This window comes from Yoonia sp. TsM2_T14_4 (assembly GCF_049602355.1).
Taxonomy (GTDB): Bacteria; Pseudomonadota; Alphaproteobacteria; order Rhodobacterales; family Rhodobacteraceae; genus Yoonia; species Yoonia vestfoldensis_A.
In genome coordinates this window covers 1-47,500 of sequence record NZ_CP187137.1, presented here as the reverse complement: position 1 = coordinate 47,500, position 47,500 = coordinate 1, and the positions used below count along the sequence as shown (strand labels likewise).

Genomic DNA, 47,500 nt, shown 5'->3' with positions numbered 1-47,500 from the left:
TTTCTCTGTTTATCGTGCTTCAGGTTTTCATAAGAAAACAAGAAACCGTCCAAACAGTGAAGCTGACACTCTATCATCGGGCCGAAACCCTAAGAGCGTTGATATACAGACGTCTGATCCATCGAACTGAACCAAACCGCCCACATATCTCTTCAGATATATCAATTTCAAACAGCGTAGAGACAAAAAGAAAACAGATGCGCCCTAAACTCCGGCGCGCCCGCCTCTAATCCTCAATAATTTCTTCTTACCGCTTCCAAACCTTCAAGACCGTCTCCAGCCCCTCAAACCCGTCTAGCGCCCCGACACTGCATCTCTGCGCCGCCGGTGAGGGGGGTTCTACGGTTACTGCACGCAGCCCGCAAGGGGTTTTTTCGGGAAAGATACATTTTTTGTGACAACCCTGATTTTTTCCGCTTTTTGAGGGGGTTAGAGCAATTTCCGTTCGCGGACCCTAGGTTCGATTGCAACTTTGTTAGGCGGAATGAAAATGGAACATACTAGATTTTGGGTTATCCTCAGAGTTACCCACAAGTGGCCAGGTCTGACACCGCCTTTGATGTTCCGATTCAATAACGAGTCGCGCGAATGGTGTCACATCAGACAGGTGAGTCGGGCCTATGCTGCCTGTTTGCGCCAGGCGACATGCCTGTAGCGCAACGCGACCAGACCGATGCTGAGCACCAGATAGACCAACGGTTCCACCTGAAACCCGCGTGACAGCCACAGATAGTGCAACGCACCGAGGATCACGGCGACATAAGACAGCTTGTGCAACTGCCGCCAGGCTGCTGCCCCCATCTTGCGGATTGACAGATTGTTTGATGTCACGGCCAGCGGGATCAACAACACAAACGCCAGCATCCCCACTGTCACATAGGGTCGCTTGACTGTTTCGGTCCAGACGCGGCCCAAGCTTTGGACATCCAGCACTGCGAAGACCAGAAAATGCGCCAGGACGAAGAAAAAGGCGCAAAGCCCGATTGCGCGGCGGAACTTGATCAGGTTCACCCCGGTCCATTGCCGCAGCGGCGTGACCAGCAGCCCCGCCACCAGCAAGATCAGCGCGATTTCCCCATAGGTCCGTTCCAGCACATTGATCGGCTCGACCAGATAGGGGCCTTGTTGGTTCACAGCGCGCCAAAATTCCCACGCAGCATAGGTAGCCGCAATACCATAGAGCGGCCAAGCACGAACATTGCGCAACGCGCCGTTGATAGTTGCAGAGAGCGTCATGGGCTATCCTATCCGATCCGATCCGCAGGCTTTAAATGAAGACCGACAGGTCCATACCATCGTACAAGGGCGCGACTTCGGGATAGCCGTTGAACATCAACGTGTCCTGGCGTGCCGCGAACAAGCCGCCACCGATGCGGCGTTCGCTTGCTTGGCTCCAGCGGGGGTGATCGACGTTTGGGTTCACGTTACTATAGAACCCGTATTCGCGGGCATTGGCGATATTCCAGCTGATCGGCGGTTCCTGATCAGTCAGGGTGATCCGCACGATCGACTTGATCGACTTGAACCCATATTTCCACGGCACCACCAGCCGGATCGGGGCGCCGTTCTGGTTGGCAATGGGTTCGCCGTAAATACCGGTCGCCATGATGGTCAGAGGATGCATCGCTTCGTCCAGACGCAGACCTTCGACATAGGGGAAATCCAGCACGCGGCGCTGCACCCCGATCATGTTTTCGGGCTGGACCACGGTTTCAAAGGCAACGTAACGCGCGCCGGACTGCACACCGACCTTGTTCAAGATATCGGCCAGTTCGATCCCATTCCACGGAATGACCATCGACCACGCCTCGACACAGCGGAACCGATAGATGCGATCCTCGACCGTCAGGCCTGCCAACAGATCGCCCAGCGCGTAATCGCCGGGGCGGTCCACCATGCCATCGACCTTGATCGACCAGGGCGCTGTGACAAGCTGGTGCGCATTCGCGGCGGGGTCGCCCTTGCCAGTGCCAAATTCATAAAAGTTGTTGTAGCTGCGGATTTCCTCGAGCGTGTTAGGCTCCAGCCCAGCCTGCGCATCAGCCGCGCGTGGCACCAGACCGATCGCACCCAGCCCTGCGGCGCCCGCAAGGATCTGTCGCCGGTTAAGATACGCCGCTTTTGGCGTGATGTCTGCGTGGGTCAGCGTGTTCTTCCAGCGATAGGCCATTGTCTGTCTCCGATTCAGGTGGGTTACTTGTCTATACGACAGAAAGCTGAATTTGTTTCTCACGATGCTGCCAAGGTTTGAAATGTTCCAGTTTTGCACGGAATTTTCACGACTTTTCACAGGAGGTTGATTTGAAATCGCAGATGACGGCGGCTTAGCCCGCGCGCCCTTTCTGTCAAGCGGCGTAGGCGGGAATCCCCGCTGATCCAGCCGTAAAACACTACGTAAAAAGCACGATGCCAACGAAAAGGCATTTCCAACTGAAGGAACATATCATGCTACGTAGAACTTTTGTCGCAATCGCCACTACCACCGCCTTGTCGTCGGTCGCTTTCGCTGCCGGACATTCCAAGGACATCGTGGACACGGCCGTCGAAGCAGGCACATTCACAACACTGGTCGCCGCTGTCGAAGCCGCAGGTCTGGTTGAGACGCTCAAGAGCGAAGGCCCGTTCACCGTATTCGCCCCCACTGACGAAGCCTTTGCCGCCCTGCCTGCAGGCACCGTCGAAGGTCTGCTGGCCGATCCAGAAGCACTGGCCGCGATCCTGACCTACCATGTTGTCGCTGGCAAAGTGATGTCGACCGATCTGTCGGATGGCATGACCGCAACAACCGTGAACGGCGCGGACATCACCATCGGCACCACGAATGGCGTGACCGTCAATGGCGCGAATGTCGTGACCGCAGATATCGAAGCATCGAACGGCGTGATCCACGTCATCGACGCGGTGATCCTACCACCGATGTAAGACCTGTCCTCTTGGATACGACAAAGCCCCGGTCAATGACCGGGGCTTTTTTGTTTTCAGACGCTGCCGGATGCGGGCGTTTGATGGCGCTGAAGCCTCCGGCGGGGATATTTCGGCTCGGAAGATGGGAAAGGCTTTGGCATTAATGCAGCGGCAGGTTTGGCGGTGCGATCTGGCTGCTGGTGGCGACACGGTCGCCCACGATCAATCCGTCCAATCCGTCCAATCCGGCCGTGACCTTGATCACGGCGCCTTCCAAGACATCACCGCCAAGGATCATTTCTGCCAACTGGTCCTGCAAGGTGCGCTGGATCACCCGTTTCAGTGGGCGCGCACCGAACACCGGATCGTAGCCTTCATCGGCCAGCCAACGCAGCGCGCCATCATCCAGATCAAGGCTGATGTTGCGCCCGGCAAGCCGTTTGGCCAGCAGACCCAGCTGGATCGCGACGATCCCCGCCATGTCATCACGCGCCAGACGGTCAAAGATGATCGTCTCATCCAGCCGGTTCAGGAATTCGGGCCGGAAATGGGCGCGCACGGCATCCATCACATCACGTTTGGCGGCACCCGAATCCACCCCGTCAGGCAACTGGCTCAGCGCCTGCGCGCCAAGGTTGGACGTCAGGATGATCAGCGTCTGTTTGAAATCGACATGCCGCCCTTGGCCATCGGTCAGCACCCCGTCGTCCAGCACCTGCAACAGCACGTTGAACACATCAGGATGCGCCTTTTCAACCTCGTCGAACAGGATCACCTGATAGGGGCGGCGGCGCACAGCCTCGGTCAGCACGCCGCCTTCGTCGTAACCGACATAGCCCGGAGGTGCGCCAATCAGCCGTGACACGGCATGCTTTTCCATGAATTCGGACATATCGATCCGCACCATCGCGCTGTCGTCGTCGAACAGGTACTCGGCAACGGCCTTGGTCAGTTCGGTCTTGCCCACGCCGGTTGGCCCGAGAAACAGAAACGACCCCAGCGGGCGGTTTTCGTCATTCAAGCCCGCCCGCGCACGGCGCACGGCATTGGCGACGGCGCGCACGGCGGTTTTCTGGCCGATGACGCGCTTGCCCAGCGCGTCTTCCATGCGCAAAAGCTTGTCACGCTCGCCTTCGAGCATCTTGGACATCGGGATACCGGTCCAGCGTTCCACCACTTCGGCGATCTGTTCGGGGCGCACGGCCTCTTCGACCATCAGGTCGTCATTCGCCTCGACCTCGGCCAGTTGGCGTTCCAGTTGCGGGATCACGCCGTAGGACAGCTCGCCCGCTTTCGCCAGATTGCCTTCGCGCTTGGCGATATCCAGATCGGCGCGCGCACGGTCAAGCCGTTCCTTGACGCCGCGGGTATCCTCTAGCTTGTCACGCTCGGTCTGCCATTTCGCAGTCATTTCCGACGCGCGGTCCTGCACATCGGCCAGTTCCTTTTCCAGCTTTTCCAGCCGGTCCTTGGACGCTTTGTCGTCTTCTTTCTTCAACGCCTCGGCCTCGATCTGCAATTGCAGGATCTGGCGGTCGAGTGCGTCGAGCTCTTCGGGCTTGCTGTCCACTTCCATGCGCAACCGGCTGGCGGCCTCGTCCATCAGGTCGATGGCCTTGTCCGGCAGGAAACGGTCGGTGATATAGCGGTGGGACAGCGTGGCGGCGGCGACCAGCGCGCTATCCGAAATCCGCACGCCGTGGTGCAATTCATATTTTTCCTTGATCCCGCGCAGGATACTGATCGTGTCGACGACGGTCGGTTCTTCGACCAGCAAAGGCTGGAACCGGCGGGCAAGAGCTGCGTCCTTTTCCACATATTTGCGATATTCGGCCAAGGTGGTGGCACCGATGCAATGCAATTCGCCCCGGGCCAGCGCCGGCTTGATCAGGTTGGCGGCGTCCATTGCGCCATCAGCCTTACCGGCACCGACCAGCGTATGCATCTCGTCGATGAACAAGATGATCTCGCCGGCGGCGGTTTCAATCTCTTTCAGCACGGCCTTTAGCCGTTCTTCAAACTCGCCCCGATATTTCGCACCGGCAATCAGCGCACCCATATCCAGCGCCATCAGTTTCTTGTGGCGCAGCGATTCAGGCACATCGCCATTGACGATGCGCAGCGCCAGACCTTCGGCAATCGCGGTTTTTCCCACACCAGGTTCACCGATCAGCACCGGATTGTTCTTGGTCCGGCGCGACAGCACCTGCATCGCGCGGCGAATTTCCTCGTCCCGCCCAATGATCGGGTCGATCTTGCCTTGCTCGGCGGCTTCGGTCAGGTCGCGGGCATATTTTTTCAGCGCGTCGAAACTGTCTTCGGCGCTGGCGCTATCGGCGGTTCGGCCTTTGCGCATGTCGTTGATCGCGGCATTCAGCGCCTGTGCAGTGACGCCACCGGCATCCAGCGCATCCTTGGCTTTGGATTTTACCAATGCCAACGCGGTCAGCAAGCGTTCAACTGGCACGAAACTGTCGCCCGCCTTTTTGGCGATTTTTTCAGCCTCATCCACCACCGTGGCGGTGATATTGTCGAGATAGACCTGCGCAGCATCGCCGGTCACCTTGGGCAGTTTGGCAAGGGTTGCGTTGACGGCGCCCAGCACATCGGCAGGGCGGCCACCGGCACGGGTGATCAGATTGGCGGCAAGCCCTTCCTCGTCGTCCAGCAAGGCTTTCAACAGATGTTCAGGTGTCAAACGCTGATGATTTTCGCGCATTGCGATCGTCTGGGCGGATTGGATAAAACCGCGCGACCGCTCTGTGAACTTGTCCAAGTTCATGGTGTTCTCCTTTATAAAGCGCCCGTTGACGAACATGCCCGGCTTTGCGGCACATGCCCAATTGGGCCTCATTGTATAAATGGGTGGGGCGGATTGATTGCGCAAGACCAGCGCGCAGGCTAGACCGCAACAAACAGATAAGGATTACCAAGATGCCCGATGACCGCCTGATTGTTGCGATGGATGTCCCCAATGTCGTGGCCGGTCTGGAACTGACGGCCCTACTTGGCGACAGCGTCAGCTTCTACAAGATCGGTCTGGGGATGTTGACGGGCGGCGGTCTGGCGTTAGCCAACGAGCTGAAACAGGATCAGGGCAAGCGCATCTTTCTGGATATGAAACTGTTCGACATCAGCGCCACAATCGAGGCGGCAGTGCGCGGCATCGCAGCTTTTGATCTGGATTTCCTGACCGTGCATGGCGACCCGCATGTGGTGCGCGCGGCACGGCAGGGGGCGGCAGGGTCGGATATGAAAATACTTGCCGTGACGATCCTGACGTCGCTGGACCGCAATGATCTGGACGCGTCCTGTATCAAGGCGGGCAATATCACCGATTTGGTGCAGGAACGTGCGGGGCTGGCGCTGATGGCGGGGGCCGATGGCGTGATCGCGTCACCACAAGAAGCGGGATTAATTCGCGCGCTCCCCGAAGCGGCAGGCAAGCTGATTGTGACCCCCGGCGTGCGGCCCGTCGGGGCAGATCGGGGCGACCAGAAACGCGTGGCGACCCCTGCGCAAGCCGTGGCAAACGGGGCTGATCATGTCGTCGTCGGGCGTCCGATCTGGCAGGCAGCCGATCCGCGCGCAGCCGCCCAAGATATCCTGCGCGAACTGTCTTCAGTGCAAGCGACCGCGCCTTAGTCGTTGATATCAGTTTCCCAGACCTTGACCTGTCCCTGACGCAGCCGGAAAAACCGGCGCATCCCCAGATAGGATAGCAAAGACAGAACTGCGAAGATCACAAGAGTTAGCGCAAGCCCGGTTGCATTGATCCCGAACAGGATTAGCAGACCCAACAATCCGGCACCGATGGCGAAGCCCAGAAAGATATAGCCGGGGATCAAGACCTCTAACGTCGCCAGGATCAGCGCGCCGGACATCCAGACCCACCATTGTGCCCACAATACCATATCAGCGCCCCTTCAACATCTTGAACGCATCGGCAAAAGCATCCAGCGCATTGGCCGGCAGCACGACGGTCTGGTTGCCTTGCCCTGCGCCCATTTTTGATATCGCCTCGACCTGTTTGAGCGCGACTTGGTATTGCGCAGCTTCCAGCCCGTTTTCGGCAATCGCACCTGCCACAACCTGCGTTGCATAGGCTTCGGCATCAGCCAGCACGCGGCGCGCCTTGGCTTCTTGTTCGGCGGCGTAAAGATCGGCATCGGCCTGCAATTCAACGGACCGTTTCTTGCCCTCGGCCTCGGTCACTTGGGCACGGCGGGCGCGTTCGGCGTTCAACTGCTGCAGCATCGCGGCGCGGGTCGCCTGATCCAGATTGACGTCAAGGATTTCGGCGCGCGTCACCTCGATCCCCCAATCATCGACTTGCTGGGATACCTGTTCGCGCACCGCTTCGATCAACCGGCTGCGATTGGCCTGCACCTGATCAAGCTCCATCCGGCCAATCTCGGACCGCACGATCCCCGCGACGGTGGTCGAGATCGCAGCATCGACGTCACGAATGCGATAAACCGTCTTTTCAGGTTCGATGATGCGGTAAAACACCGATGTTTCGACCTGTACCAGCACGTTGTCAGAGGTGATCGCATCCTGCGTCATCGGAGGCAATTGCCGTTCGAGGATCGACACCTGGTGGCGGACACGATCCAGAAACGGCACGATGAAATTGATACCGGGGCCAAGCACCGATTGCAGGCGGCCAAGACGTTCCACCACGAACTTTTCCGATTGCGGCACGATGCGCACACCCGCCATGACGCAAACGACGATGAACACCGCCAGCAAAAGATAAAGTATGTTCTGGCCGAAAAACTCGGCCAGAAATTGATCCATCGGCATTGGTGCATCCCTTGCGTTGTCGTGAGTGTCAGTTAGGCACGATTGACGCGGATTTCAAATCATACCGCGCCATGCTGTTGCTTTTGAAACGCGCGGCGATGGTTGCGCCGATGGCGTCCGCTGTCGCGGGGCTCAGCGTCCAGCCCAGATGACCATGGCCGGTGTTGTAAAACACGCGGTCATTGCGGCCCTGCCCGACGCGCGGCATCATGTTGGGCATCATCGGGCGCAGGCCCGCCCAAGGCACACAAGCCTCGGTCGAAACATCGGGAAAATGCGTTTCGCACCATTGGATCAAGGGGCGCACACGACGTTCCAGAATATCGCGGTTTTCGCCGTTGAACTCCGCCGTACCCGCAATCCGCAGCCGGTCCCGACCCAGACGGGATGTGACGATCTTGGCCTTGTCATCCAGCAAGGAAGTCGTTGGCGCCGCCGCCTGACTGGCCGCATCGTTCAGATTGACCGTGATCGAATAGCCTTTGACCGGATAGATGTTCACGCGATCCCCCAGCTTGGCCGCGAATTTGCGACTGGCGACACCGGCCGAAATGACGATACCGTCAAAGCGGGTCTCGTCTCCGCTTTCCACATAAACCCCGTCATCGCGCAGATGCAGGTCCGTCACCGGCACACCAAGGCGAAAGGTCACGCCCTGCTTTTGCAGCCAATCGGCCAGCCCGACAGTGAATTTGTGAATATCACCAGTGCTGTCGCTTTCGGTCCAGAACCCGCCAATGATATCGCCACGCAGGGTGGGTTCGCGCGCCAAAACCTCGTCCACGGTCAGTTCGCGGCGATCCAGACCGCCCTCGCGCAACAACCCGTTGACCATGCGGGCATGGCGCAGGTCCTTGTCAGTCTTGTAGAAATGCAGGATGCCCGCAGGGCTGAAATCGAAATCCACACCGGACCTGTCCGCCATCTCCGCCAGACCCGCGCGCGCGGCAACAGCCAACCGCGCGGTCTTGACGGTGTTGGACTTGTAATTGGGGATATTGCCCAGAAATTCCATCATCCAGCTGACCTTGTGCCAACCGGGGCGCGGATTCACAAACAAGGGCGCATCGCCCTGCAACATCCACTTGATCCCTTTCAGCACGGTGGACCATTGGTTCCAGACCTCGGCATTGGAGGCACTCAACTGGCCGCCATTGGCAAAACTGGTCTCCATTCCGGCGTAACGCTGGCGGTCATAGACCGTCACGTCGAACCCGCGGATCATCAGGGAATAGGCAGTGGTGACGCCGGTAATCCCGGCACCGATAACAGCAATCGAAGGCATGGCATTTCTCCGCCATTGGCGCTTGCGCGCGCTCGCCCCCGCCGTTGCTGTGCCTGAGAGATTCACCCGTCGCGGGGCTTGCTCCTTCGGCGGACCATCAAAGGCCACTCTTCGGCGTGTTGCACCCCAACCGGTCCTTTTGCCTGAGAGTGACCGGGGCGGTTGCTCCTTCGGCGACGGACATCCGTTCTCTCCCGGATGGCGTGTGATGTGGCGGGGTTACGCCGGAACCCGGCACCACGCAAATGAAATTCCGCATCTTCCGAGGATAAATATCCCCGCCGGAGGCCAGAAGTCTCTTTTTTACGCAACCGCCCAGTCTATGATGCGACATGCCTGCATTATGCCGCGATTGCCTGACGACATTCGACAGCGAAACACGCTGTCCCGCCTGCCGGTCACCCCGCGTGACACGGCACCCCGAATTGTTCGCACTGGGCATCGCGCATATGGATTGTGACGCCTTCTATGCTTCGGTGGAAAAGCGCGACAATCCGGGTCTCGCCGACAAACCTGTCATCATCGGCGGTGGCAGGCGCGGGGTCGTGTCCACCGCCTGCTATCTGGCGCGCATCAAGGGCGTCAAATCCGCCATGCCGATGTTTCAGGCGCTGAAGCTTTGCCCAGAGGCTGTCGTCATCAAACCGCGGTTCGACGCCTATGTCAAAGCGTCCCGCGCGATCCGCGCGATGATGGATGACTTGACGCCTCTGGTCGAACCTTTGTCATTGGACGAGGCGTTCATGGACCTGCGCGGCACCACAAAACTGCACCATGCGCCACCCGCCGTGATGCTGGCGCGGCTGATCAAGCGGATGAAGGATGAATTGGGCCTGACGGGGTCGATTGGGTTGTCGCATAATAAATTTCTGGCCAAGGTCGCGTCCGATCTGGAAAAGCCGCGCGGCTTTTCGATCATCGGCAAGGATGAAACCCCGGCCTTCCTGCGGCCTAGATCAGTCAGGCTGATCTGGGGGATCGGTCCTGCGGCACAGGCCAGCCTCGAATCTGCGGGCATCCGCACCTTTGACGATTTGTTGCGCTGGGATCGGCGCGACCTGCACGCGCGATTCGGCCACACCGGGGAACGGCTTTATGCACTGGCGCGCGGCGAAGACGGGCGCCGGATCAGCCCCAATGCACCGGTCAAGACGCTGTCAAATGAAACCACTTTTCACGAAAACACCGGCAATCCCGATATTCTCGACGGGCATCTGTGGCGCATGGCCGAAAAGGTCAGCGCGCGGGCCAAGGCGACCGACAAGGCGGGGCGTGTCGTGCAGCTGAAACTCAAGACAGCAGATTTTCGGCTCATCTCGAAACGGCAAAGCCTGCATCACCCCACGCAGCTGGCTGACACGATCTATCGCACCGCGCGGGGTCTGTTTGATCAGGTACCGGGGTCGGGGCCTTACCGTTTGCTGGGGGTCGGGCTGTCAGACATCACAGCGGCTGCGGATGCGGACCGCAGCGGCGACCTGCTGGACCCTACGGCAGACCAACGGGCCAAGGCGGAGCATGCCACCGATGTTATCCGACAGAGATACGGGTCTGATGCGATCATCAAGGGGCGCGCGTTGCGGTAAGGTGCTTGATCCACCTTACTCAGCGGCGACACGCACCGCAGGCACGCGTCCGATATTGGCAAGTGCGGCGATCACCCCGCCCAGCAAATCCCGAAACGCATCAAAACCGGCGCTGGGCGTCAGCGTTGTTTCATGCATGTAAAGCGCGCGGTCGATCTCGACCTGAATGGCGTGCTGGTTGCGCGACGGGCGGCCATAATGCTGCGTGATATAGGCCCCGGCAAAAGGCATGTTGCGCGCCACTTTCAGCCCCGCCGCGATAAATGCCGCCTCGACCTGATCCATCACCGCGCCCGACGCCGTTGCCCCGAAACGGTCCCCGAGCACGACATCGGGACGGCCCGCTCCTGGCGGCCCCATGTTTTCCAGCGCCTCATGCGGCATCGAATGACAATCTATCAGAACAGCCTGACCAAAATCATTGATGCTTTGGTCTATCAGCATCTGCAAACGGTCATGATAGGGCCGCCAATATTGAATGACGCGTTGATGCGCCTCAACCAGTGTCAGCTTGCCGCGATAGATCTGCCGGCCATTCGCCACAACGCGCGGAATCACACCCAAACCGCTGGCGACGCGTGGGTTATGGATGTTGCGCCGAACGCCTTCGATCAGGGCCGGGTCGAATTCATCCGGCCCACGATTGAGATCAAGAAAAGCGCGCGGCGCAGTCGCGGTCAGGAACGGGGCGCCATGCAGTGGTGCTGATGCGAACAGCAGATCGACAAATGCATCTTCCGACGACCGAATTTCCTGCGCATCCAGCACCGCGCGGCGCAGAAACGACGCAGGATAGTCACGCCCGCTGTGTGGCGAAGCGAAAACGACGCTGGTCGAACGCGCCTCTGGCAGCAATAGATGATAGGGCGATGTCGGCAATGAAACACTCCTTCAGGTCTTCAATCTAGCGCATTTGTGGAAATGAGCAAAAGCCCTTGATCCCTGTTCCGACTCCTTTTATAGACCGCACGACTGACGCGGTTCGTGCCGCGTCCTATTTCGTTATAGGGCGCATCAAACCGTTGACGGCATGGATGATTAGCTCAGCGGTAGAGCACTTCGTTGACATCGAAGGGGTCACTGGTTCGATCCCAGTATCGTCCACCATGATTTCGCGGGCCATTCCGGCCTAAATGCAACCCAAGGCGCAATCCGCGCGCCGCGACATGAAGGACACGCACCATGAAGGTCCGTAACTCCCTCCGCTCGCTCAAGCAGCGCCATCGCGATTGCCGCGTCGTGCGCCGTAAGGGCCGCGTCTATGTGATCAACAAGACGCAACGCCGGTTCAAGGCCCGTCAGGGCTAAGACCTGCCAAAGCAGCAGATCAAAAAGGTCGCATCCTTCGGGGCGCGGCCTTTTTCTTTGGGACGGGATCAGAAAGTTGCGGGCAGATCGCCACCCGGACTGGAAAAGCCCGCAAGGGTTGTATTAACGTGGCACAACGTTTTGTTTTGATTGCCGCGAAGGAAACCAGATGGCACGTAGATCCATTCCCCAACCAGCTACATTATCTGTCATTTTGCTCAGTCTTGCCGCCCCTGCATTCGCCCAAGACCTCTGCGGTGGCGTAGGGTCCGGCGGGCAATGGATCGGCGGCGACGCCGCCAGTTCAGATATGACAACGGCCGACAATTTCCGTGAACAATTGGCGCTCGTGATGGGTGGCAATGATTACGTCGCCCTGTTCACCCTGTCTGAGACGACCGATGTCCGGCTAGAAGCGGCAGGCCGGGGCGCGGGCGATCCGATCATCGACTTGCTGCATGCGGACGGCAGCCTGATCCTGTCGGATGATGATTCCGGTGGCAATGCCGCATCGCGCGCCGAAACAACGCTCGACGCAGGCAGCTATTGCATGGCGATGCGCAGCTATGACGGCGGACCGATGACCGCATTCGTCCGCATCGGGCGGCAGGACCATGAACCGCTGACCGAGGGGATCGCCTTGCAGGTTGATCCCGGTAGCAGCGGCAGCTGTGCCGAGGCGGTGCCGATCGGCCCGCTGGGGTCCAGCGTCAACGGGTCAGCGACTGACGACCCCTACTGGAGCTTCACGCTGGATCAACCCACTGCAATCAGCATTACCGCTGTGAACGAATCCGCCGACCCGTTGATCACGCTTTATGACGGCGCCAATAATTATATCGCCGAGAATGACGATCACGACGGGTTCAATTCGCGCATCGACATGACAGACCCGCTGGCCGCTGGCACCTATTGCATCAGTCTGAACGCATTGGCCGATGAAACCGCGCCAATCACCTTGACCGTCAGCGCCTATGACCCGCAGGCCGCCGTGCTTGCGATCTACGACCGCGGTGAAGCGGCACCACCGCTGGACGGGACGGTGCCTGTGACAGACCTTGGCCTTGTCAGCACCCGCATCCGGCAGGATGTTAACGGAAGTTCCATCGCATCATGGTTCACCGTTGACGTCGACGCACCCGGCCTGCTGATGCTGGAAGCCATTGGCAATGCGAGCGCCGATCCGGTTCTGGTGATCTTTGACGATCTTGGCCGCGAGATTGGCCGCAACGATGACCACGGCAACACGACCGACAGCCTGATCGCAGCACGGGTGACCCCCGGCACCTATACCATCGGCGTATGGAAATACGGCGGAAGTCTGGGGCTGATCCGCCTGCTTGTGGAACGCTACGTTCCGGCCCAGTAAAGGGTCAGGCATCAGCGCGTGATGCGTCGTTATTGGCATCAGGTGTCATAGCTTCGGCGATCCTCGATCACCAACCCGTCGCGCGGCAGCGTGCCGGGCGCACAACAGATCACCTCGCCCTTCAGTTTCAGGATATCGACGACAGCGGCAGCGATGGCCGTTGCATCCAGCCCGGTGCCTTCGACATGGACCTGCATCGTATCGGCATCGCCAGCACGGTCGGCGATAACGCGCGCACGCGCAGCACCCAGCTTGGCGACAAGGGCAGCCACCTGTTCGGGGCGGACGAACATGCCCTTGATCTTGGTCGTTTGATCGGCGCGGCCCATCCAGCCTTTGATGCGCATATTGGTGCGCCCGCAGGGGCTCGTGCCTGGCATCGCGGCGCTCATGTCGCCAGTCGCAAAGCGGATCAGCGGGTAATCGGGGTTCAGGGACGTAACCACGACCTCGCCCACATCGCCGGGGACGACCGGATCGCCGGTGCCGGGGGTGACGATTTCGACGATCACGCCTTCATCGACGATCATGCCTTCGCCGGGGGCCGTTTCATAGGCGATATGGCCCAGGTCGGCGGTCGCATAGCATTGCAGACAGGTGACACCACGGTCAGCATAATACTGGCGCAATTGCGGAAACAGCGCGCCACCCGAAACAGCGGCCTTGGTGATTTTCAGGGCGACACCCATTTCGTCCGCTTTCTCAAGGATCACCTTGAGGTAATCAGGCGTGCCGGCATAGGCAGTTGTCCCGATATCGGCGGCGGCACGGACCTGCAATTCGGTCTGGCCGGTGCCGGCAGGCAGGATCGCGGCACCGACGGCGCGCGCGCCATTCTCGAACATCGTGCCGGCAGGTGTCAGATGATAGCCGAAACAATTCTGCACGATATCTGTCGCGCCGATCCCGCAGGCATGCAGGAACCGCCCGAACCGCCACCAGTCATGCGAAGATCCACCCGGTTCATAGATCGGGCCGGGCGACTGGAACATATGGGTCATGTTGGACACATGCAGTCCGCCAAAGGGTGGCTGTGCCTTTTGCCAGCTGCCAAGATCGGATTTGCGCAGGACCGGAAACTTTGCAAGATCCGCCATCGACGTCACGACGACATCGGGCAGACAGGCCCCCGGCATCGCGCGCACGCGTGCGATCTGTGCGCGCAGCTGGTCGAGCTGGGCTGCGGCGCGGGCCTGAGGCGTGCGTGTTTCCAGATCGTCGAAATAGGTCGTCATCAGTGTCTCCTGTCCACATCCATGCAGCGACGTGGATCAAGGCAGGTCTGGCCCTGCACGCACCGCTATTCAAAGCGCCCCCTCAGAAGGGCGCGATCATCATGCCAGCCACCGCTTGCGCCGCCGGTAGCTGCGCACGTCACGAAACGATTTGCGCCCCTCGTCCGACATGCCCAGATAAAATTCCTTCACATCGGGATTTTCGCGCAATTCGGCGGCGGGGCCTTCCATCACGACACGCCCGCTTTCAAGGATATAGCCTTGATGCGCGAACCGCAGGGCGACGTTGGTATTCTGTTCGGCCAAAAGGAAGGACACGCCTTCGTTTTCGTTGAGGTTTTTCACGATGGTGAAAATCTCCTCGACCAATTGCGGCGCAAGACCCATCGACGGCTCGTCCAGCAGGATCGTTTCAGGCCGCGACATCAGCGCGCGCCCGATGGCGCACATCTGCTGTTCCCCCCCCGAAGTATAGCCCGCCTGACTTTTGCGCCGTTCTTTCAGGCGTGGGAAATAGGTATAGACCATCTCAAGATCAGCCGCGACAGCCGCCCCGCCATCACGGCGGGTATAGGCCCCAGTCAGCAGGTTTTCCTCGATTGTCAGATGCTCGAAACAATGCCGGCCTTCCATGACCTGCACGACGCCTTTCTTGACCAAGGCCTCTGGCGACAAGTGATGCACGGGTTCGCCGCGATAGATCACCGATCCTTTCGTCACCTCGCCGCGTTCGGAATGCAAAAGGTTGGATATTGCCTTGAGCGTGGTGGTCTTGCCTGCGCCATTACCACCCAAAAGCGCCGTAATCCCGCCTTTGGGCACATTCAACGACACGCCTTTCAGCACCAGAATGACGTGATTGTAGATCACTTCGATGTTGTTGACCTCAAGCAGGGTCTCTTTGCTGTCCGGCATTACTGGCTCCATGGAAAACGGACGGCCCGAAGGCCGCCCGTGGTGATGTGTTTACAGACAGCCGGGAGTGATCCCACTTTCGGCGGCAAATGCGGCCGAATCTTCGGCAATCAAAGGTGCGATGACCGAAGCGTCAGGCGAGATGAAACCCGTCAGCGGTTCCCAGACCCCAGCCGAGGCATTCCACTGCTGCACAAGGCCCTGCCCCGTGCCTCCATGGTTCTGGCAGGTGACCGCAAATTCCGGCCCGATCCCTTCCATGCCAAGTTCGGTCATGCGGGCGTTGGTGATCTCCAGCGCCTCCATCCCATCGCGGACCATCGCGGGGGTCACATCAGCCACCCCGTGGATGTCCTGCGCATTGGCAATGGCTTCGGCGGCCAGCATGGCGGCATACATGCCCCGCACATAAAGCACCGACCCAAGGTTCGATCCGTCACCGGCCGCGTTGCCCGCCTCATGCACAAGGCTCTGGATTTCGCTCAACACCGGATAGTCGGTGATCGGGTTCATGTTCAGCGATTTGTACCCGTTCGCGGCCATGCCCGCCGGTGTCACGTCATGCTCAGCCCCGGCCCACCAATTGCCGATGAAGTTTTCCATCGGAAAACCGATATTCGCGGCTTCCTGCACGGCAACCTGGTTCATCACGCCCCAGCCCCACATCAGCACATAGTCAGGCCGCTCGCGCCGGATTTGCAGCCATTGCGATTTCTGTTCCTGACCAGGGTGATCCACAGCCAGCTGCGTCAGGGTAAACCCATGCAGCGCAGACAGGTCTTCCAGCGTGCGGATCGGTTCCTTACCATAGGCGGAATTGTGATACACAAGTGCGATGGTCTTGCCATCCAGCGACCCGCCGTTTTCATCAAGCAGGTAATTCACCGCAACTGATGCAGCATCCCAATAATTGGCGGGATAGTTGAACACCCAGTTGAACACCTCGCCATTGGCGGCAGATGTGCGGCCATAGCCCATCGTGTGCAGTGGGATATTGTCGGCCGTAGTGCGCGGGATCAACTGATAGGTGATACCCGTAGATAGGGGTTGATAGATCAAGGCGCCCTCGCCCTTGGTCGCCTCGTAACATTCGACACCACGTTCGGTGTTGTAGGCCGTCTCGCATTCGATCACGCGGACAGGCTCGCCGCCGATCCCGCCATCACGGGCATTCAGCAGCGCGAAATAATCCTGATACCCGTCCGAAAACGGCACGCCGCCCGCCGCATAGGGGCCAGTGCGATAGCTCAGATCCGGGATCACCAGATCGGCCATGGCGGTCCCTGCGGTCATCGACCCAGCCAGGGCCATTACGGCCAGTGTCTTCATCTTCATCGGTCTCTCCTCCCAATGGTTACGATTGTTCTGCCGGGGTGTACCCCGATCTGTCTTTTAATAGGGGAACGGCCATAGCCGCAGTTTCTCTTTTGCCACGCGCCAAAGCTGGGCAAGGCCGTGGGGTTCCTTGATCAAAAAGAACATGATCAGCCCGCCCACGATCACCAGTTGCAGATGGGCCACCAGATCCGTGGGCCAACCCAGCAGATCAACGCCAATCACCTTCAGCGCGACAGGCAACAGCACCAGAAACGCCGCCCCCGCGAAGCTGCCGAACAGCGACCCCAGCCCGCCGATAATGATCATGAACAACACCAGGAACGATTTCTGGATGCCGAATGCCTCGCCCACTTCGACAGCGCCCAGATAGACGGCAAAGAACAAAGCACCCGATATGCCGATAAAGAACGACGACACGGCAAAGGCGGTCAGCTTGGCCTTCAGCGGGTTGACCCCGATGATCTCGGCGGCGATATCCATGTCGCGGATCGCCATCCATGACCGGCCAATCGTGCCGCGCGTCAGGTTGCGCGCGATCAACGCGCAGATCGTCAGAAACACCAGACAGATCATGTATTGCGCCCAAGGCGCGGTATTCGGCCCTGTCACGGCGATGCCAGCGACAAAACGTTCCGGCGCGTTGATCTGGCCAGATGCGGAATAATTATAGAACCAGCTGACCTTGTTGAACATCCAGACCAGAAAGAACTGCGCGGCCAGCGTCGCCACTGCCAGATAGAACCCTTTGATCCTCAGGCTAGGCAGCCCAAACGCCGCACCGACAGCCGCGGTGATCCCGCCCGCCAGAATGATATGGATCACGATGGACACGTCCGGAAAGGACGTCATCAGCTTGTAACAGGCATAGGCCCCCACCGCCATGAACCCGCCGGTGCCCAGGCTGACCTGCCCGCAATAGCCTGTCAGGATATTCAGCCCGATCGCTGCAATCGCATAGATCAGGAACGGCACCAGAATGGCATTCGCCCAATAGGCATTGACGAAAAACGGCACCACGCAAAAAGCAATGACCAGCACAGTCCAATACCGCCAGCGATCAAAAGCAATGGGAAAGGTCTGGCTATCCGCCTGATAGGATGTCTTGAAATCGCCCGCCTCACGATACAGCATGACTTAATCCCTTCCCATCTTCCGAGCCCAAATATCCCCGCCGGAGGCCAAAAAGTTCTTTTGAAATGACGCTTGCATCACACACGTTCGATGATCCTTTCGCCAAACAAACCCTGCGGACGAAACACAAGGAACACCAGCGCCAGCATATAGGCGAACCAGTTTTCCGTGGCCCCGCCCAGATAGGGCGCACCAATCGTGTATTCGAACAGCTTTTCGCCGACCCCAATGATCATACCACCAACGATGGCCCCAGGGATCGACGTGAAACCGCCCAGCATCAGCACCGGCAAAGCTTTCAACGCGATCAGCGACAGCGAGAACTGCACGCCGGATTTCGCACCCCACATAACCCCAGCGACCAGGGCAACGATCCCTGCCAGCGACCAGACCAGCACCCAGATATAGCTCAGCGAAATGCCAACGCTCAGTGCGGCCTGATGGTCGTCGGCCACAGCCCGCATCGCGCGGCCCTGCTTGGTATATTGCGCAAAGGCGACCAGCCCCGCGACCAGCACCAGCGCCACAAGGGTCGCGACCATGTCCAGCTTGTCGATGAAAAAGCCGTAGAAATCATCGCCGCCCAGCCCGTTCGTCATCTCCTCGACCCAGAGCGACCCACCCTGTGGCAGGCCCAGCGCCAGCGTGCGGATGCTTGACCCCCACATCAGATCGCCCACACCTTCAAGGAAATAGGCCAGACCGATGGTCGCCATGAACAGGATGATCGGTTCCTGTCCGACCAGATGTCGGAACACGAAATGCTGCACCGCCCATGCAAAGGCGATCATCACCAGCACCGTTAGGAAAATCGCGAGGATGGCCGGCACCTGCCAGCCGAAATGGTGGATGTTCGTGCCAAAGACTGCGTTGATCAGATGGGCAAAGGGCACCTGCCCTTCCATGATCCCCACCAATGTCAGTGCCGCGAACAGCGCCATCACGCCTTGGGCAAAGTTGAAGATGCCAGACGCCTTGAAGATCAGCACAAAGCCAAGGGCGACCAGCGCATAAAGCACACCGGCCATCAGCCCGTTGATGACGACTTCGATGCCGTAAAGAAAATCAGCCGACATGGCGTGCCTCCCCGCCCCGGGCCTGACCCGGGGCCTCTTGCCAATGGTGGTCGAGGTCCCGGATCAGGTCCGGGACGGCGAAGGCGTTATTCATGCGCCACCCCCAGATAGGCGTCGATCACCTCTTGATTGTTGCGCACCTCGTCGGGGGTGCCGTCGCCGATCTTGCGACCGTAATCCATCACCACAACGCGGTCGGACAGGTCCATGACCACGCCCATATCATGTTCGATCAGCGCGATGGTCGTGCCGAATTCGTCGTTCACATCCAGAATAAAGCGGCTCATGTCCTCTTTCTCCTCGACGTTCATGCCAGCCATGGGTTCGTCCAGCAGCAAAAGCTTGGGTTCGGCGGCAAGCGCACGCGCCAGCTCCACCCGCTTTTTCAACCCGTAAGGCAGGCGGCCGACAGGCGTCTTGCGGATCGCCTGAATTTCAAGAAAGTCGATGACCTTTTCCACGATTTCGCGGTTGGCGACCTCTTCAGCCTCAGCGCGACCTTTCCAGATCGCCTGCGCCAGCAAACCGGTTTTCATATGTGTCAACCGCCCGGTCATGATGTTGTCGAGCACGCTCATCCCCTCGAACAACGCGATATTCTGGAAGGTGCGCGCGATGCCAAGGCGGGCGACCTGATAGGGTTTCATCGGCTTGCGCTTTTCGCCACGAAACCAAACCTCGCCGTCCTGAGGATGATAGAACCCCGAGATCACGTTCAGCATCGACGATTTGCCCGCCCCATTCGGCCCGATGATCGCCCTGATCTCGCCTTCGCGGATATCAAACGAAATGTTCTTGATCGCCTCCACCCCGCCAAACCGCAGGGTGATGCCGCGCATGTCCATCAACACGCCACCGATCTGGCGGCCATCAGCGGTCACATAGGGTGCAACACCGTCCATCATTCTGCCGCCACCTTGTGTTGTTCCGCCGCGACCTGAGCGTCGCAGATCGCCAGCGTCGCCGTAATCTTGCCCTTGCGGCCGTCCTCATAGGTGACTTCTGTTTCAGTGTAGATATCAGCCGCCCCGCCATAAAGCGCCGTGATCAGGTCGTGGAATTTCTCTTCCACGATCCGGCGGCGGACCTTACGGGTGCGAGTCATCTCGCCGTCATCGGCGTCAAGTTCCTTGTGCAGCACCAGAAAGCGATGCACCTGACAGCCTGCCAGCATCGGGTCGGCGGCCACGGAGCGGTTCACCTCGGACACATGGCCAAGGATCATGTCCAGCACGCGCGGATGCTGCGACAATTCCTGATAGCTGGAATAGGCGATATTGTTGCGTTCCGCCCAATTGCCCACTGCTGTCAGGTCGATGTTGATGAAGGCGGTGCAATAGTCGCGGTTCGCGCCGAACACGACGGCCTCGAGGATATTGGGATAGAACTTGAGCTTGTTCTCGACGTATTTGGGCGCGAACAGCCGCCCATCAGCCATCTTGCCCACATCCTTGGCACGGTCGATGATCCGCAGGTGGCCGGTGCCATCCTCGATGAACCCCGCATCCCCCGTCGCGACCCAGCCGTCGGCATCCTTTGTGGACGCTGTGCTTTCGGGGTTCTTGTAATATTCGACAAAGACGCCAGGGCTACGATAATAGACCTCGCCATTCTCGGCGATGCGCAGCTCCACACCGGGGCTTGGCACGCCGACTGTATCGGACCGGACTTCGCCATCGGGTTGCTGGGTGATGAACACGGTCGCCTCGGTCTGGCCGTAAAGCTGTTTGAGGTTGATGCCCAGCGCGCGGTAGAAATCGAAAATCTCTGGCCCGATAGCCTCGCCCGCGGTATAGCCCACACGCACGCGGCTAAGGCCAAGGGTGTTTTTCAACGGCCCGATCACCAGCAGTTTCGCCAGCATGTAATTCAACCGGTCGCCAGCGCTTACCTGCTTGCCATCCAGCAACAGCGCACCGACCCTGCGCCCCACCGCCATATAGCGATGGAACAGCCATTTCTTGACCCGCCCCGCATCTTCCATGCGGATCATCACATTGGTCAGTTGCTGTTCGAACACGCGTGGCGGGGCAAAGAAATAGGTCGGCCCGATCTCGCGCAGGTCCAGCTGCATCGTGTCCGCACTTTCGGGGCAATTGACACAAAAACCGGTCCACATCGCTTGCCCCACCGAAAAGATGAAATCCCCGACCCAGGCCATTGGCAGATAGGCCAGCACCTCGTCATCGGCGCGCAGATGGTCGAATTCAGACGAGTTTTTCGATGTTTCGATCACATTGCGGTTGGACAGCACCACGCCCTTAGGCCGCCCGGTGGTGCCGGAGGTATACAGCATCACACATGTGTCGTCATAGGTCCGCGCAGCGCTGCGGGCATTGACCTGATCCAGCAAACCCGACGCGCGCCCCGCCTTTTGCACATCAGCATAGCTGGTCATCGCGGCATGGTCGTATTTACGCAAACCCCGCCCGTCGAGGTAGATCACATGGTCAAGCTGGGTCAGCCCGTCACGGACATCGGCGATTTTATCCACCTGTTCCTGATCGCCCACTACCGCAAAGCGCGCGCCACAATGGTCCAATGCATAGGCGATTTCCTCGGCCGCGGCTTCGGCATAAAGCGGGACGGGGATACAGCCGATCCGTTGTGCCGCAACCATCGCCCAGTAAAGCGCAGGGCGATTCCGACCAGAGACAGCAACATGGTCGCCCACATTCGCCCCCAGCGTCAGCAAGCCCATCGCCAGCGCGTCGATCTGTTCAGATGCCTGCGCCCAGGTCCAGCTTTGCCAGATACCGAATTCCTTTTCGCGGTAAGCGGGCTTTGCCCCATGGCGCGCCACATTGCGCGCCAGCAGGTCGGGGATTGTGACAAGGCCGCCGTCAGCGGGTGCGTGCATCTTGATGATCCTCCCTCTGGGCGGTTATCCCGCCCTTGGCCACGAGTCGCCTCCTCGCAACGTGCAGCCTTGGGGTGATCTTGCGGACCATAGGGCGATCCGTCAAATCTTTTTTTGAACGGGCGTTCAGTTAATCGGCGGGACTTACTCCGACGCGACCTCGCTTTGCGCTTTCTCGACCCGCACGGCGGCGAATTTGAATTCGGGGATCTTGCCATAGGGGTCGATGGCGGGGTTGGTCAGGATATTCGCCGCCGCTTCGACATAGGCGAAGGGAACGAAGACCATGTCGGGGGCGACGGCGCGGTCGGACCGCGCCATGATGTCAATGCTGCCGCGCCGTGTCGTCAGGCGCACCATGCCGCCGGGTTCCACCCCCAGCCTGCGCAGGGTGGACGGGTGCAGCGAACAATTCGCCTCGGGTTCGACCGCATCCAGCACGCGCGACCGCCGTGTCATCGACCCCGTGTGCCAATGTTCCAGCTGGCGGCCGGTGGTCATGATCATCGGATAGTCGGCATCGGGGGTCTCGTCGGGGGCAATCACGCTGGCGGGGGTGAATTTGGCGCGCCCATTCTCGCGCGGGAAACCATCGGCAAAGACAATCGGCTGGCCCGGATCATCGGGCGTCAGCGACGGATAGGTCACCGCGCTCTGCGCCTCCAGCCGGTCCCATGTGATATTGTTGAGCGACGCCATCACTTGGGTCATTTCGCCGAACACCTCGGACGGATGCGCATAGGTCCATGGCAGGCCCAGCCGTTTGGCCAGTTCCACGGTGATCCACCAATCCTCGCGCGCGTCACCTGGCGGCGGCACGGCGGGGCGGCCCATCTGGACCTGCCGGTTGGTGTTGGTCACGGTGCCGGTCTTTTCGGCAAAGGCGCTGGCGGGCAGGATCACATCGGCGAAATTGGCGGTTTCGGTGATGAAAATGTCCTGCACCACCAGATGCGACAGCTTGGCCAAGGCCGCGCGGGCATGGTCCACATCGGGGTCCGACATGGCGGGGTTTTCGCCAAGGATATACATGCCGTGGATGTCGCCATCATGCACGGCATCCAGAATCTCGGTCACAGTCAGGCCCTTGGTGGCGTCGATCTCGCCATGCTGCCAGACCTCCTGAAACGCGTTGCGCACCCCTTGGTCGCCGACGGGCTGGTAATCGGGCAAAAACATCGGGATCATGCCGGCATCCGACGCGCCTTGCACGTTGTTCTGCCCGCGCAGCGGGTGCAGCCCGGCCCCCGGACGCCCGACCTGCCCCGTCATCAGTGCAAGCGAGATCAGGCAACGCGCGTTATCCGTGCCGTGGATATGCTGGCTGACGCCCATGCCCCAAAAGATCATCGCGGCCTTTGCACCGGCAAAGGTGCGCGCCACGTCGCGCAGGGTTTCGGCGTCGATCCCGCATATCCCAGCCATCTTTTCGGGGCTAAAATCGGCCAGATGCGCCTTTTCGGCCTCCCAATTCTCGGTATAGGCGGCGATGTATTGCCGGTCGTAAAGCTGTTCTTCGACGATCACATGCATGATCGCATTCAGCATCGACACATCGGCACCCGGACGGAATTGCAGCATGTGGCTGGCATGCCGTTTCAGCGCCTGCCCGCGCGGGTCCATTACGATCAGCTTGCCACCGCGTTTGGCGAATTGCTTGAAATAGGTCGCGGCGACGGGGTGGTTCTCGATCGGGTTGGCGCCGATGACGATGGCGACATCGGAATGTTCGATCTGGTTGAAGGTCGCGGTCACAGCACCGGAGCCGACATTTTCCATCAGGGCCGCCACCGATGACGCATGGCACAGCCGCGTGCAGTGGTCGACGTTGTTGTGGCCGAACCCCTGACGGATCAGTTTCTGGAACAGATAAGCCTCTTCATTGGTGCATTTGGCGGACCCGAAGCCCGCGACACCTGTGCCGCCAATCGCGCGCAACCCGCCAGCAGCTGCGTCCAGTGCTTCGTCCCATGTCGCCTCGCGGAAATGTTTCTGCCAGTTGCCGGGATCGACGTTCAGCCCCTTGGCGGGCGCATCGGCGCGGCGGATCAGCGGTTTTGTCAGGCGGTGCGGGTGGTGGATATAGTCGAACCCGAACCGCCCCTTGACGCAGAGCCGTCCTTCGTTTGCCGGGCCATTGATGCCCTCGACGAACTTGACCCTGTTGTTCTTGATCTTCAAGCTGACCTGACAACCGACACCGCAGAACGGGCAGACGCTAGCGACCTCGCGGTCGTAATCGGCAGTATCGCCCTGCTGATTTTCATCAGTCACCGTCGCAGGTAAAAGCGCGCCAGTCGGGCAGGCCTGCACGCATTCCCCGCAAGCCACGCAGGATGATCCCCCCATCGGGTCATCCATGTCGAATACCGGATAGGCCGTGCCACCGCGCCCCGCCATGCCGATCACGTCGTTGACCTGCACTTCGCGGCAGGCGCGCACGCAAAGCCCGCACTGGATGCAGGCATCAAGGTTCACCGACATCGCGACATGGCTGTCATCCAGCAGCGGAATATGCTCGGCCTTGGCGGGAAAACGGCTGACAGCCACACCTTGCGCGCCTGCCATGTCCCACAGATGGCTGGACCGGTCATGCGCCACGTCTTGCGCCGGTTGGTCGGCGACCAGCAATTCCATCACCATGCGTCGCGCCTGCACCTCGCGCGGGCCATCAGTCGTGACAACCATGCCGTCGCGCGGTTCGCGGATGCAGGAGGCGGCAAGCGTCCGTTCGCCTTCGATGGCGACCATGCAGGCGCGGCAATTGCCGTCCGACCGGTAACCGGGCGCGGGTTTGTGGCACAGATGTGGGATCACCAGACCGCGACCGTTCGCCACCTCCCAGATCGTCTGGCCGGGGACGGCGGTGACGGTCACGCCATCAAGGGTAAAGGTGATCTGGTCGGACATTGCATCGCTCCGCTTGGCTTGGCCCGACTAGACCACGACTGCCACGATGCGGAAAGGTCAGGCGCGACCGCCAGCAGCATTTTTGCGCCATGGTATCCACCGTGTCGCAAAATGCATCGAGGCGCAGCCGCGGCCCTGCAATCAGACAAAGGCCCCGATATTGTTGATCAGGAAGATGCGCAGGATTTCCAGACCGACCAGCACGATCACCGGAGCCAGGTCAATACCACCCATGTTCGGCATCATGCGGCGCACCGGGCCATAGATCGGGTCAAGCACCCGTTCGAGCGTGTACCACACCTGCCCGACGAATTGCTGGCGCACGTTCAGAACCTCGAACCGGATCAGCCAGCTCATGATGAAATGCGCAATGACGAAAAACCGCACGACGCCGATGATCACGAGCAAGGCCTGTATGATGGTAAGCATGAAAAGATCGCCCTTTTGAAACTGTCGTACTGACCTAAGCGGTTCAGCCTTGTCCGACAAGCCCAAGGTTGCCCCAAGGTCAAAATTGACGTTAACGTCAGGTGGGATCACTTTGCGCCCAGCAGCAAAAGGCGTCGCATGTATCCTGTCATTCGCACCCTCAAGGAAATCATCGTCAACCGGCGTAGGTCCGCACTTGGGCCGATGGAGGCGCATGTGTCGTGGCACCGCTGCTGGCCGCAGGATATCGACATTTATCTCGAGATGAACAACGGGCGCATCCTGACGATCATGGATCTGGGGCGCACCGGGCTTGGTATCCGCACCGGTCTGGTGGCGGCGCTGCGGCGCAATCGCTGGGGGCTAACGATGGCGGGGGCATCTGTGCGGTATCGCAAACGGATCAGGCCCTTCACGCGGTTCCGCATGGTCAGCAAATGCATCGGCTGGGATGACAAGTTCATCTATCTGGACCAGTCGATCTGGATCGGACAGGATTGCGCGGTGCAGATCCTCTACCGCTCTGCCGCGACGGACAGGAACGGGATCGTCAAACCCGAACGGCTGCTGGCGGAAATGGGCATGCATGATCCGCAACCATCCCTGCCCGACTGGGTGCAAGGCTGGATCGACGCCGACCGTGCGCGCCCGTGGCCGCCGGTCGATCATAGCCCGCAACCCTAAAGCTTGTCTTGCCAGAGCCGTGATTTGCAGTGTCTAGTCCCCGAAGGGACAGTAGAGGCAGGTCATGTCAGTGAGCAAAAAACGTATCTGGGGATGGATGGCGTTCGATTGGGCGTCGCAGCCGTTTTACACGCTTGGCCTGACCTTCATCTTCGGCCCCTATTTCGCTGTCGTCGCCGCCCAGTATTACCTTGGGGCGGGGCTGGACGAGGCTGCTGCAAACGCCCGCGCGCAATGGATCTGGTCAGCAGGCCAGACCGTCGCGGGGTTGCTGATTGCCTTTAGCGCGCCGTTTTTGGGGGCCTTCGCAGACCGGTCGGGGCGCAAGATCCCGTGGATCGCCTTTTTCTCGGTCGTCTATGTGGTGACGACATGGATGCTTTGGGGTCTGACGCCGGACGGCGCATCTCTGATCCTGATCCTGGTCCTGTTTTATATCGGCTTTATCGCCGCAGAAAGTGCGCTGAACTTTGTCAACGCGATCCTGCCGTCGCTTGGCAATGACCGCGAGGTTGGGCGCATTTCAGGGTCTGGTGCGGCATTTGGCTATTGGGGCGGGGTGGTGTCGCTGTTTTTGATGCTGCTGTTACTGGCGGAAAACGATCAAGGCGTGACCCTGCTGGGCAATGCGCCGTTGTTCGGGCTGGACCCTGACCTGCGCGAAGGCACACGGGCGGTCGGGCCGTTCATCGCGATCTGGTATGTGATCTTTATTATCCCGTTCTTTCTGTATGTCCGCGACGACCCCCAGGCTCCGCGTCAATCCACCAACCTGCGCGCCGTGACAGGCGAATTGATCGACACGCTGCGATCCGTGGTGAAGCGCAAAAGTCTGTTCAACTTTCTGCTGGGGTCGATGTTCTATCGTGATGCGCTGAACGCGGTCTATGCATTCGGCGGGGTTTATGCAGCACTTGTGCTGGAATGGCAGACGATCCAGATCGGCGTCTTTGGCATCATCGCGGCCATCGCCGCGGCTATCGTGACATGGCTGGGCGGTCTGGGCGATGCGCGCTATGGCCCGAAACCCGTGATCACCGCCTGCGTCTGGGTGCTGATCGGCGTGTCCGTCATCATCGTCGGCATGTCGCGGCAGGCGATGTTTGGCATCCCGCTACCCCAAGGATCCCCGATCCCCGACATGGTGTTCTATGTCTGCGGCGTCTTTATCGGCGGTGCGGGTGGCGCACTATATTCCGCGTCACGGTCGATGATGGTGCGCCACACCCACCCCGATCGTCCGGCCGAGGCGTTCGGCCTGTTCGCCCTGACCGGCAAGGCAACGGCCTTTCTGGCCCCCGCGCTGATTACAATTTTCACAATCGTGACCGGCAGCAACCAGCTAGGCTTTTTGCCGATCATCTTTCTTTTTGTGATCGGGCTTTTCTTGCTACGCTCTGTCAACAAGAACGGAGATCGTGACGCATGGTCCGCCTGACCGCAGCAATCATCCTGAGCATGGGGCTTGCCGCGTGCCAGCCTGATACACCACGGATCGCGGTGACGCAAAACGCAGGCGACACCCGCGTGGCCAAGGTGTTGTTCGGCGCGGCCCCGCGCCCGACAGCACAATCCCCCTCCGCCTTGGGAAGCTATGCGCGCGGCTGTCAGGCCGGCGCAGTCGCCCTGCCCGAAACCGGCCCGACATGGCAGGCGATGCGCCTGTCGCGCAACCGCAACTGGGCGCAGCCGATCACCGTGGATTATGTGCAGGATCTCAGCCGGTTTGCGGCAACCTTGCCGGGCTGGAACGGGATCTATGTTGGCGACCTGAGCCAACCACGCGGCGGGCCGATGCTGACGGGGCATGCCAGCCACCAGACCGGGCTTGACGCCGATATCTGGATGCTGCCAGCAACACGGCTGGACCTGTCGCGCGCCGAACGCGAGGCGATTTCGTCGATTTCCATGCGGCGGGCGAACGGCGCCTATGTCAACACCGACTGGACCCCGCAGCACGAGGCGCTGATCCGCGATGCAGCATCCGACCCGCGCACGGCACGGATTTTCGTGTTTCCGGGTGCCAAGGTCGAAATGTGCAACAACGCAACCGGCGACCGCAGCTGGCTGAACAAGGTCCGGCCTTGGTACGGGCATCATTACCATTTCCACGTCCGGCTAAACTGCCCCGCAGGGGACGCAACCTGCGCCGATCAGGCCCCGCCGCCAGCCGGAGACGGCTGCGCCGAAGCGCAGGATTGGGTGAACACCATCCTGAACCCACCACCGCCTGACCCGACAGCACCGCCTGCCCTGCCACGGGGTGAATTGACGATGGCAAGACTGCCAGGCCAATGCCTTGGCGTGCTGAACGCCAACTGATCTGCGTAAAGCGATCTTAACCCTGCCAGACTATGGTCGGCTATGACGCCTGCCCCAATGAAATGATCCCGCCTTGCGCCTGACCGCATTATTGCCCGCCCTCTGGTTCGCCCTTCCCGCCCAGTCAGACCCTGTCCTGATCGGCAGCCATGCCTGGGTTCTGGATGATCCGCGCTTTGGCGGCTTTTCCGCGATTGAAGTGTCAGATGACGGGGACAGTTTTCTCGCGCTTAGCGACCGCGCCGTGTTTGTAAGCGGGCAGTTTGCACGGTCTGGCGACCAGATCACCGGAATCACAGCAGGCCCCATCGTCACGGTGTCAGGCCCCGGCGGGCGGGCGTTGACCCGCGCGGAAAGCGACAGTGAGGGGCTGGCAATCGGTGCCGACGGGACGATCTATGTGTCCTATGAATGGACGCATGGCATCCGCAGCTTTGCCGCCATCGACGCACCCGCGTCCGATCTGATGACGACGCCCGCGTTTGACGGGATGCAGACCAATGCATCGCTGGAAGCCTTGGCCATCGACCGCGATGGCGCGCTTTATACCATCCCCGAACGGTCTGGTGGCGCGACGCAGCCATTCCCCGTTTTCCGGCTGCGCAATGGCATCTGGGACCAGCCGTTCAGTATCCCGCGGCGGGGCGCGTTTCTGGTCGCAGGCGCGGATATCGGGCCGGACGGGCGGCTTTATGTGCTGGAACGGGATTTTCTTGGCATAGGGTTTCGCAGCCGGGTCCGGCGGTTTGATCTGACCGGCGGGAACGAACAGGTTCTGTTGGAAACGCGCCTGCGCGCGCATGACAATCTAGAAGGTATCAGCGTCTGGCAGGACGAACAGGGACTGCGGATGACCCTGATCTCGGACGACAACTTTCGCGCGTTCCAGCGGACCGAGATCGTGGAATACAGGTTGACGGACTGACAGGCGGGCGTTAGGTCGCGCTGTCCCCTTTGGGGGCCAAGTGCCGCACCCTTGTCAAAACGGAAACATTCAAATGACACGCATCCTTCCCGGCGTTATCGCCATGGCCGCCATCGTTGTGGCCTCAAATATCCTTGTGCAATTTCTGATCCTCGATGGCCTGCTGACCTGGGGGGCATTCACCTATCCGCTGGCGTTTCTTGTCACCGACGTCATGAACCGCGTCTACGGCACCCAAGCCGCGCGCAAGGTCGTGTTCGCGGGGCTGATCGTGGGGATCATCTGTTCGCTGATCGGCAGCCAGATCATGCTGCAAGGCGACGGGTACGAATACCCCGCCGTTGCACTGCGCATCGCGATCGGGTCGGCGACCGCCTTTGCCGTCGCGCAGATGCTCGACATCGCCGTGTTCAACCGGCTGCGCGACGGGTCGTGGTGGAAAGCGCCCTTGGGCAGCACGCTGGTCGGGTCCACCGTGGATACAGTGATCTTTTTCGCGATTGCGTTTTCGGCGGTGTTCAACGGGCTGTCGGCAGCGGCGGCAGATGAAATCATCTGGGCGCAGGACGCCGTGCCGTTCTTGAACGCGGGGCCGCTGGTGCCGCTGTGGGTATCGCTCGCCGTGGCGGATTGGGGGGTCAAGCTGACCATCGCACTGTTGGCGCTGTTGCCATTCCGCCTGATTGTTGGGCGAATGCAGCGGGCGAAAATTTAAACGCGAGTGGTGGTATATTTTTACTTGAAATATACCAAATCTGTGCAACTCTACGGATATCGAAACATTTGAAAGGAGGTGATCCAGTGCATCATGAAGTTCTGGAGACGTGTGGCGGGACAACTTGGGGGGCGCGCAGCTAAGGCAGCCCTTGGCTGAATTAACCCCAAGGTGGAGATCCTAACCGACCCACCTCCGACATTCAGGAAAGGGCTATCCCAACGCGGGGTAGCCCTTTTTGACTTTGAGGCCTCCGGCGGGAGTATTTCGAACAAAGCGAGGCGAGATGCGCATCACCGACCAGATCGAGATTGCCGATTGGGAGCTGACAGAAAGCTTTGCCCGCGCGTCGGGCCCCGGCGGGCAGAATGTGAACAAGGTATCCACTGCGGTCGAATTGCGGTTCGAGGCGGAGCGGTCCCCCAACCTGCCCGATCCGGTGAAACGGCGGCTGCGGCGGCTGGCGGGGCGGCGCTGGACGAATGACGGGGCCATCGTGATCTTTGTGCAGGACACCCGCAGCCAGGCCCGCAACCGCGACATCGCCCGCGAGAGGCTGGCCGAGCTGGTCCTATCCGCCACGGTGGTCCCCAAACGCCGCGTCGCCACGAAACCGACCTACGGGTCGGTCAAGCGACGGCTGAAAGAGAAGAAGGTGCGCGGGGAAGTGAAGGCGATGCGGGGGAAGGTGGATGAGTGAGGCACAACATATAGATTAGCAAAGGGCCAACACGACCTTCTGGAAATTGAAGGATTATAAACACGCGTTGATAACATTGGTTTTTTCATCACATGTCATGTCTTGACATGTGATTCTAAGAAGAAGAATCACATCTGGATTTAGTTAGACACGCTCCACGAGGGTACGTAACGAGCATACTTTCTTGACGAGCCTGCCGTGGGATCAACAGAGATCAAGTTTGCGTCCAAAGTATAGCGGATAATTTTCGATACTGCCGCATTGCTACTATCGGCTAGACCAAACCGATTACGAAGAGAGTCGTTCGTCATCTGCTCGCGAACTACATACCTCAAGACACAATGCTGGTAGCAAGCTCGCACCTTGTCATCTTGGGTCATATCTTTGAACATACGATGCCCATGAACAACGACTAAAGTGGAGTTATGCGCCGAGATGAACTCAGGCGCAGGAAGTTGATACATCTCTGCGGCGCTAACAACACGATCAACGCCACTACTTCTTTCTTCACAAATTTTAAGCTGACGCATTATCCATGCAAGACGCTCATTTCGAGATTTATGCCCATCAATGAAACGCTCCACAGGAACCACAGGGACATCTGGGTTCGACACTTCAATCCGGTTTGCATAAATTTCGATGATGGGGCCAGTGCCAGACTCTTCAAAGTCTTGGTGGATTAGTGCATTAGCTATCACTTCCCTCATCGCTCTTTCTGGGAAAAGAGGCACAGTCCGTCGAAGTGCATTTTCAACAACCTCATTCTGAGGCATGTGCTGCATGCACAATCTTACAAGCCCCTGAAATCCGGCAGTATACCCTCTCTTTCCGACAATATCATGCCGCGTGTCCAGCTTGTCTTTTCCATTATAAACTATTAGGCGCGGCGCCTTTCGAGAAAGCTCTGGAAAGGAATCAAGCTCCTTAGGGTCAGGACCCATTAAATGCCTTGATGCTGGTTTGTCGTCATGATTCACGACCACCAATGATTTGGGGGTACGATGAGCAATCTTTACTGGCTGACAGAAGATCAGATGGTGCGGCTACGGTCGTATTTCCCAAAGAGCCGAGGTAAGCCGCGCGTCGATGACAGGCATGTTTTGAGCGGCATTATCTTCATCAATCGCAATGGGTTACGCTGGTGTGATGCGCCCGTTGCGTATGGGCCACCCAAGACGCTTTATAATCGCTGGAAACGTTGGAGCGATGCAGGTGTATTCGCTCGGATAATGACAGGCTTGGCAGCGGAGGCACCCGACAATAAGACCATCTCGATCGACGCGACTTACCTCAAAGCACACCGCACGGCCTCAAGCCTGCGGCTTAAAAAGGGGGGCGTGGACGCCTAATCGGTGAGACAAAGGGCGGCATGAACACAAAATTGCATGCTGTCACTGACACCAGCGGCCGCCCAATCCGTTTCTTCATCACGGCTGGTCAGGTCAGCGATTATACCGGTGCCATGGCTTTGCTCAGCAGTCTACCGGATGCTGAATGGCTATTGGCGGATCGGGGTTATGATGCAGATTGGTTCCGGGAAGCCTTAGCAGACAGAGGGACTCGTCCCTGCATCCCAGGTCGAAAGTCACGCAACAAGGTCGTCAGATACGACAAGCGTCGCTACAAACGCCGGAACCGCATCGAGCGCATGTTTGGCAGGCTCAAAGACTGGAGACGCGTCTCAAACCGCTATGATCGTTGCCCCAAGGTCTTCCTATCGGCAATCGCTCTCGCCGCAACCGTCATATTCTGGTTATGAGTCCTGACCCTAGGCGACTACTTGGCTCGAAACCGATAGCCCCCTAAACCACAACCTCCACCCTTTCCTGCTCCCCCACGCCAAACACTCGCTTATAACGTGCGATTTCGTCAAGAGGCCCCATCGCCTTATTGGGGTTGTCGCTCAGCTTGACCGTGGGGCGGCCGTTGGCGCTCACCGCCTTGCAGACAAGGCTGAACGGCGCCAGTGCGTCGTCTGCCACCAACCCCTTGAAATCATTGGTCAGCATCGTCCCCCAGCCAAAGCTGACCCGCACCCGCCCCGCGAATTGCTGGTGCAGTTCGATGATCTTGGCCACGTCCAGCCCGTCAGAAAAGATCACCAGTTTCTGGCGCGGGTCCTCGCCGCGTGACTGCCACCAGGCGATCGCCGTCTCGGCCCCCGCCGCCGGATCGCCGCTGTCCACGCGGATGCCCGTCCAACCTGCCAGCCAATCGGGGGCGCGGTCCAGAAACCCCTTGGACCCAAAGGTGTCGGGCAGGATGATCCGCAGGTTGCCGTCATGTTCCTCCTGCCAGTCGGCCAGCACCGCATAGGGCGCGTGGCGCAGGGCTTCGTCGCTGTCGGCCAGTGCGGCATAGACCATGGGCAGTTCGTGGGCATTGGTGCCGATCGCCTCGATCTCGCGCTGCATGGCGATGCGGCAGTTGGAGGTGCCGGTGAAATTGGCGCCCAGGCCTTCCATCATCGCCTGCACGCACCAGTCCTGCCACAGATAGGAATGCCGCCGCCGCGTGCCGAAATCGGCCAGCCGCAGGTCGGGGATATGGCGCAGGTCCTCGACCTTTTCCCACAGCTTTGTCATGGCGCGGGCGTAGAGCACCTGCAATTCGAACCGCCCCAGCGTTTTGAGCACCGCACGGCTGCGCAATTCCATGATCACGGCCAGCGCGGGGATTTCCCACAGCATGACCTCGGGCCAGGACCCTTCGAAGGTCAGTTCATACTGCCCGTCGATCTTTTCCAGATGGTAAGGCGGCAGTTGCAGGTTTTCGAACCATGTCATGAAGGCGGGGGTGAACATCTGCCGTTTGCCATAAAACGTGTTGCCGCGCAGCCACGTGCTTTCGCCCCGCGTCAGCCGTAGGCTGCGGATATGGTCCAGCTGTTCGCGCAATTCGCCTTCATCCACCAGATCAGCCAGCCGGATGGTTTTGGTCCGGTTGATCAGGCTAAACGTGACCTGCGTGTCGGGATGGTTGCGGAACACCGACTGGCACATCAGCAGTTTATAGAAATCAGTATCAATGAGCGAGCGGACGATCGGGTCGATCTTCCACTTGTGGTTCCAGACGCGGGTGGCGATATCGACCATGTTGTTCCCCTGACGGTTTGGGGTGTTAGAGCAAGTGACCGGCCTGAGGGCAAGGGTTAGGCTTGAAGAGTGTTATGCGCAATTCTGCGCTGGTATCGCTTTTTGCCGGCGCATTTAATCTGCCAAAAAAGCCAGGCGCGCAGGCGCAAACGAAAAGGCTGCAGGTCCCTTAAAAGAATCTTTGGCGTTTCCTTAACGCCATTGTACGCCGCAAAACGAAGGCATCTCCGGATCAGGGCCCATTGTTCCGCCGAGTGAGTTTTGAAATAGTTCTGGTCACGCTGGAAGGTGCGCAAATGACACTGGGATTCAATTAATTTGTCACTTCCGCGTGTCAGCTGGGGCGCATCGCTCCCCGAGACAGCATAGCTGCGACTATAGATGCAGCCTGGTTCAGTCTCGAACCATGCTTTTTGTCGATGGCCGTAAAGCCTAAAACAATAATCCGTATCTTCGTCTAGCTTCTGATCGACATAGATTGGACCAAGCTCGGTGAACACTTGCCGCCTTATCCAAAAGCCCTGACTAAATGCTGGTAGGCGGTCAAGAATAGGCACGTCGTCACCCACCAAGCCACTAGAAATTCGTGGAGTCTCATCATACCGGGCAAGGCTGAGCGGTTGATCAATCCCGTTGATCTCAGCTAGTCGCGCAAACCCCCAATCCGCCTCACTCCCCGCTGCCGCAGCCAGCACCCGCCCCGGATAATCCGCGACCATCACATCATCATCATCCAGAAACATCACGATCTCGCCGTTGGCCTGCGCAATCCCGTGGTTGCGGGCACCTGCGGCGCCTTTGTCGCCTGTGTTCGTCGTGATCCGCAGCCGTGGGTCGGTGACATCGCACAAGGCTGTCTGGGCGGTGTCAGACCTGTCGTCGACGACAATCACTTCGCCATCCTGCGGGCAGGCCGCCAAGGCGGAGACCACAGCCCGTTGCAGCAAGGCGGGCCGGTTATAGGTCGGAATGATGATCGAAACCGTCATACCAGAACGACGCCCGCCGCCTGCATGTCCGCCTTCGCCCGCGCCAGTGATCCGTCGAAATCAATCGCTCGGCACAAATCCAGCCGGACCATGACGTCGAACCCTAGCTTTGCCGCATCCAGCGCGGAATAGGCCACACAGAAATCTGTCGCCAGCCCGACCAGCGTGATCCGGTCGATGCCGCGCGTGCGCAAATAGCCTTCCAGACCCGTCGGCGTTGTCCGGTCGTTTTCGAAAAACGCCGAGTAGCTGTCGATGGCCGTATTATGCCCTTTGCGCAGGATTAGATCGGCACGGTCCACCGTCAGATCGGGGTGAAACTGCGCGCCAAGCGATCCCTGGATGCAGTGATCCGGCCATAGCACCTGAGGACCATAGGGCATGTCCATCATGCTCATCGGCGCGGCACCATGGGTCGATGCAAAAGAAGAATGCCCCGCCGGATGCCAATCTTGCGTCAGCACGACGATATCGAAATCACTCATCGCCACATTGATCCCCGGCACGATCTGGTCGCCTTGCGCCACGGCCAGCGCCCCGCCGGGGCAAAAGTCTTTTTGCACGTCGATCACGATCAGCGCATGTGTCATGGCGGCTTTCCTGTCTTGCTTCACCCACAATCTGCCATTGATTTGTCGCAAGCGAAACCCGAGGGCTTGCGCCTTGCCTGCAATTTTCCTATCGGCGGCATCTTTGCAGGGGGCATGATGGCAACGCTCGGGATCGATTTCGGCACGTCCAATACGGCGGCGGGTGTCATGGTGGCAGGCAGGCCGCATCTGATCGCCGTCGAACCGGCGCAGTCCACCTTGCCGACATCGGTGTTCTTTGACCCCGATCGGAAGGTCACGCTCTATGGGTCCGCGGCCAATGCCGCCTTGATCGAAGGTCGCGAAGGCCGCTTCATGCGCGCGCTGAAATCGGTCTTGGGCACGCCCTTGCTGCGTGAACGGCGCATGATCGCGCATGAACGCCTGACCCTGCTAGAAGTCGTGGCGCGGTTTCTGGCGATGATCCGCGCAAAGGCCGAGGCCGAGACGGGCCAGACCTATAACCATGCCCTGTCGGGGCGTCCTGTCCGGTTTCATTCCGCCGACCCCGCCCGCGATGCGCAGGCCGAACTGGACCTGCACGAGGCTTATCTGCTGGCCGGTTTCCGCGATGTCACCTTTATGAACGAACCCGAAGCAGCGGCGCTGGCTGCTGGCCCGCTGGACAAAGGCGCCTTGGGGCTGGTCATCGATATCGGCGGCGGCACGTCAGATTTCACGATTTTCGAACGCGACGGCAGCGCCACGCGGATTGTCGCCAGCCACGGTGTGCGCGTCGGCGGCACCGATTTCGACCGTGCGCTGTCACTCGCGCAGGTGATGCCACTGCTGGGGCGCGGTGCCGAGATCGGTAATGCCATCGGCAATGGGCGGCATCTGGCGCCCAATGCGATCTACAACGATCTGGCGACATGGCAGAAAATCCCTTTCGTCTATACGCCTGAAAACCGCCGCATGGCGGCAGGTTTTGCCAAACAAGGGGTCGATCCTGCCCTGTTCGCGCGGTTGCAGACTGTGCTGGACATGGAACTGGGTCATGACATCGCCTTTGCCGTCGAGGCTGCCAAGATCAGGCTGAACGCCCCCGACACCGACCAGACCGGCATCGATTTGCGCTTTGTCGCCTCCGATCTTTGGGCGCAGACCCTCAAGGCGGAAATGGATGCAGCCCTTTCCGATCATACTGCCGCGATCAGGGCCTGTGCGGTGGACACACTGGCGCAGGCGGGTATCACGCCAGACCGGATCGCAAAGATCGTCTTTGTCGGCGGGTCCAGCCTGTTGCAGGCAGTCGAGGCATCGGTGAGCCAGCTTTTCCCGCAGGCAGCGCTTGAACGCGGCGAGGCGTTCACCGCTGTCGTGGATGGGCTGGCGCTGGCATCCGGCCCCTCTTGAACCTGATGGCGGGCAGGCGTAACTCAATGCCCATGTATATCGTCGCTGCCCTTTACCATTTCACCCGCTTTGCCGACCCTGCCACGCTGCGCGGGCCGCTTTTGGACCTGTGCCGCGCGCGCGCGATCAGCGGCACGCTGTTGCTGGCAGGCGAAGGCATCAACGGCACGATTGCTGGCGACCGCGCCGGTGTTGATGCCGTGCTGGCGCATATCCGTGCCTTGCCCGGTTGTGCCGATCTGGACTGGAAAGAAAGCACCGCCGTTGACGCCCCGTTTCATCGCATGAAAGTCCGGCTGAAACGTGAAATCGTGACCATGGGCCAGCCCGATATCGACCCGGTGTCGCGGGTGGGCCATTACGTTGAACCTGCTGACTGGAACGACCTTATCAGCGCCCCCGATGTCGCTGTCATCGACACCCGCAACGATTACGAGGTTGCTATCGGCACCTTCGACGGCGCGATAGACCCACAAACCAAGTCTTTCGGCGAATTCCCCGCATGGTGGGAAGCCAACAAGCACCGGTTCCACAACAAGCGTATCGCGATGTTCTGCACCGGCGGCATCCGCTGCGAAAAATCCACCAATTACCTGATGGGTCAGGGGGTGGAAGACGTCTATCACCTCAAAGGCGGCATCCTGAAGTATCTGGAGGAAGTCCCGCAAGACGCCAGCAAATGGGACGGTGAATGTTTCGTCTTTGACGGGCGCGTCAGCGTCGGGCACGGGCTGGCCGAGGGGCCGCATATCCTGTGCCACGGTTGCCGCCGCCCGCTGCTGCCCGAGGACCGTCATCATCCAGCATTTGAACAAGGTGTCAGCTGCCATCATTGCGTGGACGAGACGACCACCCAGGACAAGGCCCGTTTCCGCGAACGGCAAAAGCAGATCGCCTTGGCAAAGGGCCGTGGGGTCCGGCATATTGGCGGGCTTTGATCGCAAGACAGCACTGGCGCTGCTGCTCGGGTTGACGGGTGGCGTGGTGGCGTATTTTGTGGGCCTCCCACTGCCTTGGATGCTGGGGCCGATGATCGCCAATGTCGCCGCCGCCATGCTGCGCGCACCGGTCAAGGGGCCAGCCGGGCTGCGCAATATCGTCGTGCCGGTGATCGGTGTGCTGCTGGGGTCGGGTGTCACGGCAGAGCTGTTCGGGCTGGTCTCGACATGGGTGCTGACGCTGGCCCTGCTGCCGCCTTTCCTGCTGGTCGCGGCGGGGGTGTCGTTCCTGATCTACCGCCGCGTCGGGGGCTATGATCCCGTCACCGCCTATTACGCCGCCATGCCCGGCGGTCTGAACGAGATGATCCTGTTAGGGGCAGAGGCTGGTGGCAGCGAACGCCAGATCGCCCTAGCCCATGCCGCGCGGGTGATGATCGTGATTATCTTCGTCGCACTGTTTTTCGGGCTGGTGCTTGGGGTGTCGGCGGGTGGCACAGATGGCGCCAACTGGACAGCGCTTGATGCGCTGAGCTTGCGCGATTACGCCGTGCTTGGCCTATGCGCCATCGCCGGGGCATGGCTGGGCAAAATCGCGCGCCTTCCTGCCGCCCCCGTCTTTGGCCCTATGATCCTAAGCGCGATCACCCATTATACTGGCCTTGTCACCGTGCCGCCGCCCAGCCTGTTTGTGATCGCAGCCCAACTGACCATCGGCACCGTGATCGGCACCCGCTTTGTCGGGGCAAAACTGGCCGATCTGCGGCGTGAACTGGGGCTGGCGGCGCTCGCATCGGGGATCATGCTAGCCATCGCCCTCGGTTTCGCCGAAGTGATCGTGCTGGCGGGCGGAATGCCGCTGGCACAAGCGTTTCTGGCCTATGCGCCGGGCGGGCTGACGGAAATGTCGCTGCTCACCCTCGCGATGGGGCAGGATGCGACCTATGTATCAGTGATCCACGTCATCCGCATCACGCTGGTGATTGCGGCCGCACCTCTTGTTTTTGCAATGATCCGCAAACGTGCCCTTTGATTGGAAGCCTTGATGTTCAAACATTTGCCCAACGCCCCTTTGGCCGGCAAACGCCCTACCACGGCCACGGCGCATGGCGTCACGCTACGCGATGATTTTGCATGGCTGCGCGCGGACAACTGGCAAGAGGCGATGCGCGACCCCGCCAAACTGCCCAGCGACATCGCGGATTATCTGACGGCCGAGAATGGCTATTACGACGCGGCCATGGCCGATACGGCAGACCTGCAGACCGCGCTGATCGCGGAAATGCGGGGGCGGATCAAGGAAGACGACACATCCGTCCCGCGCAAGAACGGGGCCTATGCCTATGTGATGCGCTACAGCGAAGGGGCCGAACACCCTGTCTATATCCGCACCCCACGCAATGGCGGGGACGAGGTCGTGCTGCTTAACGTCAACGCCGAAGCTGCGGCGCATGAATATTTTGACCTGGGCGCTGTCGCCGTGTCACCCGATCACGGGGTGCTGGCATGGAAGGCCGATACCACGGGGTCAGAGTTTTTCACCCTGCGGCTGCGCGATACCACGACCGGACAGGACAGTGCCACACTGATCGCGGATGTGGGGTCGGTGGCTTGGGCGAATGAAAGCACATTGTTCTATGTCCGCGTCGACGCCCAGCACCGCCCGAACAAGGTGTTTCGCCACACCATCGGCAGCGATCCGGCGGATGACGTGCTGGTTTACGAGGAAAAAGACCCCCGGTACTTCGTCGGCGTCAGCCGGTTGCGGTCGGGGGCCTATGTCCAGATCGCCACTGGCATGAACGACGAAAACGAGGTTTGGGTGATCCCCACCGCCACACCCGATGCGCAGCCTGCGCTGATCGCGGCGCGCACTGAAGGGCTGGAATACGAAATTGACCATCAGGGCGACCAGTTTGTCATCCTGACCAACGCCGGTGGCGCGGTGGATTTCAAGATCGTCACCGCCCCCACAGCCACGCCGCAGCGCGCGCATTGGGTTGATCGGGTGCCCTATCGCGCGGGGCGCATGGTGATCGGGCTGGCCGCCTATCGCGACTGGCTGATCTGGGTGGAACGCGAAAACGCGCTGCCGCGCATATGTTACCAGGGACGGTCAGGCCCTGTGCAAAGCATCGCTTTTGACGAAGAAGCCTATGCTTTGGGGGCCGACCCGAGTGCAGAATACGACACCGACATGTTCCGCTTTACCTATTCGTCGCCCACGACGCCGTCGCAATTCTTTGACTTTGATCTGTCCAGCGGCGACCGCGTGTTGATGAAACAGGTCGAACTGCCCAGCGGTCACGACCCTGCCGATTATGTCACCCGCCGGATCATGGCGCCATCGCATGACGGCGCGCTCGTGCCGGTCACGATCCTGCACCATGCGACGACCAAACTGGACGGCACCGCACCTTGCCTGCTTTATGGCTACGGGTCCTACGGCGCCTCAATGCCCGCAGGGTTTTCCGCCAACCGGCTGTCGCTGGTGGATCGCGGTTTCATCTATGCCATCGCCCATGTGCGCGGCGGTGAGGAAAAAGGCCGCGCCTGGTACGAGGACGCGAAATTCGGGCGCAAGGTCAACACGTTCCACGATTTCATCGGTGCCGCCCAGTCGCTGATTGACGAAGGTTACACCGGCAGGGGCCGGATCGTCGCACAAGGCGGATCGGCAGGCGGGTTGCTGGTGGGCGCAGTCGTGAACATGGCACCTGACCTTTGGGCAGGGATCATCGCCGATGTACCTTTTGTCGATGTGCTGACCACGATCCTTGACGACACGCTACCTCTGACGCCCGGCGAATGGTCGCAATGGGGCAACCCGATCGAAAGCCGCGCCGCATTCGACGACATCCGCGCCTATTCGCCCTATGACAATGTCACCGCACAGGATTACCCCGCGATGCTGGTGACGGCGGGCGTGTCCGACCCGCGCGTGACCTATTGGGAACCAGCCAAATGGGTGGCCAAGCTGCGGACCACCAAGACGGATGACAATATCCTGCTGCTGAAAACAAACATGACATCGGGGCATTTTGGCAAGACAGGGCGGTTCGCCGCACTGGAGGATGCGGCACGATCCTATGCCTTTGCGATCAAGGCGGTAGGTAGGATGGTGGGCTAAAAAAGCCCACCCTACGACCACCCCGATTTGAAGAACCGTAGGGTGCGCTTCAGCGGACCATTCTAAAAATCGAGATTCTCGACGTTCAGCGCGTTCGTCTGGATGAACTCGCGGCGCGGCTCAACAACATCGCCCATCAGCTTGGTAAACAGATCGTCGGCTTCGGCCACGTCTTCGACCTTGACCTGCAACAGGGTGCGCGCATCTGGGTCCAGCGTGGTTTCCCACAGCTGGTCGGGGTTCATTTCGCCCAAGCCTTTGTAGCGCTGCAGGGACAGACCCTTTTCGCCTTCTTCCAGAATGGCGCGCAGCAGGTCCAGCGGGCCATGGATCAACTGGCTGCGATCCTTGCGCACCAATGTCGCGGGCAGGTTGTAAACGTCTTGCAGGCTTTGCGTGAAGGTGCCTGTGCGCCGCGCCTCGCCCGACCGCAGCATGGTGCCGTCCAGCGTGCGCACCTCTTCTACGCCGCGCAGGATGCGGGCCAGACGCATGCCTTTGTCTTGCGTGATCCGGCCTTGCCAGCCACGTTCCCATTCCAGCGCGATCAGATCAAGGCGCTGCGCCACGCGGTCGGCAGTGCCTTGCAGGTCGTTTTCCACGACGCCCGGCACGAAGGCACCAGCAATGGCTGCCTGTTCAAGGATATGGCGAGGATAATGGGTTGGAAACGCTTCCAGCACGCGCTTCAATTGGCGTGCTTCATCGACGATGCGGCGCAGGTCGGCACCGGCAATTTCCTCGCCATTGCCTTGGCGCAACATGGCGCCATCAATGCCCTGTTCGATCAGATATTCATCCATCGCGGCCTGATCTTTGAGATAAACCTCTGACCGGCCACGCGTGACTTTGTACAGCGGAGGCTGCGCGATATACAGATGCCCGCCTTCGATCAATTCAGGCATCTGGCGGAAGAAAAAGGTCAGCAAAAGCGTTCGGATATGCGCACCGTCCACGTCGGCGTCGGTCATGATGATGACCTTGTGATAGCGCAGCTTATCGATCTTGAATTCGTCGCGCCCGATACCCGTGCCAAGCGCCATGACCAGATTGCCGATCTCCTGACTGCCCAGCATCCGGTCGAACCGCGCGCGTTCCACGTTCAGGATCTTGCCCTTCAGCGGCAGGATCGCCTGCGTGCCACGGTCGCGGCCTGTCTGGGCGGACCCGCCGGCGCTGTCACCCTCGACAAGAAAGACTTCAGTCTTGGACGGGTCCTTTTCGGAACAATCCTTGAGCTTTGAGGCGTTGAAATTCACATCCATCGCGGATTTACGGCGGATTTCGCGGGCCTTGCGCGCGGCTTCACGCGCTGCTGCGGCCTCGACGATCTTGGAGATGATGGATTTCGCGGTCGCAGGGTTTTCCTCGAACCATTCGTTCAGTTTCTCGCCCATCAGGTTTTCAACAGCGGGCCTGACTTCGGAACTGACCAGCTTGTCCTTGGTCTGGCTGGAAAACTTTGGGTCCGGCACCTTGACCGACAACACACAGGTCAGCCCTTCGCGGGCATCGTCGCCTGTCAGGGCGATCTTTTCCTTTTTCGTAATCCCGGTTTCGGTGGCATATTTGATAATCGCGCGGGTCAGCGCGCCACGGAAACCGGCCAGATGCGTGCCACCATCGCGCTGGGGAATGTTGTTGGTGAAGGGCAGCACCATTTCGTTATAGCTGTCGTTCCACCACATCGCGACCTCGACCCCGATGTCGTCGCGTTCGCCGGTGACATAGATCGGCGTTTCCATCAGCGGGGTCTTCGAACGGTCCAGATATTTGACGAATTCGCGCACGCCGCCTTCATAGAACAATTCGTTGCGCAAAGGTTCCGTAGGACGCAAATCTTCCAAGATGATCCGCACGCCAGAGTTCAGGAACGCCAGTTCGCGCAGCCTCTTTTCCAGAATATGGAAATCGAAATCGCGGTTGGAAAAGGTGGTCAGCGCCGCAAGAAAAGTTACTTCCGTGCCTTTGCGCCCATTAGCGTCGCCAACGACACGCAGGGATTCCACGGTAAAGCCGCCCTCGAACCGGGCATAATGCTCCTTGCCTTCACGCCAGATGCGCAGTTCCAGAAAATCAGATAGCGCGTTCACAACCGACACACCAACACCGTGCAGACCGCCCGAGACCTTATAGGAATTGCTGTCGAACTTGCCGCCCGCATGCAGCTGGGTCATGATCACCTCAGCGGCGGACACGCCTTCGCCTTCGTGGATACCGACAGGAATACCGCGCCCGTTATCGCCCACAGTGACAGAGCTGTCGGCGTTGATCCGTACATAGACATGATCGGCGTGACCGGCCAAAGCCTCGTCAATGCCGTTATCCACGACCTCGTAAACCATATGGTGCAGACCGGACCCGTCATCAGTATCACCGATATACATACCGGGACGCTTACGAACAGCCTCTAAGCCCTTGAGAACTTTGATAGAATCCGCACCGTATTCTTCCGGTTGCTTGTTGTCATCGGCCATGTGGTCAGTCCTGTTCATCTACCCGCAAAATATATGCGGTTTGACGGGGAATGTCACGCGAATGACACCATATTTTGTATGTTAGCAAAGCGCTTAGCTGATGGCGATGACGGCCCCGACCGCAACCAGCAAACAGCCTGCGACAAGATTGATCCGACGCAGCGTTTCAGGTGACTTCAGCGCGCTGCGCATCCGCCCGATGAACCCAGCCAACAGCAGATTGCCAACCAGCGGGATCACAAAACTCAGCGTGCAGATTGCGACGACATCGGTCAGCGTCACCTGCGTCAGATCGAAAAACCCCGGAAGCACCCCCATGTAGAACAGTACCGCCTTGGGATTGCCAAGGATCACGGCGACACCAGCGACAAAGCCCGCCCAGCGCCCAGGCCGCGTCAGGCGGCTGTCCGCGCGCAGCGTATGCCCACCCGACCGTATCAGCCCGATCCCCATGACGATGAAAACAGCAACGGCGATCCATTTCATCACCATCATCACCTCGGCAAAGGCCGAGACTAGCCATGTCACGCCAAGGATCGCAACCAGCGGCCAAAAGATATCACCCAGCGCAACCCCCACCGCCAAGGGCCATGCGGCCGCAAACCCACCCGACAGGGACCGCGCGAGCAGCGCGACCCAGACCGGACCGGGTGTGACGAACAGGATCAGCAAGGCACCAGCATAAAGCATAAGGCCCGAGGCGGTAACGGTCATATTGCGTCTTTGCGCTCCACTGCCGATTGGCCGTGCGTTTCGGTGACTTCGGCATATTGCGCGCGGGACCCCAGTTCGGCGAACAGTTCCGGCCCCGTGCCTGTCATGAACGCCTGTGCGCCCAGCGCGCAGATTTCATCATAAAGCGCGGCACGGCGGGTGGCGTCAAGATGGGCCGCGACCTCGTCCAGCAAAAGGATCGGCGGCGCGCCAAAGTCCTGCGCCAGCGCGCGCGCATTGGCGAGGATCAGGCTGATCAGCAAGGCCTTTTGTTCGCCGGTAGAGCAATCCCGGGCAGGCACATGCTTGTCAGCAAAAACTGCATCGAGATCCGCGCGATGCGGCCCTAAGAGCGTGCGCCCGGCGGCCATGTCACGACTGCGGTGATCGGCAAGCGCTGATTGTAAATCAGTTGGCAGCGGGTCGGAATAGGTCAGCGTCAACTGCGCGGTAGGAAAGGCGCTGACCGCCGCCGCTTGTGCTGCCATCAGTGCCGCGATCGCCTTTGTGCGGTTTGCGGTGATCTGAGTTGCGGCCGCGGCCATCTGGCCTTCGATTGCCGCATACCAATGCGGATCGCGCACCATATCTTTCAGCAGGCGGTTGCGTTCGCGCATCGCCTTTTCATAGGTCAGCACGACATCGGCATGGCCAGGTTCAAAGCTCAGCGTCGCGCGGTCAAGAAACCGCCGCCGCCCGTCGGCCCCTTCGGTCCAAAGCCGGTCCATCGCGGGCACCAGCCACAGCACCCGCGCGATCCGGCCCAAAGCCACCTGTGGCGCTGTCTTGCCGTCGATACGCAGCTGGCGCGGCTGGCCGGCCTCGGCCCAGGTTTCGATTTCATGGACCTGATAAAGCGATTGCAGCACGCCGGTGATCTTCCAGCCCAGCGCCTCTGGCCTGCGCGCCAGATCGTCGGCCCCCGCACGGCGCAACCCGCGCCCCGGTGACAACAGCGACACAGCTTCGAGGATATTGGTCTTTCCCGCGCCATTCGGCCCAAAGATCGCCAAAGGGCGCGGATCAAGGTCCAGCACCGCGCGTTTATGCGACCGCAGATGCGACAGGGTCAGTTGCAAAAGTGCAAGCCCAGTCATGGGCACCGCCGGGTCATGCCGCCAGACGTGTTTTGCTCCGTCACACGCGCATCGGCATGACGACATAGATCGCCGACATGTCGTTGCCTTCGCGCATCAGGGTCGGATCGCCCGAGGAATTGAACATGAAAACGGCGTTCTCGCGGTCCACCTGGCTGGCGATTTCCAGCAAATATTTGGCATTGAACCCAATTTCCAGCCGTTCGTCGGAATAGGCGACGGCAAGTTCTTCTTCGGCGGCACCTGAATCTGGCGAATTGACCGACAGGATCAGCCGGTCTTCGTCCAGTGACAGCTTCACAGCGCGCGACCGTTCGGACGATACGGTCGCCACACGGTCCACGGCGCGGGCGAATTCGCTGGCATCAACTTCCAACCTGCGCGTGTTGCCCTGCGGGATGACGCGGGTGTAATCAGGGAATGTGCCGTCGATCACCTTAGAGGTAAGGGTGATGTCGGGGGTGGCAAAACGGATCTTGGTTTCGGACACCGACACCGCAATCTTCATGTCGTCATCATCCAGAAGCTTGCGCAATTCGCCTACGGTTTTGCGCGGCACGATCACACCAGCCATGTTTTCGGCGCCCATCGGCAATTCCGCATCAATCCGCGCCAGGCGGTGACCGTCGGTCGCCACACAGCGCAGGACCTTGCCATTTTCGCCATCGGCCACATGCATGTAGACACCGTTGAGGTAATAGCGCGTCTCTTCGGTCGAGATGGCAAATTTGGATTTGTCGAACAGCCGCCGCAGCACGGGTGCCTTGGCTGAGAAATTGGCCGCGTAATCGGACGAGGCCATCACGGGAAAATCTTCTTTCGGCAGCGTCGCGAGCGAGAAGTTGGAGCGCCCCGCCTCGATTGTCAGGCGGCCTGTGGCGCTTTCCTCGGTCAGGGTGACCAGCGCGCCATCGGGCAGTTTGCGCACGATTTCGTTCAGGGTCACGGCCGACACTGTGGTCGCTCCGGCGCGGTCCACCTTGGCGGGGGCCTTGTCGACGATTTCGATATCAAGATCTGTCGCGCGGAAATGCACCTCGTCGCCCTGCGCCTCGATCAGCACATTGGCAAGGATCGGAATCGTGTTGCGTCGTTCAACGACGGATTGAGCCTGCGCGACCGCCTTGAGCAATACCGCGCGTTCAATGCTGAATTTCATGTCCCAATCTCCGCCTGTCTTGTTGCCGGACGAGGCCGGGATGCGAAATCTACTGCATTCCGGCGCGGCCTCAAGTGTTTTGTTTCTGATGCCGACGCCAGCGTCAAGCGCGCCTATGCTTCCAATGCGCGGCGCAGCAGTTCCAGATCATCCGCGATCTGGCTGTCCAGCAATTTCAGTTCTTCGATCTTGCGCACGCCATGCATGACTGTCGTATGGTCGCGCCCCCCAAACCGCCGCCCAATTTCGGGCAAGGACCGGCTGGTCATCTGCTTGGCCAGATACATCGCCATTTGCCGCGGGCGGGCATAATTACGCACGCGTTTCGGCCCGATCATATCGGACAGGCGAATGTTGTAATGTTCTGAAACCTTGCGCTGGATTTCTTCAACCGTGACCTTGCGATCCGACGCTTTGAGCACATCGGACAGGCAATCCTGTGTCAGTTCCAGATTAATCTCGCGGCCGACCAGGGATGCAAAGGCGAACAGCCGGGTCAGCGCGCCTTCGAGCACCCGAACATTGGTCGAAATGCGATGCGCAAGAAATTCAAGCACACCAGGTGCGACCGCCAGACCGGGGTATTGCGCCGAAAACGCATCGACCTTTGATTGCAGGATGCCAAGGCGCAGTTCATAATCAGTCGGGTGCAGGTCAACGACCAGCCCGCATTGCAGCCGCGACCTGATCCGGTCCTCGAGGTCCTTGATTTCACCCGGCGCACGGTCAGCGGAAATGATGATTTGCTTTTGGCCGTCCACCAGCGCGTTAAACGTGTGAAAAAACTCTTCCTGCGTGCTGTCCTTGCCGGCAATGAATTGCACGTCATCGACCATCAGCACATCGACCGACCGGAACAATTGTTTGAAATCCATCATCTTGCGTTCGCGCAACGCGGTGATGAAGCGGTACATGAATTGTTCGGCGGACAGATACAGCACGTTCAATTCGGGCGACCGGCGCTGCAATTCATGCGCGATGGCGTGCATCAGATGAGTTTTCCCCAAGCCCACCCCACCATATAAAAACAGCGGGTTAAAGGTGACAGGCCCACCGTCGGCGACGCGGCGTGCGGCCGCATGGGCCAGTTCGTTGGGCTTGCCGACCACAAAGGTATCAAACGTAAACCGTGCATCCAGCGGAGAGCCGGAAATGTCGTCCACATTTACAATGCGGGCAGTGTGTTTCGGCGCAGGCTTTAGCGTGACCTGTGCGCTGACGGGTACCTTGAATTGCAGGCGCTGCACATCTTCGCCCTGCTGGCCCAACTGATAGATGATCTGATCACCGAAATTCTGGGATACATAATTGCCGATGAAATTGGTCGGGACATGGAAGACGGCAACGCCATCAGCAAGTTGGGCAAATTCCAGTGGTTCGATCCAGTTGGAATAATTGTTAACCCCAAGTGCCCCCTTGAGTGTCAGAAGCACCTTTGCCCAGATATCGTTCGTCAT

The 47,500-nt window shown here is 59.7% G+C and carries 41 protein-coding genes, 1 tRNA gene and 1 riboswitch; of the genes, 17 read left to right on the top strand and 25 right to left on the bottom strand.

Translation table 11 applies throughout. The features are described 5' to 3' along the window. Positions 1 to 618: 618 nt before the first annotated feature. A complete protein-coding gene (gene msrQ / locus ACPF9B_RS00210) occupies positions 619 to 1,236 on the bottom strand; it encodes a protein-methionine-sulfoxide reductase heme-binding subunit MsrQ (protein ID WP_424178404.1) in 618 nt (205 codons plus the stop codon). 31 nt (positions 1,237 to 1,267) lie between these two features. After that, positions 1,268 to 2,170: a protein-methionine-sulfoxide reductase catalytic subunit MsrP gene (msrP, locus tag ACPF9B_RS00205; RefSeq protein ID WP_007206021.1), complete on the bottom strand. Its 903-nt coding sequence runs from the start codon at positions 2,168 to 2,170 to the stop codon at positions 1,268 to 1,270. A gap of 275 nt (positions 2,171 to 2,445) precedes the next feature. On the opposite strand from msrP, the gene ACPF9B_RS00200 reads away from it, so the two are divergent. Beyond that, the gene (locus ACPF9B_RS00200) at positions 2,446 to 2,922 is read left to right on the top strand and encodes a fasciclin domain-containing protein (protein WP_040483259.1); all 477 of its coding nucleotides are present in this window, start codon (positions 2,446 to 2,448) and stop codon (positions 2,920 to 2,922) included. Positions 2,923 to 3,064: 142 nt separating this feature from the next. On the opposite strand, the gene clpB is transcribed toward ACPF9B_RS00200, so the two are convergent. After that, complete coding sequence (gene clpB, locus ACPF9B_RS00195; RefSeq protein ID WP_424178401.1) at positions 3,065 to 5,686, bottom strand: ATP-dependent chaperone ClpB; 2,622 nt, start codon at positions 5,684 to 5,686, stop codon at positions 3,065 to 3,067. A gap of 152 nt (positions 5,687 to 5,838) precedes the next feature. Between clpB and pyrF the strand changes: the two genes are divergently transcribed. Next, positions 5,839 to 6,549 (top strand): orotidine-5'-phosphate decarboxylase, encoded by a 711-nt coding sequence (gene pyrF / locus ACPF9B_RS00190; RefSeq protein ID WP_424178399.1) that lies wholly within the window; start codon positions 5,839 to 5,841, stop codon positions 6,547 to 6,549. Here pyrF and ACPF9B_RS00185 read toward each other — a convergent pair. From ACPF9B_RS00185 to ACPF9B_RS00175, 3 genes are read right to left on the bottom strand one after another with little or no spacing between them, the layout of a single operon-like run. Beyond that, positions 6,546 to 6,818 (bottom strand): NfeD family protein, encoded by a 273-nt coding sequence (locus ACPF9B_RS00185; protein WP_007206025.1) that lies wholly within the window; start codon positions 6,816 to 6,818, stop codon positions 6,546 to 6,548. The genes pyrF and ACPF9B_RS00185 overlap by 4 nt on opposite strands. 1 nt (position 6,819) lies before the next feature. Further along, complete coding sequence (locus tag ACPF9B_RS00180; RefSeq protein WP_007206026.1) at positions 6,820 to 7,710, bottom strand: SPFH domain-containing protein; 891 nt, start codon at positions 7,708 to 7,710, stop codon at positions 6,820 to 6,822. Between the two features lie 28 nt (positions 7,711 to 7,738). Continuing rightward, entirely contained in the window at positions 7,739 to 8,995 is a 1,257-nt protein-coding gene (locus ACPF9B_RS00175; protein ID WP_040482909.1) for a D-amino acid dehydrogenase, read from the bottom strand. A 121-nt stretch (positions 8,996 to 9,116) separates the two neighbouring features. Beyond that, positions 9,117 to 9,202, bottom strand: a riboswitch (glycine riboswitch). 125 nt (positions 9,203 to 9,327) lie between these two features. On the opposite strand from ACPF9B_RS00175, the gene ACPF9B_RS00170 reads away from it, so the two are divergent. Then, positions 9,328 to 10,581: a DNA polymerase IV gene (locus ACPF9B_RS00170; protein WP_424178395.1), complete on the top strand. Its 1,254-nt coding sequence runs from the start codon at positions 9,328 to 9,330 to the stop codon at positions 10,579 to 10,581. A gap of 15 nt (positions 10,582 to 10,596) precedes the next feature. Here the strand turns inward: ACPF9B_RS00170 and ACPF9B_RS00165 are convergent, their stop codons facing one another. Beyond that, a complete protein-coding gene (locus ACPF9B_RS00165; protein ID WP_424178393.1) occupies positions 10,597 to 11,460 on the bottom strand; it encodes an N-formylglutamate amidohydrolase in 864 nt (287 codons plus the stop codon). Between the two features lie 153 nt (positions 11,461 to 11,613). Between ACPF9B_RS00165 and ACPF9B_RS00160 the strand changes: the two genes are divergently transcribed. From ACPF9B_RS00160 to ACPF9B_RS00150, 3 genes are all read left to right on the top strand, one after another. Continuing rightward, positions 11,614 to 11,688: transfer RNA gene (locus ACPF9B_RS00160), tRNA-Val, on the top strand. Positions 11,689 to 11,763: 75 nt separating this feature from the next. Then, a complete protein-coding gene (gene ykgO / locus ACPF9B_RS00155) occupies positions 11,764 to 11,889 on the top strand; it encodes a type B 50S ribosomal protein L36 (protein WP_010141322.1) in 126 nt (41 codons plus the stop codon). Between the two features lie 169 nt (positions 11,890 to 12,058). Then, positions 12,059 to 13,258 carry an ABC transporter substrate-binding protein gene (locus tag ACPF9B_RS00150; RefSeq protein WP_424178389.1) on the top strand — a complete coding sequence of 400 codons (1,200 nt, stop codon included), beginning with the start codon at positions 12,059 to 12,061 and terminating at the stop codon, positions 13,256 to 13,258. A 38-nt stretch (positions 13,259 to 13,296) separates the two neighbouring features. On the opposite strand, the gene ACPF9B_RS00145 is transcribed toward ACPF9B_RS00150, so the two are convergent. The 9 genes from ACPF9B_RS00145 to ACPF9B_RS00105 form a co-directional block, all read right to left on the bottom strand. Then, the gene (locus tag ACPF9B_RS00145; RefSeq protein ID WP_424178387.1) at positions 13,297 to 14,493 is read right to left on the bottom strand and encodes a phenylacetate--CoA ligase family protein; all 1,197 of its coding nucleotides are present in this window, start codon (positions 14,491 to 14,493) and stop codon (positions 13,297 to 13,299) included. 99 nt (positions 14,494 to 14,592) lie between these two features. Continuing rightward, positions 14,593 to 15,408: an ABC transporter ATP-binding protein gene (locus ACPF9B_RS00140; protein WP_007206033.1), complete on the bottom strand. Its 816-nt coding sequence runs from the start codon at positions 15,406 to 15,408 to the stop codon at positions 14,593 to 14,595. Between the two features lie 51 nt (positions 15,409 to 15,459). After that, positions 15,460 to 16,743, bottom strand: coding sequence for an ABC transporter substrate-binding protein (locus tag ACPF9B_RS00135; protein WP_007206034.1), 1,284 nt, complete (start codon positions 16,741 to 16,743; stop codon positions 15,460 to 15,462). A 57-nt stretch (positions 16,744 to 16,800) separates the two neighbouring features. Next, complete coding sequence (locus ACPF9B_RS00130; protein WP_424178384.1) at positions 16,801 to 17,877, bottom strand: branched-chain amino acid ABC transporter permease; 1,077 nt, start codon at positions 17,875 to 17,877, stop codon at positions 16,801 to 16,803. Positions 17,878 to 17,954: 77 nt separating this feature from the next. Then, the gene (locus ACPF9B_RS00125) at positions 17,955 to 18,953 is read right to left on the bottom strand and encodes a branched-chain amino acid ABC transporter permease (RefSeq protein ID WP_424178382.1); all 999 of its coding nucleotides are present in this window, start codon (positions 18,951 to 18,953) and stop codon (positions 17,955 to 17,957) included. Positions 18,954 to 19,039: 86 nt separating this feature from the next. Further along, on the bottom strand, positions 19,040 to 19,858 hold the full coding sequence (locus ACPF9B_RS00120) for an ABC transporter ATP-binding protein (protein ID WP_007206037.1): 819 nt from the start codon (positions 19,856 to 19,858) through the stop codon (positions 19,040 to 19,042). Continuing rightward, positions 19,855 to 21,813 (bottom strand): AMP-binding protein, encoded by a 1,959-nt coding sequence (locus ACPF9B_RS00115; RefSeq protein ID WP_007206038.1) that lies wholly within the window; start codon positions 21,811 to 21,813, stop codon positions 19,855 to 19,857. The genes ACPF9B_RS00120 and ACPF9B_RS00115 overlap by 4 nt, the downstream gene beginning before the upstream one ends. A 144-nt stretch (positions 21,814 to 21,957) precedes the next feature. Then, positions 21,958 to 24,723 carry a formate dehydrogenase subunit alpha gene (gene fdhF / locus ACPF9B_RS00110; protein WP_424178380.1) on the bottom strand — a complete coding sequence of 922 codons (2,766 nt, stop codon included), beginning with the start codon at positions 24,721 to 24,723 and terminating at the stop codon, positions 21,958 to 21,960. Positions 24,724 to 24,864: 141 nt separating this feature from the next. Beyond that, positions 24,865 to 25,152: a YggT family protein gene (locus tag ACPF9B_RS00105; protein ID WP_040482912.1), complete on the bottom strand. Its 288-nt coding sequence runs from the start codon at positions 25,150 to 25,152 to the stop codon at positions 24,865 to 24,867. 138 nt (positions 25,153 to 25,290) lie between these two features. On the opposite strand from ACPF9B_RS00105, the gene ACPF9B_RS00100 reads away from it, so the two are divergent. The 6 genes from ACPF9B_RS00100 to arfB all read left to right on the top strand — a co-directional run bounded on the left by ACPF9B_RS00100 (position 25,291) and on the right by arfB (position 30,498). Next, on the top strand, positions 25,291 to 25,836 hold the full coding sequence (locus ACPF9B_RS00100) for an acyl-CoA thioesterase (RefSeq protein WP_424178377.1): 546 nt from the start codon (positions 25,291 to 25,293) through the stop codon (positions 25,834 to 25,836). Between the two features lie 64 nt (positions 25,837 to 25,900). Further along, positions 25,901 to 27,274: an MFS transporter gene (locus tag ACPF9B_RS00095; RefSeq protein ID WP_424178375.1), complete on the top strand. Its 1,374-nt coding sequence runs from the start codon at positions 25,901 to 25,903 to the stop codon at positions 27,272 to 27,274. After that, positions 27,262 to 28,158 (top strand): penicillin-insensitive murein endopeptidase, encoded by an 897-nt coding sequence (mepA, locus tag ACPF9B_RS00090; protein ID WP_424178373.1) that lies wholly within the window; start codon positions 27,262 to 27,264, stop codon positions 28,156 to 28,158. Before ACPF9B_RS00095 ends, mepA begins: the two co-directional genes overlap by 13 nt. A gap of 73 nt (positions 28,159 to 28,231) precedes the next feature. Then, on the top strand, positions 28,232 to 29,083 hold the full coding sequence (locus ACPF9B_RS00085; protein WP_424178371.1) for an esterase-like activity of phytase family protein: 852 nt from the start codon (positions 28,232 to 28,234) through the stop codon (positions 29,081 to 29,083). 73 nt (positions 29,084 to 29,156) lie between these two features. Continuing rightward, positions 29,157 to 29,798 (top strand): queuosine precursor transporter, encoded by a 642-nt coding sequence (locus ACPF9B_RS00080; protein WP_424178368.1) that lies wholly within the window; start codon positions 29,157 to 29,159, stop codon positions 29,796 to 29,798. A gap of 286 nt (positions 29,799 to 30,084) precedes the next feature. After that, positions 30,085 to 30,498 carry an alternative ribosome rescue aminoacyl-tRNA hydrolase ArfB gene (gene arfB / locus ACPF9B_RS00075; RefSeq protein ID WP_007206046.1) on the top strand — a complete coding sequence of 138 codons (414 nt, stop codon included), beginning with the start codon at positions 30,085 to 30,087 and terminating at the stop codon, positions 30,496 to 30,498. Positions 30,499 to 30,638: 140 nt separating this feature from the next. On the opposite strand, the gene ACPF9B_RS00070 is transcribed toward arfB, so the two are convergent. Beyond that, positions 30,639 to 31,475: an ATP-binding protein gene (locus tag ACPF9B_RS00070; RefSeq protein ID WP_424178366.1), complete on the bottom strand. Its 837-nt coding sequence runs from the start codon at positions 31,473 to 31,475 to the stop codon at positions 30,639 to 30,641. Positions 31,476 to 31,499: 24 nt separating this feature from the next. Between ACPF9B_RS00070 and ACPF9B_RS00065 the strand changes: the two genes are divergently transcribed. After that, positions 31,500 to 32,257, top strand: a protein-coding gene (locus ACPF9B_RS00065) for an IS5 family transposase (RefSeq protein WP_424178364.1) whose coding sequence is annotated in 2 segments (ribosomal slippage) — positions 31,500 to 31,824 and positions 31,824 to 32,257 — 759 coding nt in all. Because the reading frame shifts where the segments join, the coding sequence is not laid out codon by codon here. A gap of 43 nt (positions 32,258 to 32,300) precedes the next feature. Here the strand turns inward: ACPF9B_RS00065 and pncB are convergent. Genes pncB through pncA form a run of 3 tightly spaced genes read right to left on the bottom strand, consistent with a single transcriptional unit; the run spans position 32,301 to position 35,172 of the window. Further along, positions 32,301 to 33,593 carry a nicotinate phosphoribosyltransferase gene (pncB, locus tag ACPF9B_RS00060; RefSeq protein ID WP_424178362.1) on the bottom strand — a complete coding sequence of 431 codons (1,293 nt, stop codon included), beginning with the start codon at positions 33,591 to 33,593 and terminating at the stop codon, positions 32,301 to 32,303. Between the two features lie 56 nt (positions 33,594 to 33,649). Next, on the bottom strand, positions 33,650 to 34,582 hold the full coding sequence (locus tag ACPF9B_RS00055) for a glycosyltransferase family 2 protein (RefSeq protein WP_424178360.1): 933 nt from the start codon (positions 34,580 to 34,582) through the stop codon (positions 33,650 to 33,652). After that, positions 34,579 to 35,172, bottom strand: coding sequence for a bifunctional nicotinamidase/pyrazinamidase (pncA, locus tag ACPF9B_RS00050; protein WP_424178358.1), 594 nt, complete (start codon positions 35,170 to 35,172; stop codon positions 34,579 to 34,581). Before pncA ends, ACPF9B_RS00055 begins: the two co-directional genes overlap by 4 nt. A 117-nt stretch (positions 35,173 to 35,289) precedes the next feature. On the opposite strand from pncA, the gene ACPF9B_RS00045 reads away from it, so the two are divergent. From ACPF9B_RS00045 to ACPF9B_RS00030, 4 genes are read left to right on the top strand one after another with little or no spacing between them, the layout of a single operon-like run. Further along, on the top strand, positions 35,290 to 36,528 hold the full coding sequence (locus ACPF9B_RS00045) for an Hsp70 family protein (protein ID WP_040483261.1): 1,239 nt from the start codon (positions 35,290 to 35,292) through the stop codon (positions 36,526 to 36,528). Between the two features lie 32 nt (positions 36,529 to 36,560). After that, a complete protein-coding gene (locus tag ACPF9B_RS00040; RefSeq protein ID WP_007206052.1) occupies positions 36,561 to 37,466 on the top strand; it encodes a rhodanese-related sulfurtransferase in 906 nt (301 codons plus the stop codon). After that, positions 37,438 to 38,499, top strand: coding sequence for an AbrB family transcriptional regulator (locus ACPF9B_RS00035; RefSeq protein WP_424178356.1), 1,062 nt, complete (start codon positions 37,438 to 37,440; stop codon positions 38,497 to 38,499). Before ACPF9B_RS00040 ends, ACPF9B_RS00035 begins: the two co-directional genes overlap by 29 nt. 12 nt (positions 38,500 to 38,511) lie before the next feature. Beyond that, on the top strand, positions 38,512 to 40,596 hold the full coding sequence (locus ACPF9B_RS00030; protein WP_424178354.1) for a S9 family peptidase: 2,085 nt from the start codon (positions 38,512 to 38,514) through the stop codon (positions 40,594 to 40,596). A gap of 62 nt (positions 40,597 to 40,658) precedes the next feature. On the opposite strand, the gene gyrB is transcribed toward ACPF9B_RS00030, so the two are convergent. The 5 genes from gyrB to dnaA form a co-directional block, all read right to left on the bottom strand. Beyond that, positions 40,659 to 43,073 (bottom strand): DNA topoisomerase (ATP-hydrolyzing) subunit B, encoded by a 2,415-nt coding sequence (gene gyrB / locus ACPF9B_RS00025; RefSeq protein WP_424178352.1) that lies wholly within the window; start codon positions 43,071 to 43,073, stop codon positions 40,659 to 40,661. Positions 43,074 to 43,166: 93 nt separating this feature from the next. Then, positions 43,167 to 43,787: a LysE family translocator gene (locus ACPF9B_RS00020; RefSeq protein ID WP_424178350.1), complete on the bottom strand. Its 621-nt coding sequence runs from the start codon at positions 43,785 to 43,787 to the stop codon at positions 43,167 to 43,169. Continuing rightward, a complete protein-coding gene (gene recF / locus ACPF9B_RS00015) occupies positions 43,784 to 44,884 on the bottom strand; it encodes a DNA replication/repair protein RecF (protein WP_424178348.1) in 1,101 nt (366 codons plus the stop codon). The genes ACPF9B_RS00020 and recF overlap by 4 nt, the downstream gene beginning before the upstream one ends. 40 nt (positions 44,885 to 44,924) lie before the next feature. Further along, positions 44,925 to 46,043, bottom strand: coding sequence for a DNA polymerase III subunit beta (dnaN, locus tag ACPF9B_RS00010; RefSeq protein ID WP_007206058.1), 1,119 nt, complete (start codon positions 46,041 to 46,043; stop codon positions 44,925 to 44,927). Positions 46,044 to 46,156: 113 nt separating this feature from the next. Further along, positions 46,157 to 47,500 carry a chromosomal replication initiator protein DnaA gene (gene dnaA / locus ACPF9B_RS00005; protein ID WP_424178345.1) on the bottom strand — a complete coding sequence of 448 codons (1,344 nt, stop codon included), beginning with the start codon at positions 47,498 to 47,500 and terminating at the stop codon, positions 46,157 to 46,159.

Bases quoted from the DNA above. Each gene is read 5' to 3' on its own strand.
- msrQ (WP_424178404.1), bottom strand. From the start codon at position 1,236: ATGACGCTCTCTGCAACTATCAACGGCGCGTTGCGCAATGTTCGTGCT.
- msrP (WP_007206021.1), bottom strand. From the start codon at position 2,170: ATGGCCTATCGCTGGAAGAACACGCTGACCCACGCAGACATCACGCCA.
- ACPF9B_RS00200 (WP_040483259.1), top strand. From the start codon at position 2,446: ATGCTACGTAGAACTTTTGTCGCAATCGCCACTACCACCGCCTTGTCG.
- clpB (WP_424178401.1), bottom strand. From the start codon at position 5,686: ATGAACTTGGACAAGTTCACAGAGCGGTCGCGCGGTTTTATCCAATCC.
- pyrF (WP_424178399.1), top strand. From the start codon at position 5,839: ATGCCCGATGACCGCCTGATTGTTGCGATGGATGTCCCCAATGTCGTG.
- ACPF9B_RS00185 (WP_007206025.1), bottom strand. From the start codon at position 6,818: ATGGTATTGTGGGCACAATGGTGGGTCTGGATGTCCGGCGCGCTGATC.
- ACPF9B_RS00180 (WP_007206026.1), bottom strand. From the start codon at position 7,710: ATGCCGATGGATCAATTTCTGGCCGAGTTTTTCGGCCAGAACATACTT.
- ACPF9B_RS00175 (WP_040482909.1), bottom strand. From the start codon at position 8,995: ATGCCTTCGATTGCTGTTATCGGTGCCGGGATTACCGGCGTCACCACT.
- ACPF9B_RS00170 (WP_424178395.1), top strand. From the start codon at position 9,328: ATGCCTGCATTATGCCGCGATTGCCTGACGACATTCGACAGCGAAACA.
- ykgO (WP_010141322.1), top strand. From the start codon at position 11,764: ATGAAGGTCCGTAACTCCCTCCGCTCGCTCAAGCAGCGCCATCGCGAT.
- ACPF9B_RS00150 (WP_424178389.1), top strand. From the start codon at position 12,059: ATGGCACGTAGATCCATTCCCCAACCAGCTACATTATCTGTCATTTTG.
- ACPF9B_RS00145 (WP_424178387.1), bottom strand. From the start codon at position 14,493: ATGACGACCTATTTCGACGATCTGGAAACACGCACGCCTCAGGCCCGC.
- ACPF9B_RS00140 (WP_007206033.1), bottom strand. From the start codon at position 15,408: ATGCCGGACAGCAAAGAGACCCTGCTTGAGGTCAACAACATCGAAGTG.
- ACPF9B_RS00135 (WP_007206034.1), bottom strand. From the start codon at position 16,743: ATGAAGATGAAGACACTGGCCGTAATGGCCCTGGCTGGGTCGATGACC.
- ACPF9B_RS00130 (WP_424178384.1), bottom strand. From the start codon at position 17,877: ATGCTGTATCGTGAGGCGGGCGATTTCAAGACATCCTATCAGGCGGAT.
- ACPF9B_RS00125 (WP_424178382.1), bottom strand. From the start codon at position 18,953: ATGTCGGCTGATTTTCTTTACGGCATCGAAGTCGTCATCAACGGGCTG.
- ACPF9B_RS00120 (WP_007206037.1), bottom strand. From the start codon at position 19,858: ATGATGGACGGTGTTGCACCCTATGTGACCGCTGATGGCCGCCAGATC.
- ACPF9B_RS00115 (WP_007206038.1), bottom strand. From the start codon at position 21,813: ATGCACGCACCCGCTGACGGCGGCCTTGTCACAATCCCCGACCTGCTG.
- fdhF (WP_424178380.1), bottom strand. From the start codon at position 24,723: ATGTCCGACCAGATCACCTTTACCCTTGATGGCGTGACCGTCACCGCC.
- ACPF9B_RS00105 (WP_040482912.1), bottom strand. From the start codon at position 25,152: ATGCTTACCATCATACAGGCCTTGCTCGTGATCATCGGCGTCGTGCGG.
- ACPF9B_RS00100 (WP_424178377.1), top strand. From the start codon at position 25,291: ATGTATCCTGTCATTCGCACCCTCAAGGAAATCATCGTCAACCGGCGT.
- ACPF9B_RS00095 (WP_424178375.1), top strand. From the start codon at position 25,901: ATGTCAGTGAGCAAAAAACGTATCTGGGGATGGATGGCGTTCGATTGG.
- mepA (WP_424178373.1), top strand. From the start codon at position 27,262: ATGGTCCGCCTGACCGCAGCAATCATCCTGAGCATGGGGCTTGCCGCG.
- ACPF9B_RS00080 (WP_424178368.1), top strand. From the start codon at position 29,157: ATGACACGCATCCTTCCCGGCGTTATCGCCATGGCCGCCATCGTTGTG.
- arfB (WP_007206046.1), top strand. From the start codon at position 30,085: ATGCGCATCACCGACCAGATCGAGATTGCCGATTGGGAGCTGACAGAA.
- pncB (WP_424178362.1), bottom strand. From the start codon at position 33,593: ATGGTCGATATCGCCACCCGCGTCTGGAACCACAAGTGGAAGATCGAC.
- ACPF9B_RS00055 (WP_424178360.1), bottom strand. From the start codon at position 34,582: ATGACGGTTTCGATCATCATTCCGACCTATAACCGGCCCGCCTTGCTG.
- pncA (WP_424178358.1), bottom strand. From the start codon at position 35,172: ATGACACATGCGCTGATCGTGATCGACGTGCAAAAAGACTTTTGCCCC.
- ACPF9B_RS00045 (WP_040483261.1), top strand. From the start codon at position 35,290: ATGGCAACGCTCGGGATCGATTTCGGCACGTCCAATACGGCGGCGGGT.
- ACPF9B_RS00040 (WP_007206052.1), top strand. From the start codon at position 36,561: ATGTATATCGTCGCTGCCCTTTACCATTTCACCCGCTTTGCCGACCCT.
- ACPF9B_RS00030 (WP_424178354.1), top strand. From the start codon at position 38,512: ATGTTCAAACATTTGCCCAACGCCCCTTTGGCCGGCAAACGCCCTACC.
- gyrB (WP_424178352.1), bottom strand. From the start codon at position 43,073: ATGGCCGATGACAACAAGCAACCGGAAGAATACGGTGCGGATTCTATC.
- ACPF9B_RS00020 (WP_424178350.1), bottom strand. From the start codon at position 43,787: ATGACCGTTACCGCCTCGGGCCTTATGCTTTATGCTGGTGCCTTGCTG.
- recF (WP_424178348.1), bottom strand. From the start codon at position 44,884: ATGACTGGGCTTGCACTTTTGCAACTGACCCTGTCGCATCTGCGGTCG.
- dnaN (WP_007206058.1), bottom strand. From the start codon at position 46,043: ATGAAATTCAGCATTGAACGCGCGGTATTGCTCAAGGCGGTCGCGCAG.
- dnaA (WP_424178345.1), bottom strand. From the start codon at position 47,500: ATGACGAACGATATCTGGGCAAAGGTGCTTCTGACACTCAAGGGGGCA.